The following is a 55,611-nucleotide window of genomic DNA, read 5'->3' on the forward strand; positions in this document are numbered from 1 at the left end:
GCCGAGAACAAAATTGGGTGGCCATTATTGCAAGTAATTCTTGTTAGCAGAAGTAATAAAGTTACTTTTTTTCCACTATAGCTAGCCGCCTATCGATTTATTTGGATAGGCTGGGCCTTTGATTTGCGGAGTTTCGGGATGTCTGCGCCCTCAGTTCTGATCGTCGGTTGTGGCGATGTCGGTGGCCGTCTGGCCAAGCAATTGCTGGCTTCTGGCTGGCCGGTGAGCGGCTTGCGCCGCAGTGTTGGCCAATTGCCAGTTGGGGTGACGGCTATCGCTGCCGACTTGAATGATCCGCGCTGTCCGCCCGAGTGGCCGGTTGACGCGCCGGATTACCTGGTCTACAGCGTCGCGGCGAGCCAGCATGACGAAGCCGGTTATCAGTCAGCTTATGTTGAGGGCTTGCGCCGCGTGCTGGGCTGGCTGGCCGAGCGCGGGCAGAAGCCGCGGCGGCTGTTGTTTGTATCGAGCAGCAGCGTGTATGCGCAGAAGGATGGTGAGTGGATTGACGAAACCGCTGCCGTGGAGCCCGAAGGCTATTCCGGCAGGGTAATGCTCGAAGCCGAGCAGCTGGCGCTGTCCAGTGGCATTCCAGGCACCATCGTGCGCCTCACGGGGATCTACGGCCCGGGCCGCGAATGGTTGCTGAGCCAGGTACGCCAGGGCTATCGGGTGACTGAAGAGCCGCCGCTGTACGGCAACCGTATCCACGCTGAAGACGCGGCCGGGTTGCTGGCCTTTTTGCTCAAGGCCGATCACCAGGGCAAGGTCCTGGAAGATTGTTACATCGGTGTCGATGACGCGCCGGCGCCGCTGTTCGATGTAGTCGCCTGGCTGCGCGAGTACATGGGCGTTACCCAGTGGTCGGAGCAGGAGCGGGTGCGGCGCACCGGCAGCAAGCGTTGCAGCAACGCCCGGGCCCGGGCACTGGGCTGGGCGCCACAGTACCCTAGCTACAAGGAAGGCTATGCGGCCATCCTTGCCGGTAGCAATTAACCCTTACTGACGCTCAAGCAGCCAGCGGCGAGTGCCAGGATGCAGATCCGGCATCTCGTCGGCCTGGGCCTGATTGACGGCCTGGAAGATTTCCAGCTGTTTGCCGTCACGCTTGAAGATCCACGGGTTGCCTTGCTGATTGCGCTCCAGCCACAGGCTGTCGTACTCGCCGCTCATGGCCGCGCAGTCGCCAGCCAGGCACAGGGCGTAGCGATCCAGGCCGGGCAGGCCGTCGAGGCTGCCATTGGCGCGAAAATGCGCAATCGTCCCCTGTCCGGGGCCTTCGATGATCTTCCAGTTGCCACCCAGGTAAGCCTTGTACAGCTCGGTTTCGAAGGTGGTGCCAGCTGGCGCATCAATCGGGGCCGGGGTTTCGGCGCGCTGGAAACTCTGCTGCGGATTGGCGTCACTGGCCGCTTGAACCAGTTCGTCGCCGTCCAGGCTCAGCGTTTCGACATAGTTGCCGTAGAAATCGACTTCCCACTGGTCGTCCTTGAGCGCCTTGAGCTTGCCGTCCCCGGCTTCGAAGCCGTTGCTGAAGGTGGCCTGGGCGGCGGCAATGTTGACCTTCCACTCAAGGTTCGGGCCATTGGCGAGCAGGGCCTGGCGCAGGTTGACGCCTTTGGCCGCAGCATCGATGGCGTTCTGATTGATCCAGGTACCGTTGAGGTCTTCCGGGCTGTGGCTGGCGCAGCCGCTCAACAGGGTGGCGAGCAGCGACAGGGCGAGCGCGTAGCGCATGGCGGGGGTCCTTGCAGGGGCGGGGGATGAAGGCGCACCGGGCGGTGCGCCTTCAGGGGGTATTACTCGATGACCAGGATGGCATCCATTTCAACCTGCGAACCCTTCGGCAGGGCAGCAACGCCAATGGCGGCGCGGGCCGGGTACGGCTGGTCGAAGTACTTGCCCATGATCTCGTTGACCTTGGCGAAGTGGCTCAGGTCGGTGAGGAAGATGTTCAGCTTGACGATGTCCTTGAACGAACCGCCGGCGGCTTCAGCAACGGCCTTGAGGTTTTCGAAGACCTGAACGGTCTGGGCTTCGAAGCCTTCGACCAGTTCCATGGTTTTCGGGTCCAGCGGGATCTGCCCGGACATGTACACCGTGTTGCCGGCCTTGATCGCCTGGGAATAGGTACCGATGGCGGCTGGGGCCTTGTCACTGGTGATGACGGTCTTGGTCATGATGACTCCTTGCTGTTATTGGGCTACGCACGCATGCGGGTGATTCGGATCACCCCGGTCAGGGCGCGCAGTTTCTTGATCACGCGTGCCAGGTGCACTCGGTCGTGCACGCTGACCACCAGTTGGACCACGCTGATGCGACCATCGCGTTCATCCATGCTGATTTTCTCGATATTGCCGTCGGCGGCATTGACGCTGCTGGCCAGCAGGGCGATCAGGCCGCGCTGGTGCTCCAGCTCGACGCGCAGTTCGACGTTGAATTCGCCGGTGACATCCTTGGCCCAGGACAGCTGGATGCACTTTTCCGGGTTGTGGCGGATTTCGCTGATGTTGCGGCAGTTTTCCAGGTGCACCACCATGCCTTTGCCCGCCGACAGGTGCCCGACAATCGGGTCGCCCGGGATCGGCGTGCAGCATTTGGCGTAGCTCAGTACCAGGCCTTCGGTGCCGCGGATCGCCAGCGGGCCCTCCGGGCTTGGCAGTTGCTCGCCTTCGGTGGACAGCAGGCGGCGGGCCACCACATAGGCCATGCGGTTGCCCAGGCCGATGTCTTCGAGCAGGTCCTCGATCAGCTCCAGGCGGTATTCGCCGAGCATGGCCTGGATGCGCTCCTGGGGAATCTTGTCCAGGGCACTGTCGAAACCGTTGAGGACCTTGTTCAGCAGGCGTTCGCCAAGGCTGATGGACTCCGAGCGGCGCTGCAGCTTGAGCGCATGGCGGATGTGCGTGCGGGCTTTGCCGGTCACCACGAAGTTGAGCCAGGCCGGGTTCGGCCGCGCGCCCGGGGCGCTGACGATCTCGACCGTCGAGCCGCTCTGCAGCGGTTCGGACAACGGTGCCAGGCGGCGGTTGATGCGGCAGGCAATGCAGCTGTTGCCGACGTCGGTGTGCACCGCGTAGGCAAAGTCGACCGCCGTGGAGCCTTTGGGCAGCTCCATGATCCGGCCTTTGGGCGTGAACACGTAGACCTCGTCCGGGAACAGGTCGATCTTCACGCTCTCGATGAATTCGAGGGAGTTGCCCGCACGTTGCTGCATTTCCAGCACGCCTTTGACCCACTGGCGCGCCCGGGCATGGGTGCCCTTGGGCTGCTCGTCGTCACTGGACTTGTACAGCCAGTGGGCGGCGATGCCGTTGTTGGCCATCTCTTCCATTTCGCGGGTGCGGATCTGGATCTCGATCGGTACCCCGTGCATGCCGAACAGCGTGGTATGCAGCGACTGGTAGCCGTTGGCCTTGGGGATCGCGATGTAATCCTTGAAGCGCCCCGGCAGCGGCTTGTACAGGTTATGCACGGCGCCGAGCACGCGGTAGCAGGTGTCGACCTTGTCGACGATGATACGGAACGCGTAGACGTCCATGATCTCGTTGAAGGCCCGGCGTTTGCCGCGCATCTTCTTGTAGATGCCATAGAGGTGCTTCTGCCGGCCGCTGACTTCGCCCTCGATACCGTCGACCGCCAGGCAGTGGGCCAGCGACTCTTCGATCTTGTTGACGATTTCCTTGCGGTTGCCGCGGGCACGCTTGACCGCCTGGTAGATGCGCGCCGAACGCATCGGGTGCATGGCCTTGAAACCGAGGTCTTCGAACTCTACGCGCACACTGTGCATGCCCAGGCGGTTGGCGATGGGCGCGTAGATTTCCAGGGTTTCTTTGGCGATGCGCCGGCGTTTTTCGCCGGACAGCACTTCGAGGGTGCGCATGTTGTGCAGGCGGTCGGCCAGCTTGACCAGGATCACGCGGATGTCCCGGGCCATGGCCATGGCCATTTTCTGGAAGTTTTCCGCCTGGGCTTCAGCCTTGGTCTCGAAGTTCATCTGGGTCAGCTTGCTGACGCCGTCGACCAGTTCGGCCACGGTTTCGCCAAATTGCGAGCTGAGCGCTTCCTTGGCGATGCCGGTGTCTTCGATCACGTCATGGAGCATGGCCGCCATCAGGCTCTGATGGTCCATGTGCATGTCGGCGAGGATGCTTGCCACCGCCAGCGGATGCGTGACGTAGGCTTCGCCGCTGCGACGGCGCTGGCCGTCGTGGGCTTGTTCGGCGTAGAAATACGCCCGGCGCACCAGGTTGACCTGGTCTGCGCCGAGGTAGGTCGACAAGCGATCGGCGAGGGCGTCTATGCTCGGCATGGGATTACCTCTTGCCAAGGGACGGGGACCGGCGCCGTACTACGTCGACCAGGCATGGGCTTAGACCGCCTCGTTGGCCTCGTCACCCTCGCCGAACGCGAAGATCGGATCTTCTTGCGTACGGATATCCTGTTCGGCCATGAACTCAGGGGTGCAGATGCCTTCAGCGATTTCGCGCAGGGCAACGACGGTAGGTTTGTCGTTTTCCCATGCCACTTTCGGCTCTTTGCCGCCGGTGGCCAGTTGACGGGCACGTTTGGTGGAGAGCATGACCAGCTCAAAACGGTTATCCACGTGTTCTAGGCAGTCTTCAACGGTTACGCGGGCCATGGTCTTCCTCAAGTAGCAAATGCGGTGTTCAGCCCGAATGGGCGAGCGGACTCGATAGTTTAAAAAATCACCAGCCTTTATGGAAGCGCTGATTTCATTTCGAGCCCTTGATACCCCGACGATAACCATTTCAAGGGCTCTAGCACAACTGTCTTGTATGCGTGCTCAATTCAATAGCATCGCGGGGCAAGCCCGCTCCTACAGTGGTTCTGTGGGAACGGGCTTGCCCCGCGAGGACGATTTCACTGGCGACCCAAGGCGTCACGCAGGCGCGGGGTCAATTCGTCGAACAGCGTCTGCACCGAACGCAAGGCCCGGCAATCCGGCCGGGTCAGCAGCCACAGTTCGGTATCGCAACCGGGCAGCGGATCGCTCAACTGCTCCACCCCCGGCAGGGTATGGGCCATGTAGTCGGGCAGGGCGGCAACGCCCAGGCCGGCACTGACCAGCTGGGCAATTGCCGAAATCCCGCTGCAGCGGTATTTGGGCATCACCCCGGGCATGTGCTCGCTGCGCCAGACCACGGTCGGGTGATCCTGCATGGCGTCGTCCGGGGCGATCCAGGCCACGCTGGCAGGGTTTTCAGTCAGGCGTTCGCGAAACTCCTCGCGCCCACAGATCACGTAGGACGCCGCCCCCAGGCAACGTCCGACCAGATGCTCCGGCGGCGTATTGGTCAGGCGCAGGGCCAGGTCGGCATCCCGCCGGCTGAGGTTGGCAAAGGTATTGGAGGTCGCCAGCTCCAGCGACAGTGCGGGATACGCTGGCATGAACTCGGCCAGCGCCGGCAGCAGCAGGCTGTGCAGCACGGCGTCGGTGCAGGTCAGGCGCACTGTGCCGCTGACCACCTGTTCACCATGCTCCAGTGCCACGCGCGCCGCATCCAGCGCCTGCTCGGCGCGCTCGGCCTGCTCGGCCAGGGCCTGGGCGGTGCCGGTGGGGATGTAACCCTTGCGGCTTTTGACGAACAACGCGGTACCCAGGGCGGCTTCCATGCGCCGGATCGAACGAAAAACAGTCGATACATCGACCTTCAGCAGCTCGGCGGCCTTGGCCAGGGAGCGGCCGCGGACCAGGGCGAGCACCAGTGAAAGGTCGGCGTGGCTGATCTGATATTGCATGGATGCACTCTTTGCTTGCCTAAATGCCAATGTCTGTTGCGTGGGGGCCATTCTATAGTGAGGCGGCAGTCGTGAATCAAGTCGCGACGTTGTCAGATAAATCTGGAACGTCCGTGCGAAGCCACGGCGTTCAGCTGTTCCCCACGATGGGACCACTTAAAAGAACAAATGAAACCATCGCCGCTCCCGATAGCGCAGTAGTACCTCCTCCATGTCGTTCGATAAAAAATCAAAGGATGCCTAGCCATGACGTCGGTCTCCCCGTGCGCCATCCCTCTCGATGAGATGGGCGAATTTCTCCAGGCCCACCCTGAGGTGCAATTTGTCGATCTGCTGATTGCAGACATGAACGGCGTGGTGCGCGGCAAGCGCATCGAGCGTGCAAGCCTGGTTAAAGTCTACGAAAAAGGTATCAACCTGCCGGCTTCGCTGTTTGCCCTGGACATCAACGGCTCGACCGTCGAAAGCACCGGCCTGGGCCTGGACATCGGCGATGCCGACCGCATCTGCTATCCGATCCCCGGCACCCTGGCCTACGAGCCCTGGCAGAAGCGCCCGACCGCGCAATTGCTGATGACCATGCACGAGCTGGACGGCACGCCGTTCTTCGCCGACCCGCGGGAAGTGCTGCGCAGTGTGGTGGAGAAGTTCGATGCGCTGGGCCTGGATATCTGCGCGGCGTTTGAGCTCGAGTTCTACCTGATCGACCAGGACAACCTCAACGGCCGTCCGCAACCGCCGCGTTCGCCGATCTCCGGCAAGCGCCCGCAGTCGACCCAGGTGTACCTGATCGACGATCTCGACGAATACGTCGATTGCCTGCAGGACATGCTCGAAGCGGCCAAAGAGCAGGGCATCCCGGCGGATGCGATCGTCAAGGAAAGCGCCCCGGCGCAGTTCGAGGTCAACCTGCACCACGTCGCCGACCCGATGAAGGCCTGCGACTACGCAGTGTTGCTCAAGCGCCTGATCAAGAACATCGCCTACGACCATGAAATGGATTCCACCTTCATGGCCAAGCCCTATCCGGGCCAGGCGGGCAACGGCCTGCACGTGCACATCTCGTTGCTGGACAAGAAAACCGGCAAGAACATCTTCACCAGCGAAGACCCCGAGCAAAGCGAGACCCTGCGCCACGCTATCGGCGGCGTGCTGGAGACCATGCCGGCATCGATGGCCTTCCTCTGCCCGAACATCAACTCCTACCGCCGTTTCGGTGCCCAGTTCTATGTGCCCAACGCACCCAGCTGGGGGCTGGACAACCGCACCGTTGCGGTCCGCGTGCCGACCGGCAGCAGCGATGCCGTGCGCATCGAGCACCGTGTCGCCGGTGCTGACGCCAACCCGTACCTGATGATGGCGGCGATTCTCGCCGGTATCCATCACGGCCTGACCAACCAGATCGAGCCGGGAGCGCCTATCGAAGGCAACTCTTACGAGCAACTGGAACAGAGCCTGCCGAACAACCTGCGCGATGCGCTGCGAGAGCTCGATGACAGTGAAGTGCTGAACAAGTACATCAGCCCTGACTACATCGATATTTTTGTCGCCTGCAAGGAAAGCGAGATGGCCGAGTTCGAGGTGTCGATTTCCGACCTCGAATACAACTGGTACCTGCACACGGTGTGACGCCGGAGAGAACAACAATGACAACAGCACCACGCCAACACTGGGAACAGCTTTTCCAGGGCCTGAACATCGAAGGCCGTGCCTTTATCGACGGCCAGTACTGCACCAGTGTGTCTGGCGAGACCTTCGAGTGCACAAGCCCGGTCGACGGCCGCCAACTGGCGCACATCGCCAGCTGTGACAGCGCCGACGCCGAACGTGCGGTGGCCGCTGCCCGGCGCAGTTTCGACAGTGGTGTCTGGGCCAACCAGGCCCCGGCCCAGCGCAAGCGGGTGCTGATCGCCTTTGCTGATTTGCTGCTGGCAAACGCCGAAGAACTGGCATTGCTGGAAACCCTGGACATGGGCAAGCCGATTGCCGATTCCCTGAGCATCGACATTCCGGCGGCGGCCAACGCCATTCGCTGGAACGCCGAAGCCATCGACAAGATTTACGACGAAGTTGCTGCGACCCCGTCCGACCAGCTGGGTTTGGTCACCCGCTCGCCGGTCGGCGTGGTCGCGGCCATTGTTCCGTGGAACTTTCCACTGATGATGGCCTGCTGGAAACTCGGCCCGGCCCTGGCCACCGGTAACTCGGTGATCCTCAAGCCGTCCGAAAAATCGCCGCTGACCGCCATTCGTATCGCCCAACTGGCGATCGAAGCGGGCCTGCCGGCCGGCGTCCTCAACGTGCTGCCAGGCTATGGCCACACCGTCGGCAAGGCCCTGGCCCTGCACATGGACGTCGACACCCTGGTGTTCACTGGCTCCACCCGTATCGCCAAGCAGCTGATGGTCTACGCCGGTGAGTCGAACATGAAGCGGGTCTGGCTCGAAGCCGGTGGCAAGAGCCCGAACATTGTCTTCGCCGACGCCCCGGACCTGCAGGCCGCCGCCGAAGCTGCGGCCAGCGCCATTGCCTTCAACCAGGGCGAGGTATGCATTGCCGGTTCGCGCCTGCTGGTCGAGCGCAGCATCAAGGCGCGCTTCCTGCCGATGGTGGTCGAAGCCCTCAAGGCCTGGAAACCCGGCCATGCGCTGGACCCGGACACCCGCGTCGGCGCCCTGGTGGACACCACCCAGCTGGATACCGTGCTGGGTTACATCGAAGCCGGCAAGGCTGACGGTGCCACCCTGGTCATTGGCGGCGAGCGTGTCCTGGAAGACACCTGCGGTGTTTACGTGCAGCCGGCGATCTTCGACGGCGTCACCAATGCCATGCGTATCGCCCGCGAAGAAATTTTCGGCCCGGTGCTGTCGGTGATCACTTTCGACAGCGCCGAAGAAGCCATCGCCATCGCCAACGACTCGCCTTTCGGCCTGGCCGCGGCGGTATGGACCAGCAACATTTCCCGCGCCCACAACACCGCTCGCGCCCTGCGTGCTGGCAGCGTCTGGGTCAACCAGTACGACGGCGGCGACATGACCGCGCCGTTCGGCGGCTTCAAGCAGTCGGGCAATGGCCGGGACAAATCGCTGCACGCTTTCGACAAATACACCGAACTCAAGGCGACCTGGATCAAGCTGTAAGGGAGGGTGAACCCATGCAAACTACCGCCGCAATGCCGCCTTTGATTGGCGTTTCCGCTTGCCGCCAGCAACTGGGCAAGAACTCGTCGCACACCGTTGGCGACAAATATGTCGAGGCCGCAGGTTTTGCCGGGATCCCGCTGATCCTCCCGGCACGGGCCGAGCCCAGCGACCCGCGCCGCGTATTAGAGCGGCTCGATGGCATTCTTTTTACCGGTTCGCCTTCAAATGTCGAGCCGCATCATTACAATGGCGCCCCCAGCGTGGAAGGGACCAGGCACGACGTGTTTCGCGATCGGCTGACCCTGCCGCTGCTGCAGGCCGCGATTGCCGACGGCGTGCCGGTGTTCTGCATCTGCCGCGGATTCCAGGAACTCAACGTGGCCCTCGGCGGCACCCTGCACCAGCGGGTGCAGGAGCTGCCTGGTTACCTGGATCATCGCGAGCCGCAGGATGCCCCGCTGGAAGAACAATACAGCCCCCGTCACCTGGTCACTGTCCAGCCCGGCGGGCTGTTCGAGCGCCTGGGGATGGAGCACAGCTTCATGGTCAATTCGCTGCACAGCCAGGGTATCGATCGCCTGGCTGACGGCTTGCGAGCCGAGGCATTGGCCCCCGATGGACTGATCGAGGCGGTGTCCATGGATGACGCCCCAGGCTTTGTGGTCGGTGTGCAATGGCACCCCGAGTACCGCTTTGCCGACAACCCGGTCTCGCTGCGCCTGTTCCAGGCGTTCCGTGAGGCATGCCTGGCCCATGCCATGGGCGAGCAGATCCGGGAGAAGACCCTATGAGGTCAACCGGTTGATCCGGGCTTGAAGTACCACGCAACAGGTTTCAGTGAGTGAAAGCGGACACCCTGCGGGGCGTCCTGAAAAACAATACCAATATTGGCGGCAACTACTCATGAGTGAACACAAAGCAGGCCTGTCCCCAGGTGAGGGCGGGCGATCCAAGGGGCTGGCCAAGGGCCGGCTCGGACTGCTGGCCAGCATCGTGCTGGGCATCTCCACCATCGCCCCGGTCTATACTTTGACCGGCGCGCTGGGACCGACCGTGCGTGAAGTCGGGGCTCACCTGCCGGCGGTATTCATCGTTGGCTTCCTGCCGATGCTGCTGGTGGCCCTGGGTTACCGCGAACTGAACGCGGCCGAGCCGGACAGCGGTACTTCCTTTACCTGGTCGGCGCGGGCCTTCGGCCCGATGATTGGCTGGATCGGCGGCTGGGGGCTGGTCACTGCGACCACCATCGTGCTGTCCAACCTGGCCGGGGTGGCCGTCGACTTCTTCTATCTATTCCTTGGGCAGATCACCGGCAGCCACGAGGTGGCTGCGCTCAGCGACAATCTGCTGATCAACGTCGTCACCTGTTGCGTGTTCATCGCCATGGCGGTGTGGATCTGTTGCCGCGGCATCGCCACGACCATGACCGTGCAGTACGGCCTGGTGGCATTGCAGTTGGTGGTGCTGGTGGGCTTTGCCATGGCTGCGTTTGGCGAGTCTTCGGCGACGCCGCCGCTGGCGTTCGACCTGGACTGGTTCAACCCCTTCGGCGTTGAATCGTTCTCGGCTTTTACCGCCGGCCTGTCGCTGTCGATCTTCATCTTCTGGGGCTGGGACGTGTGCCTGAGCATCAGTGAAGAATCGGTCGGCAGCGGTGACACCCCCGGCCGCGCGGCCACTCTGACGGTACTGTTGATTCTCGGCCTGTACCTGGTCACGGCGATTGCCACGCTGCAGTTTGCCGGTATCGGTGATATTGGCCTGGGCTTGAACAACCCGCGCATCCAGGAAAACGTCTTCGCTCACCTGGCCGGTCCGGTCATGGGCCCGTTGGCGATCCTGATGTCGATCGCTGTGTTGGCCAGCACTGCTGCCTCGCTGCAGTCCACCTTCGTGTCGCCAGCACGTACGCTGCTGGCCATGGGGTACTACGGGGCCGTGCCTGAGCGTTTCGCCAGTGTCTGTCCGCGTTCGAAAACCCCGCGTTATGCCACCATCTGCGCTGGCGTTGCAGCAGGCGTGTTCTACGTGACCATGCGCACCCTCAGCGAGAACGTCCTGGCTGACACCATCACCGCCCTGGGCATGATGATCTGCTTCTACTATTCGCTGACCGCCTACGCCTGTGTCTGGTACTTCCGCCACAGCCTGTTCGACAGCCTGCGTCACTTCCTGATGCGCGGCCTGTGCCCGCTGCTCGGCGGCGGCATCCTTTCGGTGATCTTCCTGCAGACGGCCATCGACAGCGCTTCGCCGTCGTTCGGCAGCGGTTCGCATGTGGGTGGGTTGGGCCTGGTGTTCGTGATCGCAATGATCATCACCGTGCTCGGACTGGTGCTGATGATGCTGTCCCGCCTGCGTGCGCCGGCGTTCTTCCTGGGCATGACCTTGCACCGTCACGCCACGGTCTCCAGCCGCCGTTAAGCGGCTGGAGGTGCCGGTTGCTCAGGCAAGCAATTGCTTGAGCAGCTGGCCATGACGCTGCTGCTGATTGGCCTGCAGCAAGCGATTGGCGCGGAACACCGCCTTGAGGTCTTCCAGTGCCGTGGCGAAGTCATCATTGATGATGACGAAGTCATACTCGTCGTAGTGACTCATCTCGCTCACCGCTTCACGCATCCGTCCTTCGATGATCTCGTCGCTGTCCTGGCCGCGGTTGGTCAGGCGCTGGCGCAGGGCCTCCTGGGTCGGCGGCAGGATGAAGATCGATCGCGCCTCGGGCATCAGCTTGCGCACCTGCTGGGCGCCTTGCCAGTCGATCTCGAGGATCAGGTCCCGGCCTTGGTCAAGGGCCTGCTGCAGCGCGCTGCGCGAAGTCCCGTAGAAGTTACCGAAGACCTCGGCCTGCTCGAGGAAGTCGCCTTGCTCGATCATCAGCTTGAACTCGGTATGCTCGACGAAGTGGTAGTTCACGCCGTGCACTTCGCCCGGGCGCATGGCCCGGGTGGTGTGCGAGACCGATACCTGGATGCTGTTGTCAGCGTCGATCAGGGCTTTGACCAGGCTGGTCTTGCCGGCGCCGGAGGGGGCCGAAACGATATAAAGGGTGCCGCTGCTGTGATTCATGGTCGGGGTGGCCTTACTCAATGTTCTGTACTTGTTCACGCATCTGCTCGATCAGTACCTTGAGGTTGACCGCGGACTGGGTGCTGCGTGGGTCGAAGGCTTTGGAGCCCAGGGTGTTGGCTTCGCGGTTGAGCTCCTGCATCAGGAAGTCCAGGCGCCGGCCGGCGGCGCCGCCGGACTTGAGCACCCGGCGCACTTCGGTGACGTGGGTGCTCAAGCGGTCGAGTTCTTCGGCAACGTCGCTCTTTTGCGCCAGCAGGACCATTTCCTGTTCCAGGCGCTGCGGGTCGAGCTCGGCCTGCATGTCACTGAAGCGGTCGAGGATCTTCTGCCGTTGGGCGGCGAGCATCTGCGGTACCAGGACGCGCAGGGTGGTGACCTCGCTGGCCATGTTGTCCAGGCGCTCGTTGATCAATCGGGCCAGCTCGGCGCCTTCGCGGTTACGGCCATTCTTCAGTTCGTTCAGGGCCTCTTCGAACAAGGCCATGGCTTCGCTGTTGAGCGCCTGCGGGTCGGCGGCATCAGCCACCAGCACGCCCGGCCAGGCCAGTACTTCGAGCGGATTGAGCGGTGCTGGCTGCTTGATCAGGCTGGCGACTGTCTCGGCGGCGGCAACCAATTGCGCGGCGCGCTCGCGATCAATCTGCAGGGCCTTGCCGTTATTCTCTTCGTTGAAGCGCAGGGTGCACTCGACCTTGCCGCGCGACAGGCCCTGGCGCAAGCTCTCGCGCACAGCGCCTTCGAGGTCGCGGAAGGCTTCTGGCAGGCGCAGGTGCGGCTCCAGGTAGCGATGATTGACCGAGCGCAGTTCCCAGATCAGGGTGCCCCGGCTACCGGCGCGCTCGACACGAGCAAAAGCGGTCATGCTGTGCACCATGGGAAGTACCTCGCGCAATAGATGAAGGAAAGCCAACGGCTGAAGGCGCAGGATTGTAGCGCAGTGCGGCGCTGGCTCCCAATCCACTGATGTTACAAACCCTCGGGCCGTTCCCGGAAAAACCCGACCTGCGGCCCTGGGCCGTCTGTTTCGGGGCCTGCGACAATAGGCATGTCCTCATCGCCCGGCGCGCTCTATAATGCTGGGCAGATTCAAGTCCAGTACAGGTATCCCAAATGAAACGTCCAAGTGGTCGCGCTGCCGATCAGCTTCGCTCGATCCGCATCACCCGCAACTACACCAAACACGCCGAGGGGTCAGTACTGGTCGAGTTCGGTGACACCAAAGTCATCTGTACCGTCAGTGTCGAGAACGGTGTCCCGCGCTTCCTCAAAGGTCAGGGCCAGGGCTGGCTGACTGCCGAATACGGCATGTTGCCGCGCTCCACCGGCGAGCGTAACCAGCGCGAAGCCAGCCGTGGCAAGCAAGGCGGGCGCACCCTCGAAATCCAGCGCCTGATCGGCCGTTCCCTGCGCGCCGCGCTGGACATGAGCAAGCTGGGCGACATCACCCTGTACGTCGACTGCGACGTGATCCAGGCCGACGGCGGCACCCGCACCGCATCGATCACCGGCGCCATGGTTGCCCTGGTCGACGCTCTGCGCGTGGTCAAGAAGCGTGGCGGCCTGAAGGGCGGCGACCCGCTCAAGCACATGATCGCTGCCGTTTCGGTGGGCATGTACCAGGGTGAGCCGGTGCTCGACCTGGATTACCTCGAAGACTCGGCCGCCGAGACCGATCTGAACGTGGTGATGACCAGCCAGGGCGGTTTCATTGAAGTCCAGGGCACTGCCGAAGGCGCGCCATTCCAGCCGGAAGAGCTCAATGCCATGTTGGCATTGGCGCAAAAAGGCATGGTCGACCTGTTCGAACTGCAGCAAGCCTCGCTGGCTGACTGAATTCAACCCGGGCAAGGAGCAGAATATGACCGAGCAGCCGTTGCAGTTGCCTACCCCCAATGCCGAAGTGCGGCAGTGGGCAATGTTCTGCCACCTGGCCGCGCTGTTGGGCCTGGTCTTTCCCTTCGGTAGCCTGTTGGGGCCGTTGGTGATGTGGATCTGGAAGAAGGACGTCGATCCGTTTGTCGATGCCCAGGGCAAGGAAGCGTTGAACTTTCAGATCACCGTGTTCATTGCCTCGATCATCTGCGCCGTGCTGATGTTCGTGCTGATCGGTGTGGTGTTGTTCGGCATGCTGATGATCGCCGTGCTGATCCTGACCATCATGGCCGGGGTCAAGGCCAATGACGGCCAGCCTTATCGCTACCCGTTGACCTGGCGGCCGATCAAATAATGATCAGCTGAATGTTGCAGTGACAAAAAAGCCGACGCGAAGTCGGCTTTTTTGTGGCTGAGCAAATCAGATGGTCAGCGTCCAGTCGTAGTCCACGATCAGCGGCGCGTGCTGAGAAAAGCGCGGCTGGCGTGGCAGGCGTGCGCTGCGCACGAAACGGCGCAGGCCCGGGGTCAGCAACTGGTAGTCGAAGCGCCAGCCCAGGTTGAGCATCTCGGCTTGCTCGTTGTCTGGCCACCAGCTGTACTGGTCGCCTTCACGGCTGACTTCGCGCAGGGCATCGACATAACCCATGTTGCCGACAATCTCGTCCATCCAGGCGCGTTCCGGCGCCAGGAAGCCTGGAGATTGCTGGCCATCTCGCCAGTTCTTGACGTCGAGTTTCTGCTGCGCCACGTACAACGAGCCGCAATAGATGTATTCACGACGCTTGCGCCGTTGCTTGTCCAGGTACTTGGCGAAGTCGTCCATCAACTTGAACTTCTGGTTCAAGTCTTCATCGCCGTTCATTCCCGAAGGTAGCAACAGGGTTGCGATACTTACCTTGTCGAAATCGGCCTGCAGGTAACGTCCGTAGCGGTCGGCTGTCTCGAAGCCCAGGCCGCTGATGACTGCCTTGGGCTGCAACCGCGAATAAAGTGCCACGCCGCCTTGGGCGGGAACTTCTGCGTCGCAGGCATAAAGGAAGTAGCCATCGAGCTGGAAAGCTGGGTCGTCGAGTTCAAAGGCCGAGGCGCGGGTATCCTGAAGGCAGATGACGTCAGCATTCTGGGCTTGTAGCCAGCTGAGCAAACCACGCTCAACGGCAGCCTGAATGCCATTAACGTTCACACTGATGATCCGCATAAATGGCCCCAAAAATCTCGTGCGTGTATGATACCCGAGCTGTACTCAATTAGCTAAATCCGTGGTATCCGGGACTCTTCATGCAGCCGTATCAGCGCGACTTCATTCGTTTTGCCATCGACCGCGGGGTTCTGCGCTTCGGTGAATTCACCCTCAAGTCCGGGCGCACCAGCCCGTACTTCTTCAATGCCGGCCTGTTCAACAGCGGCTCGGCCCTGGCTCAGCTCGGGCGTTTCTATGCTGCGGCGATCGTCGACAGCAAGATCCCCTTCGACGTGCTGTTCGGCCCGGCCTACAAGGGTATCCCCCTGGCGGCAGCCACTGCCGTGGCCCTTGCCGAGCACCATGACCTCGACCTGCCATGGTGCTTCAACCGCAAAGAGGCCAAAGCCCATGGTGAAGGCGGTAGCCTGGTCGGCGCGCCGCTGACCGGCGATGTACTGATCATCGACGACGTGATCACTGCCGGCACTGCCATCCGCGAAGTCATGCAGATCATCCAGGGTCAGCAAGCCAAGGCTGCTGGCGTGCTGATCGCACTGAACCGCCAGGAGCGCGGCAACGGTGAGCTGTCGGCGATCCAGGAAGTCGAGCGTGACTTCGGCATCCCGGTGGTGAGCATCGTCTCGCTGACCCAGGTGCTGGAGTTCCTCGCCGACGACCCGGCGCTCAAGCAGCACTTGCCGGCCGTCGAGGCCTACCGGGCGCAGTACGGTATCTGAAGCCAATAAAAAAAGGCGACCATAGGGTCGCCTTTTTTTGTGCCTCATCGCGGGTCAAGCCCACTCCCACAGGCTCTGTAGGAGCGGGCTTGACCCGCGAAAGGGTTTAACGCGGCTTGTGATTGGTAATCAGGGTACCCACGCCGCTGTCGGTGAAGATCTCCAGCAGCACCGCGTTCGGCACCCGGCCATCGATGATGTGCGAGCTGTTGACCCCGCCTTGCACCGCTTCCAGTGCGCAGCGGATCTTCGGCAGCATGCCACCGTAGATGGTGCCGTCGGCGATCAGTTCGTTGACCTGCTCGGTGGTCAGGCCGGTGAGCACGGTGCCTTGCTTGTCCATCAGGCCGGCGATGTTGGTCAGCAGCATCAGCTTTTCAGCCTTCAGCGCTTCGGCCACTTTACCTGCCACCAGGTCGGCGTTGATGTTGTACGACTCGCCATTGGCGCCCACGCCGATTGGCGCGATCACCGGGATGAAGTCGCCTTTGACCAGCATGTTGAGCAGGTCGGTGTTGACCCCGACCACTTCGCCCACATGACCGATGTCGATGATTTCCGGGGTGGTCATCTCTGGCGTCTGACGGGTGACGGTGAGCTTCTTCGCACGGATCAGCTCGGCATCCTTACCGGTCAAGCCGATGGCGCTGCCGCCATGACGGTTGATCAGGTTGACGATGTCCTTGTTGACCTGGCCGCCGAGGACCATCTCCACCACGTCCATGGTTTGCGCGTCGGTAACGCGCATGCCATCGATGAAGTGGCTTTCGATCGACAGGCGCTTGAGCAGGTCACCGATTTGCGGGCCGCCGCCGTGCACCACCACCGGGTTGATGCCGACGGCTTTCATCAGCACCACATCGCGGGCAAAACCGGTTTTGAGCTCTTCGCTCTCCATCGCGTTGCCGCCGTATTTGATCACCAGGGTCTTGCCGACAAAGCGGCGAATGTAAGGCAGCGCTTCGGACAAAACCTGGGCGACATGGGTGGCGGCATCGCGATCGAGGGTCATGCAGGGCTCCAGTTGGAACAGGGGGTCGGTCAGAACTTGGGTTGCAGGTCAGGGGCAACGCGCTTCAGTTGGGCGCGGAATACCTCTTTGATACGCTGCAGTTCGGCGTCGTTGTCGGCCTCGAAGCGCAATACCAACACCGGCGTGGTGTTGGAGGCGCGAACCAGGCCCCAGCCGTGGGGGTAGTCGACCCGCACACCATCGATGGTGGTCAGGTTGGCGTCGTTGCCCCAGTCGGCGTTGCGTTGCAGTGCATCAATGATGCTGAATTTACCCTCGTCGGTCACATCAATATTGATTTCCGGCGTGCAAATATCGTTCGGGAACGCAGCAAACAGCTGTTCGGCATCGGTTTTGGCCTTGCTGAGGATTTCCAGCAGGCGTGCGGCGCTGTAAATGCCGTCGTCAAAACCATACCAGCGCTCCTTGATGAAGATGTGACCGCTCATCTCGCCTGCGAGCAAAGCACCGGTCTGCTTCATCTTTTTCTTGATCAACGAGTGGCCGGTCTTCCACATTAGTGCGCGGCCACCGTATTGCTCGATCAACGGGGTCAGGCGACGGGTGCATTTGACGTCGAAGATGATCTCGGCGCCCGGATTTCTCTCAAGTACGTCCTGAGCGAACAGCATCAGCAGGCGGTCCGGGTAGACGATGCTGCCGGTGTTGGTGACCACGCCGACGCGGTCGCCATCGCCGTCGAAGGCCAGGCCCAGGTCGGCACCGGTTTCCTTGACCTTGGCAATCAGGTCGACCAGGTTCTCAGGTTTGCCTGGGTCCGGGTGGTGGTTGGGGAAGTTGCCATCAACCTCGCAGAACAGCGGGATCATCTCGCAGCCCAGGGCTTCGATGAGCTGGGGAGCGATCACGCCGGCCGCACCGTTGCCGCAGTCGACGACCACCTTGAGCTTTTTCCCCAGCTTGATATCACCGGTGATCTGCTTGAAGTAGCGATCGAGGATTTCGACTTTCTCGACGCTGCCTTCGCCACGGCTCAGGTCGTTGCTTTGCAGGCGGGTCAACAACGCCTGGATCTGTTCGTTGGCCAGGGTGTCGCCGGCTATGACGATCTTGAAGCCGTTGTAATTCGGCGGGTTGTGGCTGCCGGTGAGCATCACCCCGGACTTGCCGGCCAGCACGTTGGCGGCGTAGTACAGGGCAGGGGTCGGTACCAGGCCGACATCGCTGACCTTGCAGCCGGCTTCGACCAGGCCCTTGATCAGTTGCTCGACCAGCATCGGCCCGGACAGGCGGCCGTCACGGCCGACCGAGATGTTCGGTTCACCCTGGGCGAGGGTTTGTGCGCCGATGGCGCGACCGATCCAGTAGGCGGTTTCGGCGGTGAGGGTGTCACCGACCACGCCACGGATGTCATAAGCGCGGAAGATGCTGGCGGGAAGTACAGGTACCAGGTGTGCCATGTCGTTCATCTCTGGGGAGCTCCAATTTAGAGGGCGTGCAGGGCAGGCTCAAACTGAACGCTTTGACGGCCATTTCGCCAGAGAGTTCGCCATCCTTGGCTCGCGCTGGGCAACCGACGGATCAATGGCTACCGGAATGGCCGAAACCGCCAGCGCCGCGCTGGCTTTCGTCGAAGGCTTCGACGACATCGAAATGCGCCTGTACCACCGGTACCAGCACCAGCTGTGCGATGCGCTCGCCGATGGCGATGGTGAACGGGGTCTGGCCGCGGTTCCAGCAGGAAACCATCAGCTCGCCCTGGTAGTCGGAGTCGATCAGGCCGACCAGGTTGCCGAGGACGATGCCGTGTTTGTGGCCAAGGCCCGAGCGCGGCAGGATCAGTGCCGCCAGGCCCGGGTCACCGATGTAGACCGACAGGCCGGTAGGGATCAGCAGGGTCTGGCCAGGCTCGAGGACGGTGTCTTGCTTGAGCATGGCGCGCAGGTCGAGGCCGGCCGAACCCGGGGTGGCGTATTGTGGCAGCGGGAAGTCGCTGCCGATGCGTGGATCGAGAATCTTGGCTTGTAGAGCGTGCATGCGAAATTAAACCTGGTTGAGACGTTCGGCGATGAAAGCGACCAGCTGGCGGGCGATCTTGCCCTTGCTGGTCTGCGCGAAAATAGTTGCGTGAAGTTGACGGTCGATGACGCTGCAGGCGTTCTCCTCGCTGTTGAAGCCGATGCTGGGGTTGGCCACATCGTTGGCGACAATCAGGTCGAGGTTCTTGTCCTTGAGCTTGCGCGCGGCGTAATCGAGCAGGTGTTCGGTCTCGGCGGCAAAGCCGACGCTGAACGGGCGATCGGGGCGGGTGGAGATGCTGGCGAGAATGTCCGGATTACGGACCATCTGCAGCAGCAGGCCGTCACCTGTCGTAGGGTCTTTCTTGAGTTTTTGCGGGGCCACAACCTCTGGGCGGTAGTCTGCGACTGCTGCCGAGGCGATGAACACATCGCAGGGTATGGCCGCTTCGCAGGCGGCGAGCATGTCGCGGGCGCTGACCACGTCGATGCGGGTGACACGATCGGGCGTTGGCAAGTTCACCGGGCCGGTGACCAGGGTTACCTTGGCGCCGGCTTCGACAGCCGCTTCGGCCAGGGCGAAGCCCATTTTCCCCGAGCTGTGGTTGGTGATGTAGCGCACCGGGTCGATGTTTTCCTGGGTCGGGCCAGCAGTGATCAGCACGTGCTTGCCGGTCAGCGACTCGCGCTTGAATGTCTCGGCGGCGCACCAGGCCAGGTCAGTGGCTTCGAGCATGCGGCCCAGGCCCACGTCGCCACAGGCCTGGCTGCCGGAGGCCGGGCCGAACACCTGGATATCACGGCTTTGCAGCAGCTCCAGGTTGGCCTGGGTGGCCGGGTCGCGCCACATCGCCTGGTTCATCGCCGGGGCCACGGCCACAGTGGCGTCGGTAGCCAGTACCAGGGTGGTCAGCAGATCGTCGGCAACACCCTGTGCCAGGCGCGCGAGCAGGTCGGCGGTGGCTGGGGCAATCAGCACCAGGTCGGCCCACTTGGCCAGTTCGATATGGCCCATCGCCGCTTCGGCAGCAGGGTCCAATAGGTCCATGTGCACCGGATGCCCGGACAAGGCCTGCATGGTCAGTGGGGTGATGAATTCGGCGCCGCCACGGGTCATGACGACGCGTACTTGGGCGCCGTGTTCCAGGAGTCGGCGAACCAGCTCGGCACTCTTGTAGGCGGCAATGCCGCCGCCGACGCCGAGAACGATGCGCTTCCGATACAGCCGCTGCATAGGCTTGCCTTTTGCTCAGTGATTACACGCGGCGACGACGCCTCCCCAGGCCGGTTCGTCGCGTAAAAATGAGCGGCTAATGTAGCACAGGGCTCAAACCGGGAGCAGTAACCGAAAGACAGAGGGAATTGTCATGAGTATCAGGGACTGGCCTGCGGCGGAAAGACCGCGGGAAAAACTGTTGGAGTCGGGGGCGGGCAGCCTGTCGGATGCTGAGCTGCTGGCGATCTTTCTGCGCACGGGCGTGCGTGGGCGTAGCGCGGTCGACCTGGCCAGGCATTTGCTCGGGCGCTTCGGCAGCTTGCGCGGGCTGCTCGAGGCTGACAGCCGCAGCTTCAACGGCGAACTCGGGCTGGGGCCGGCGAAGTTCGCCCAGTTGCAAGCCGTGCTGGAAATGTCCCGGCGCCACCTGGCTGAGCGCCTGCGGCGCGATTCAGCCTTGCAGAGCCCGCAAGCGGTCAAGGATTACCTCAAGGCGTGTCTGCGCCACGAGCCGCACGAAGTGTTCGGTTGCCTGTTTCTCGACAGCAAGCACCGGGTGCTGGCCTTCGAGGCGCTGTTCCAGGGTTCGATCAACAGCGCCAGCGTCTATCCCCGGCAAGTGATCAAGCGGGCCCTGGCGCACAACGCTGCGGCGTTGATCCTCTGCCACAACCATCCCTCGGGTGTGAGCGAGCCCAGCGATGCCGACCTGGTGCTGACCCGGCGCCTGACCAAGGCCCTGGACATGATCGAAGTCCGCGTGCTCGACCATTTCGTCATCGGCGACGGCGAGCCGCTGTCGATGGCTGAGCACGGCTGGCTTTAACGCGAGGTACTGACCCCGGCAAAGTCCTGGCGGCCGAACGGGCTGACCTGATAACCCTGGACATCCTTGCGGGCCAGCACGGCGGCCGTCGGGTGGGCCAGGGGCAGCCACAAGGCCTGCTGCTGGATCAGCGTCTGGGCCTGCTGGTACAGGCGACTGCGCACGCTCTGGTCGTTGGTGGTCTTGCCGGCGCTGATCAGCTGGTCGAGGCGCTGATCGCAGTAGCGGGCGAAGTTGGTCCCGGACTTGACCGCCGCGCAGGAAAACTGTGGGCTGAGGAAGTTGTCCGGGTCGCCGTTGTCGCCGGCCCAGCCCATGAACAGCAGGTCGTGCTCGCCGGCCTTGGCCCGGCGGATCAGCTCGCCCCATTCGATCACGCGGATTTCGGCCTTGATGCCGATTTTACCCAGGTCTGCCTGCAATAACTGAGCGCCAAGGCTGGGGTTGGGGTTGAGCAGGCTGCCTTGCGGGCGGGTCCAGATGGTGGTGCTGAAGCCGTCCTTGAGGCCGGCCTTGGTGAGCAGCGCCCGGGCCTTGTCGAGGTTGGCCGGATAGCCGGGCAGGTCCTTGGCGTAGCTCCAGGTGTTGGGTGGGTACGGACCATTGGCGGCAACGGCGGTATCTTCGAACACAGCCTTGAGGTAGCTGGCCTTGTCGAAGGCGAGGTTGATGGCCTGGCGCACTTCCGGCTTGTCCAGTGGCGCGTGCTGGCTATTGATGGCGACGAACGCAGTCATGAAGGCTTCGGTCTTTTCTACCTTCAGGGTCGGATCCTCGCTGGCCGCGGCGATATCCAGCGGTTTTGGCGACAGGGCGATCTGGCACTCGTTGCGCTTGAGTTTTTGCAGGCGCACGTTGGCGTCGGGGGTGATGGCGAAGATCAGTGGATCAACCCCAGGCTTGCCGGCAAAGTAGTCCGGGTTGGCCCGGTAGCGGATTACCGCGTCCTTCTGGAAGCGATTGAACACGAAAGGCCCGGTGCCGATTGGCTGGCTGTTGAGCTTCTCCGGAGTACCGGCCTTGAGCAGTTGGTCGGCGTACTCGGCGGAGTAGATCGAGGCAAAGCCCATACTCAGGGTGGCCAGGAAAGTGGCGTCGGGGTGATCGAGGGTAAAGCGCACGGTCAGCGGGTCTACCGCCTCGATCTGCTTGATCAGGCTGGGCAACTGCAGTGACTGGGCGTGCGGGTAGCCGCTCTGGGCGATCTTGTGCCAGGAATGGGCGGGGTAGAGCATGCGCTGGAAGCTGAACAGCACGTCGTCGGCGTCCAGGGTGCGATTGGGCTTGAAGTAGCCGGTGCTGTGGAATTTCACCCCCGGGCGCAGCTTGAACTCGTAGATCAGGCCGTCCGGCGACACCGTCCAGCTTTGCGCCAGGCTCGGCACTACCTGGCCCTGGCGTGCGTCGAACTCGACCAGGCGGTTCATCAATACATCGGCCGAGGCATTGGTGGTGGTCAGCGAGTTGTACTGGACCACGTCGAAGCCTTCGGGGCTGGCTTCGGTGCATACGCTCAGCGCAGCCGCCTGGGCGAAAGCCGGGCCGAGCAGGGTGGCGAACAACAGGGGTAGAACGGCAGCGCGCATGGGGATTCCTTGGCTGATCGATGGCCCATCTGCCAATGCAGTCTGGAAAAGTCCTACCCTAGTGTGCCGTGAGGCAAATGACCATATCCTTTTTTGCCGATCGGGCGACGGGCGGTCGACAGCCGGCCGGGCCAGTGGTTATGCTGCTCCGGCGTGTCGAACAGCAAGTCAAAGCACATCTTCTGTTGTTGTGCTCTGGTCTTTCTGGTATAAAGCAGCGCTCTTTTCTAGGGGCTCGGCTTGTCGCATCTGCTGACCGAGTCGATAAGACCCTGAAGAAACACGGCGCCTGGCGCCAAAGACTGAGAGATTAAGCGGCCAACCCATGCCGGGTTGGGCATGTGGTTTTAGAGGGCTGAGGCATGTCGAGAGTCTGTCAAGTTACCGGTAAGGGTCCGGTAACCGGGAATAACATTTCCCACGCAAACAACAAAACCCGTCGTCGTTTCCTGCCGAACCTGCAGCATCATCGCTTCTGGGTCGAGTCCGAGAAGCGTTTCGTGCGTCTGCGCGTATCTGCCAAAGGCATGCGCATCATCGACAAGCGCGGCATCGATGCCGTTCTGGTCGACATTCGCCGTAACGGCGCTAAGGTCTAAGGGAGAGAATCATGCGTGAATTGATCCGTCTGGTGTCGACCGCTAATACCGGCCACTTCTACACCACCGACAAGAACAAGCGCACCACTCCGGACAAAATCGAAATCAAAAAATTCGATCCGGTTGTTCGCAAGCACGTGATCTACAAGGAAGCCAAGATCAAGTAATTGATCCGGCTGACGAAAAAAGGGCCCGTATCTCAGGATACGGGCCCTTTTTTTTATGCCGCTTTTTCGGTACCAGGGCCTAAGCCCGGCTGTCGATCAGTTGAAGGCGAACGATTTAATCTTGCCGTCCGCATCCCCCTCGATCTGAATCCGCTCCGGATCATACTCGCGAGTCGAGCGGTCATTGATGCCGACGACGCGGTCACGACCGGTCAACTCACTGACGTAGGCTTTGACGCTAGGTACATAGCGGGTGCCGACAAGGTGATCGATCTGTTGCAGGGCTTCTTCGTTGGTCATGACGTTGCTTCCTTCGATTGATTGAATGCCCGGTTGGGCAACGCCATGCTCTGTTGGACAAGTCCTGCTCGAGCGGTAGATATTTATTTCTGCTCGAACATCACATAGATCTTGCGGCACGGTTCCAGCACTTCCCAGGTGCCCTTGAAGCCCGCCGGGATCACGAAGCGGTCGCCAGCGCGCAGGGTTTTTGCCCCGCCGTCCTCATCACGAAGTACCGAGACGCCTTGAACGATCTCGCAATACTCATGTTCGGTGTAATTGACGGTCCATTGCCCGACCGCGCCTTCCCAGACGCCCGCATGAAACTGTGAGCACGGGCTGGAGTAGTGGTTGTAGACCGCCTGCTCGGGATCGCCCTTGAGCACCTTTTCTGCGGCGGGGCGGTAGCGCTCGGCCTCGGTCAGCACCTGGGCAAAGTCGATGATCTGGTTAATGCGCATGGTCGGGTCCCCTTTTTGTTGTTTAATAAAATGAACATCAGTAGGTGTTTGGTGTGATTATGTCAAATATATTGAAAATTAGGGCGCCGGTGGTTTAGGGTGGCAGGTGCCTGTGCGCGTGTGTCGCCCAGCCAGAATTTTCGACAGTGCCCCCAAGCCCTCGTGCGGCACTGCACCTTAACAAGAGGAGGAGTTTCGTATGACCACCCTGACTCGTGCGGACTGGGAACAACGTGCCCAGCAACTGAAGATCGAAGGCCGTGCTTTCATCAATGGTGAATACACCGCTGCCGTTTCCGGCGCCACGTTCGAGTGCCTCAGCCCGGTCGACGGACGCCTCCTGGCGCAGATCGCCAGCTGCGACGAGGCCGATGCCAACCGCGCCGTGGAAAATGCCCGTGCCACCTTCGCCTCCGGCGTCTGGTCGCGCCTGGCCCCGGCCAAGCGCAAGGCCACCATGATTCGTTTCGCCGGCCTGCTCAAGCAGAACGTCGAAGAGCTGGCCCTGCTGGAAACCCTGGACATGGGCAAGCCGATCAGCGACTCGCTGAACATCGACGTGCCAGGTGCCGCCCAGGCCCTGAGCTGGAACGGTGAAGCGATCGACAAGATCTACGACGAAGTCGCCGCCACCCCGCATGATCAGCTGGGTCTGGTGACCCGTGAGCCGGTGGGCGTGGTTGCTGCCATCGTGCCGTGGAACTTCCCGCTGCTGATGGCCTGCTGGAAGCTCGGCCCGGCGCTGGCCACCGGTAACTCGGTGGTGCTCAAGCCTTCGGAAAAGTCGCCACTGACCGCCATCCGCATCGCCCAACTGGCGATCGAGGCTGGTATCCCGGCCGGCGTGCTCAACGTGCTGCCAGGCTATGGTCACACCGTCGGCAAGGCCCTGGCCCTGCACATGGACGTCGATACCCTGGTGTTCACCGGTTCGACCAAGATCGCCAAGCAGTTGATGATCTACGCTGGCGAGTCGAACATGAAGCGCGTCTGGCTGGAAGCCGGCGGCAAGAGCCCGAACATCGTCTTCGCTGACGCCCCGGACCTCAACGCCGCTGCCGAATCCGCTGCCAGCGCCATCGCCTTCAACCAGGGCGAAGTCTGCACCGCAGGTTCGCGCCTGCTGGTCGAGCGCTCGATCAAGGACAAGTTCCTGCCGCTGGTGCTCGAAGCACTCAAGGCCTGGAAGCCGGGCAACCCGCTGGACCCAGCCACCACCGTCGGTGCCCTGGTCGATACCCAGCAGATGAACACCGTGCTGTCCTACATCGACGCTGGCCACAGCGATGGCGCCAAGCTGCTGGTGGGCGGCAAGCGCATTCTCGAGGAAACCGGCGGCACCTACGTCGAACCGACTATCTTCGACGGCGTGACCAATGCCATGAAGATCGCCCAGGAAGAGATCTTCGGCCCGGTGCTGTCGGTCATCACCTTCGACTCCACCGAAGAAGCGATCAACATCGCCAACGACACCCCGTACGGCCTGGCTGCCGGTGTGTGGACCGCCGACATCTCCAAGGCGCACCTGACCGCCAAGGCCCTGCGTGCCGGTAGCGTGTGGGTCAACCAGTACGATGGCGGCGACATGACCGCGCCTTTCGGCGGCTTCAAACAGTCGGGCAACGGCCGCGACAAGTCGCTGCATGCGCTGGACAAGTACACCGAACTGAAAGCGACCTGGATCAAACTGTAAGTCCTGGCGGACCTGTCGCGGGGCAAGCCCTCTTCCACAGTGTGGGAGCGGGCTTGCCCCGCGATTTTTTTGGAAGGAAGACGCCGATGCGTTGGGGAACCTATTTCGCCGTGCTGGCGGCCGTGCTCAGTGTCGGTCTGGCCTTGGGCGTCAGTATGCCGCTGGTGTCGTTACGCCTGGAGGGCTGGGGCTACGGCAGCTTTGCTATCGGCGTGATGGCGGCAATGCCGGCCATTGGCGTGCTGGTCGGTGCCAGCCTTTCCAGCCGTCTGGCTGCGCGCTTCGGCACGCCGGGGCTGATGCGCCTGTGCCTGTGGGCCGGGGCGTTTTCCATCGGCCTGCTGGCGCTGCTACCCAGTTATCCGTTGTGGCTGGCCCTGCGCTTGCTGATCGGGGTGATCCTGACCATCGTCTTCATTCTTGGCGAAAGCTGGATCAACCAGCTGGTGGTCGAACAGTGGCGCGGACGTCTGGTGGCACTGTATGGCAGCAGCTATGCCCTGAGCCAGTTGGCCGGGCCGCTGTTGCTCGGCGTCGTGGGCTCGGAAGATGACCTGGGCTTCTGGCTCGGTGCCGGCCTGCTGATTGCCGCGCCGCTGGTACTGCTCGGCCGCGATGGCGCGCCCAGTGCCGAATCCTGCAGTGTGACCTTCGCGGACCTGTTCGGCTTCTGTCGGCGCTTGCCAGTGATCGCCTGGGCCATTGCTTTGTTTGCTGCCTTCGAGGCCATGATTCTGACCTTGCTGCCGGTCTATTGCCTGCAGCAGGGTTTCACCACCGAAATCGCCCTGTTCATGGTCAGCACCGTAGTGGTCGGTGATGCGCTGCTGCAGTTGCCGATTGGCGCGTTGGCCGACCGCATGTCGCGGCGCACGCTGTTCAGTGGTTGCGCATTGACCCTGCTGGCTTCAAGCCTGGCGATTCCGCTGCTGCTGCAAACGCCGCTGATCTGGCCGCTGTGGGTGCTGTTCGGCGCCAGTGCTGGCGGCCTGTTCACCTTGTCGCTGGTGCTGATTGGCGAGCGTTATCGCGACGACGCGCTGGTTCGCGCCAATGCCCACGTTGCGCAGCTGTGGGGCATCGGTTGCCTGATCGGGCCGCTGGCGGCAGGGGCGGGCAGCCAGTGGGTCAGTGGGCATGCGCTGCCGCTGTTCATGGCTTTGGGCGCGTTTGGCCTGGTGCTGCTTGCACGGCGGCCCAATGCTTTCGAACCGGCCCCGGTCTAGAGCATCTTCTCCAGGCCCACGGCCTTGCTGATCCAGGCGTTGAAGCGCCGCCAGACGCCGCCGGGCTCGGTGGTCAGGGTGTGCAGGCGGTGGTTGTCTTCGGTCACCCAGACCAGTTGGCCATCGACCAGTTGCGGCTGGTAGCTGAGGGCCGGGGCCATGCCTTGGGCAGCCAGTTCGCGGGTGTATTCGGCCAGCTCCGGGCTGTCGACCAGCACGCCGACCTCGGTGTTCCACAGCACCGAGCGCGGGTCGAAGTTGAACGAACCGATGAAGGTCTTCTTGCGATCGAAGACGATCGCCTTGCTGTGCAGGCTGGAGTCGGAGCTGCCGCGCAAATTGATCCTGCGGCTTGCGCTCGGATCGCCCGGCTGGCGGCGCAGTTCATACAGATGCACGCCGTGCTCGAGCAGTGCCTTGCGATAGGGGGCGTAGCCGCCGTGCACCGCCGGTACATCGGTGGCTTCCAGCGAGTTGGTCAGCAACTTCACCGATACGCCTTTGTCGGCATGGCTGGTCAGGTAGAGCAAGCCGGACTCGCGGGGCACGAAGTAGGCCGAGATCAGGATCAGTTCGTGCTGGACATTGTTCAGGTCGGGCGCCAGTTGCTGAGTCATCAACAGCTGCGGGTCGGGCTCATCGCGGGCCAGGACCTTGCTCGGCGCGTCCCAGAGCGCCTGGTTATGGGCCCAGATCAGCTCGTTGCGCCACACATCCAGGCGCGGCCGGGTCTGGTAGGCCATCAGCCGGTCATAGAGTGCCTGGCGCTTGATCCGTGCTTCAGCCAGTGAGGCCTCCAGGCGCTGACGGCTTTCGCGCAAGTCGCGAGCGTCCGGTTGGGTGAGCAGGAAGTCGCCAATGGGCTTGCTCAAGGCGCTGTTCCAGTATTGATCGAAGCTGTGCCCCAATTGCTCGGCCACCGGGCCGACGCCGAGCAAGTCGATGTCGGTGAAGTTCAGGTTGGGTTCGGCATCGAAATACTCATCTCCCAGGTTGCGCCCGCCGACGATGGCCATGCTGTTGTCCACCAGCCACAGCTTGTTGTGCATGCGCCGATGCTGCAGCGACAGGTTGAACAGTCGGCCCATGGCCCGGGTCACGCCGGTGCTGCGGCCCAGGTGTAACGGGTTGAACACGCGGATGTGGATGTTCGGATGCGCGGCCAGGGTGCCCATCAGTTCGTCGAGGCCGTCACTGGTGGTGTCATCGAGCAGGATGCGCACCCGTACGCCGCGGTCGGCGGCTTGCAGCAGTTCATGCACCAGGGCGCGGGTGCTCAGGCCGTCGTGGACGATGTAATACTGCAGGTCGATGCTCGACCGGGCGTTGCGGATCAGTTCGGCGCGGGCGCGGAAGGCTTCATTGCTGTTGGGCAGCAGGCGAAACCCCGAGCGTCCGTCATAGGCCGAGGCCTGGCGCTGTACTGAGCGGCCGAACGACGACTCGCTGGCCGGCAGGACCTGGCTGATTTCCCGTGGCTGGCTGACGCTGGCACAGCCGCCCAGGCCGAGCAGCAGCGACAGCAGTAGGGGCAGCACCCGCTGGCTTTTCAAGAAAATTCGTCCTGTTACAACTGAGGCATATGGATATGGACCGCGAGCGGCGGCGGAAAGTTACCCGTTGCTGTGCTCTTGGGCCAGTAGACGAATGGCGGTCTCGCCGACCTTGCGCACCGCCGCTTCGATCTCGGCGCTGGGGCGTGCGGCGAAGTTCATCCGCAGGCAGTTACGGTACTTGCCCGAGGCCGAGAAAATACTGCCGACGGCAATCTGCACCCCTTGCCCAAGTAAAGCCCGGTTCAGGCGCAGTGTGTCGAAACTTTCCGGCAGCTCCACCCAGAGCATGAAGCCGCCCTGAGGCCGGCTGGCGCGGGTGCCCGGTGGAAAGTAGCGGGTAACCCAGTCGCTCATCTGGTCGCGCCCGCGCTGGTACTGGCTGCGCATGCGCCGCAGGTGCGGCTGGTAGTGTCCGCCTTCGATGAAGTCGGCGATGGCCAGTTGTGGCTGCGTGGCGGTGCATCCGGTGCTGATGTACTTCATGTGCAGCACCCGCTCCAGGTAACGCCCGGGGGCTACCCAGCCAATACGCAGGCCTGGCGCCAGGGTTTTGGAGAACGAGCTGCACAGCAGCACCCGACCGTCCTCGTCGAACGACTTGATGGTCCGTGGCCTGGGATAGGTGTAGGCCAGGTCGCCATACACATCGTCTTCGAGGATCGCCACGTCGAAGCGTTGCGCCAGGGTCAGCAAAGCCTTCTTGCGCGCCTCGGGCATGATGTAGCCGAGCGGGTTGTTGCAGTTCGGAGTGATCTGGATGAGCTTGATCGGCCATTGCTCCATGGCCAGCTCCAGGGCTTCGAGACTGATCCCGGTGAGCGGGTCGGTGGGGATTTCCAGGGCCTTCATGCCCAGGCCCTTGAGGGTCTGCATGGCGCCATGAAAGCTGGGCGAATCCACCGCGACGATATCACCGGGCTGGCACACCGCGCGGATGCTGCTCGACAGCGCTTCGTGGCAGCCGGTGGTGACCACCAGGTCCGCCGGGCTCACGGTACAGCCGGAATCGAGCATCAGCCGGGCGATCTGCTCGCGCAGGGCCTGGGTGCCGGAGATGGTGTCGTAGTACAGGCCGGGCATGTCCTGACGCCTGCTGAGCTGGGCCAGGCTGCGCAGCAGCGGCTTGAGGGTCGGGCTGTCGATGTCGGGCATGCCACGGCCCAACTGCACCACGTCCTTGCTCGGCACGCTGCGAATCAGCTCGATGACCTGCTCCCATTGGGAAATATCCACCGGGCGTTGTGCCGGCCGACTGACATCGGGGAGGGCAGGCAGGCTGCGATTGTTGGGCACGAAGTAACCGGATTTCGGCCGGGGCGCGGCCAGGCCGTTGTCTTCCAGCAGGCGATAGGCCTGCTGGACGGTGCTCAGGCTGACACCATGCTCGAGGCTCAGGGCGCGCACCGAAGGCAAGCGATCGCCGGGACGGTACAGGCCTTGTTCGATGCGGGCGCCGAGCAACTCGGCGAGGTTGATGTACAGCGTCATGGCATACTCCGGAGGGCGGCTACAGCAACTGACCAATACAGATGGGGAAAAAATACAGCATTCAGTAGGAAATCTGCCAATTCTGTATGGAAATAATAGTCAGGCTTTGGATCTGTAATGGTTTTGCACCGACGCGCATGCTTGCTCCACGGTTCACACACCCTGGAGGTAACAAGCAATGAGCGGCATGAGCGATGTGCGCCTGAAACTGTATGCCGAAGAACTGAGCCGCGAGCAGCGCACCCGGTTATCCAGTACGCCCGCCGGCCTCAACCGCTGGGGCCTGATGGTTCATCGCTGGCATACCCGCAGGGCGCTGCTGGAGCTGGACGCCGCACAGTTGCGCGATGTCGGTCTGACCCGTGAGCAGGCCCGCGAGGAAGGGTTGAAACCCTTCTGGCGCTCTTAGGTCAGCTCTTTCAGTCGGTGCCAGAGCATGCCCAGGGCCAGTAGCGGCGAGCGCAGGTGCTTGCCGCCCGGGAAGGTGATGTGCGGTACCCGGGCGAACAGGTCGAAGCGCCCGCTGTGCTGGCCGCTGATGGCTTCGCCGAGCAGCCTGCCGGCCAGGTGCGTGGCATTGAGGCCATGGCCGGAGTAGGCCTGGGCGAAGTACACGTTGGGCTGGTCGGGCAGGCGGCCGATCTGCGGCAGGCGATTGGCACCGATGCCGATCATCCCGCCCCATTGATAGTCGATACGTACATCGGCGAGCTGCGGGAACACCTTGAGCATCTTCGGTCGCATATAGGCGGCGATATCCTGCGGATCACGCCCGGAATAGTGGCAGGCGCCGCCGAACAGCAGCCGGCGATCGGCGGACAGACGGTAATAGTCCAGGGCCACGCGCTGGTCGCAGACGGCCATGTTTTGCGGCAGCAACTGGCTGGCCTGGGCCTCGCTCAGGGGTTCGGTGGCGATGATATAGCTGCCGGCGGGCAGCACCTTGCCGCCAAGCTCGGCATTCAGGTCGTTCAGGTAGGCGTTGCAACCCAGCACCAGGGTGCTGGCATGGACGGTCCCGTTGGCGGTGTGCACCCGCACTTGCGAGCCATAGTCGATCCGTGTCACCGCCGACTGCTCGAACAGACGCACGCCCAGCTTGCTGGCGACGACCGCTTCGCCCAGGGCCAGGTTAAGCGGATGCAGATGTCCCGAGCCCATGTCGATCAGGCCACCAACGTAGCGGTCCGAGCCGACTACGCTGTGCATCTGCTCCGGCTGCACCAGGCGTAGCTCATGGCGGTAACCCAAACTGCGCAGCTCTTCGGCGTCCTCGGCGAAACCCTGCAGGTCACGGGGTTTGTTGGCCAGGTCGCAGTAGCCCCAGGCCAGGTCGCAGTCGATGGCGTGGCGCTCGATTCGCTCGCGGACAATATCTACCGCTTCCAGGCCCATCAGCTTGAGCTCTCGCACGCCGTCGCTGCCAAGGATCGGGGTGAATTGCTCAAGGCCATGGCCGACTCCGCGAATCAGCTGGCCGCCATTGCGCCCGCTGGCGCCCCAACCGATCTTGCGCGCCTCCAGCAGGATCACATTGAGGCCGCGTTCGGCCAGTTCGATTGCCGTGTTCAGCCCGGAAAAACCGCCGCCGACCACGCAGACGTCACAACTCAGTTCGCCCTGCTGCTGTGGGTAATCCGCCTGTGGGACGCTGCTGGCAGCGTAGTAGGAAGCGGTGTGCGAGGCGGGCTGCTGAACGCCGGCGTTCATGGCATTGTCCTGGTTCTGAGTGTTTGGAAAATTTTACGCAGGATAAGCTGCGCTTTCAGGGGCGGGCAACCGTAGGGCAAAATAGTGCGCCACACTTCTTTGCCGCAGGCCGCCATGAGTTGCAACAGCCACAAGATCCGCTTCCTGCGTGAGCAGATCCCGTCATTCGAATGCGTGCCCGGATGCCACGACTGCTGTGGGCCGGTGACCACCTCCAGCGAAGAAATGGCCCGCCTGCCGCGCAAGAGCGCCGCCGAGCAGGAAGCCGCACTGGCGGAACTCAACTGCGTGCACCTGGGCCCCAACGGCTGCACCGTGTACGAAGAACGGCCGCTGATCTGCCGCTTGTTCGGCACTACCCCAAAGCTGCCATGCCCCAATGGCCGCGCCCCGGCCGAGATGATCGAGCCGCAGGCCGAGAAGCTGGTGCACCAGTACATCGCCAGCACCCGGCAGGTGCTGGTCTGAGCCTCAGTCCGGAATCGGCAGGTTGAGGCTTTCCTTCACCTCTTCCATGACGATATAGCTCTTCGACTCGCGCACATGCGGCAGCTTGAGCAGGATGTCGCCGAGCAGCTTGCGGTAGGAGGCCATCTCGGAAATCCGTGCCTTGACCAGGTAATCGAAATCGCCCGAGACCAGGTGGCACTCGAGCACATGTGGCAACTTCAGTACGGCACGTCGGAATTCCTCGAAGGTGTCGCCCGACTTGTAGTCGAGGCTGATTTCGACGAACACCAGCAGGCTGCCCTTCAAATGCTGCGGGTTGAGCCGGGCGTTGTAGCCCATGATGATCCCTTCGCGCTCCAGGCGCCGGACCCGCTCGGTGCAGGGGGTCGTCGACAGGCCGACCTTTTCGCCCAGTTCAGTAAACGAGATACGCCCATCTGCCTGCAGGATGCGCAGGATATTGCGGTCGATCTTGTCCAGTTCACGTTTGCTTTGGTGCTGGGTTCTCATAGTGGATGCCCCTCCGTAAAAGCCAACCTTGCCGAGAATTCTCGCCAAATATAGGCTTTTATATAGTGAAAAGCACTGGTCATACCTTCCTATACTGCGCCCATCTATGCCATTAACAACAAATGTCAGCGGTACGCTGCGTCGAGGGTAATAAACATGCGAGTTCTGGTGCTTGGTAGCGGTGTGATCGGAACCGCCAGTGCCTACTATCTGGCACGGCAAGGGTTCGAAGTCGTCGTGGTCGACCGTCAACCGGCAGTCGCCATGGAAACCAGTTTTGCCAACGCCGGCCAGGTCTCGCCTGGTTACGCTTCGCCCTGGGCTGCCCCGGGTGTGCCGCTCAAGGCCATCAAGTGGCTGCTTGAACGCCACGCGCCCCTGGCCATCAAGGCCACCGCCGACATTGACCAATACCTGTGGATGGCGCAAATGCTGCGCAACTGCACCGCCAGCCGTTATGCGGTGAACAAGGAGCGCATGGTGCGCCTGTCCGAGTACAGCCGTGACTGCCTCGACGAGCTGCGCGCTGAAACCGGGATTGCCTACGAAGGCCGTACCCTGGGTACCACGCAGCTGTTCCGCACCCAGGCACAGCTGGACAACGCCGCCAAGGACATCGCCGTCCTCGAGCAGTCCGGTGTGCCGTACGAAGTACTCGACCGCGCAGGCATCGCCCGCGTCGAACCGGCCCTGGCCAACGTTACTGACATCCTCGCCGGTGCCCTGCGCCTGCCCAACGACCAGACCGGCGACTGCCAGCTGTTTACCACCCGCCTGGCGGAAATGGCGATCAAGCTCGGCGTCGAGTTCCGCTTTGGCCAGGACATTCAGCGCCTGGACTACGCCGGTGACCGCATCAATGGTGTGTGGATCGACGGCAAGCTGGAAACCGCCGACCGCTACGTGCTGGCCCTGGGCAGCTATTCGCCGCAGTTGCTCAAGCCGCTGGGCATCAAGGCCCCGGTCTACCCGCTCAAGGGTTACTCGCTGACCGTGCCGATCACCGACCCGGCCATGGCCCCGACCTCGACTATTCTCGACGAAACCTACAAGGTCGCGATCACCCGTTTCGACAACCGCATCCGCGTTGGCGGCATGGCTGAAATCGCCGGTTTTGACCTGTCGCTGAACCCGCGTCGGCGCGAAACCCTGGAGATGATCGTCAACGACCTTTATCCTCGTGGCGGCGACCTGAGCCAGGCCAGTTTCTGGACCGGCCTGCGCCCGACCACTCCGGACGGTACGCCGATCGTTGGCGCCACGCCGTTCCGCAACCTGTTCCTCAACACGGGGCACGGTACGTTGGGCTGGACCATGGCTTGCGGTTCCGGTCGCCTGCTGGCCGACCTGATTGCGCGCAAGAAGCCGCAAATCAGCGCCGAAGGCCTCGATATCTCTCGCTACGGAAAACACCAGGAGCCTGCCAAACATGTCAGTCCAGCGCCAGCTCACCAATGAGCGCATGAGCCAGATCGTCACCCACAACGGCACCGTCTACCTGGCGGGCCAGGTGGGTGACGACATGAACGCCGGGATCGAGCAGCAAACCCGCGAGACCCTGGCCAACATCGAGCGCCTGCTGGACCTGGCCGGCACCGACAAGAGCCGCCTGCTCTCGGTGACCATCTACCTCAAGGACATCGACGCGCACTTTCAGGGCATGAACGCGGTGTGGGACAAGTGGCTGCCAAAAGGCGTCGCGCCGGCCCGTGCCACCGTTGAAGCCAAGCTGTGCGAACCGGAAATCCTCATCGAGCTGTCGGTGGTCGCCGCACTGCCGTAACACCCGATCCCTCACCCGGTGCCGCCGGCGGCCGACCAGCTGCCTTCGGGCACCGGGTTTTTTACTTCTAACCAGACTGCCCAGAAGGCTGCCGTCATGCGTCCTGCCCGTGCCCTGATCGATCTTCAAGCCCTGCGTCACAACTATCAACTTGCCCGCGAACTGACCGGAGCCAAAGCGCTGGCCGTGATCAAGGCCGATGCCTATGGTCACGGTGCCGTGCGTTGTGCCCTGGCCCTGGAGCAGCAAGCCGATGGTTTTGCCGTGGCCTGCATCGAAGAGGCGCTGGAGCTGCGCGCAGCCGGGATCAAGCCGCCGGTGCTGCTGCTTGAAGGCTTTTTCGAAGCCAGCGAACTGCAACTGATCGCCCAGCACGACCTGTGGTGCGTGGTGCATTCGCTGTGGCAGCTGGAGGCGATCGAACAGGCGCACCTGAGCAAGCCGATCACCGTCTGGCTCAAACTCGACTCGGGCATGCACCGGGTCGGCCTGCACGCCAAGGACTATCAGGCCGCGTACCAGCGCCTGCTGGCCAGCGGCAAGGTTGCGCGTATCGTGCTGATGAGCCACTTCGCCCGTGCCGATGAACTCGACAGCGACGCCAGCAACGAACAACTGGCGGTATTCCAGGCCGCGCGCCAGGGCCTGAGCGCCGAGGTCAGCCTGCGCAACTCGCCGGCCGTGCTCGGTTGGCCGAATATGCCCAGCGACTGGGTGCGCCCGGGCCTGATGCTGTACGGCGCCACGCCCTTCGAAGTGCCTCAGGCAGAAGCTGCGCGCCTGCAGCCGGTAATGACCGTGCAATCGCGGGTGATCAGTGTGCGTGAGCTGCCGGCTGGCGAGCCTGTCGGTTATGGCGCCAAGTTCATCAGCCCGCGGCCGACCCGGGTTGGCGTGGTGGCCATGGGTTACGCCGATGGCTACCCGCGCCAGGCGCCAAACGGTACACCGGTGCTGGTGGCCGGCAAACGCACCCAGCTGATCGGCCGGGTGTCGATGGACATGCTCTGCATTGACCTGACCGACGTGCCGGAAGCGGGCCTCGGCAGCCCGGTGGAGCTGTGGGGCAAAAACGTGCTGGCCAGCGAAGTGGCCATGCATGCTGGCAACATCCCTTACCAGATTTTCTGCAACCTCAAGCGCGTACCGCTGGACTACAGCGGCGATTAAGGCGCCAAAGCGGACAGGCTGCGGGTCGAAGTGTTGTAAATACTGAACGCTGTTGCGATGATAACGTTCAATTTCGACCCCACTCGTTCGTTTAGGAGGGCTCCAGCATTGGACGTCGGTGAACGACTGCAAGCCATTCGCAAGCTCAAGGGCCTGTCACAGCGTGAACTCGCCAAACGTGCGGGCGTCACCAACAGCACCATCTCGATGATCGAGAAGAACAGCGTCAGCCCTTCAATCAGCTCGCTGCGCAAGGTGCTGAGCGGTATTCCAATGTCCATGGTCGAGTTCTTTTCCGAAGAGCTGCAACCGGAAAACCCTACCCAGATCGTCTATAAAGCCCACGAACTGATCGACATTTCGGACGGTGCGGTGACCATGAAACTGGTCGGCAAGGCGCACCCGAGCCGGGCTATTGCCTTTCTCAACGAGGTCTATCCGCCGGGTGCCGATACTGGCGAAGAAATGCTCACCCATGATGGCGAAGAGACCGGCATCCTCCTCGAAGGCCGCCTTGAACTGGTGGTGGGCCTGGAAACTTTCATCCTCGAAGCGGGCGACAGCTACTATTTTGAAAGTACCAAGCCGCACCGTTTCCGCAATCCTTACGATGAGCCGGCCCGGCTGATCAGCGCGGCGACTCCGGCCAACTTCTAGTGGGCATTGCGCGGCGGATTGTCGCGGCTAAGACCCTTTGGACACTAGGGTTGTTTCGGTGAGGCAGGGTTCCCGTTATACTTGCGCCGCCTGCGAAACCGTGGCCGCGGGCGTGACTAGCCACCATGAGGGTGTACGCGTGAATCTAATCAAGAAAATGCTGGCCGTACCAGCTGCCGTATTGGCCCTTTGGGCAGTCAGCGCACAAGCTGCGACCAACGACGACATCGCCAAGCGACTGGAACCGGTTGGCCAGGTGTGTGTACAGGGTCAGGAATGCAAGGGTATGGAAGTCGCGGCAGCTGCTGCTGGCGGCGGTGCCAAGACCCCGGATGAAATCATCGCCAAGCATTGCAATGCTTGCCATGGCAGCGGCCTGCTCGGCGCACCGAAAATCGGCGATACCGCCGCCTGGAAAGAGCGCTCTGACCATCAGGGTGGTCTGGACGGCATCCTCGCCAAGGCCATCACCGGCATCAACGCCATGCCGCCAAAAGGCACCTGCGCCGACTGCTCGGATGACGACCTGATGGGCGCCATCAAGAAGATGTCCGGCCTGTAAGCCCAGCGCTTGCCCAGCAAAGCCCGCCACGTGCGGGCTTTGTGCGTTTTAGCGCTGGTCAGCGCAGCATTCTGGCGGCATGCTCGGTCCAAAGTGGTCAAGGAATGCCACAGGAGGCCGAGATGGCGTACAGCTGTTCGATCGACACTGCCGTGGACCAGGTGCTGGCACGCCTGCCCGCGCATATCCACATGGGCCTGCCGCTGGGGCTGGGCAAGCCCAACCGCTTCGTCAATGCCCTGTATGCGCGGATCCGCCAGTTGCCCGAGCGGCAACTGACGATCTACACCGCCTTGAGTCTCGGCCGCCCGGACCTTGGTGACGGCTTGCAACGGCGCTTTCTTGAGCCCTTCATCGAGCGTGTGTTCGCCGACTACCTCGAACTGGACTACCTGCACGACCTGCGCCGCGACCAGTTGCCGGCGAACATCCGTGTCGAGCAGTTCTTCATGCAGCCCGGCAGCCTGCTGCACAGCGCCATGGCCCAGCAGGACTACGTCAGCAGCAACTACAGCCACGCCGCCCGCGATATCAATGCCAAGGGCTTGAACCTGGTGGCGCAGCTGGTCGCCGAAGACCCGGCGCATCCCGGCCAGCTGAGCCTGAGTTGCAACCCGGACATCACCCTCGACCTGTTGCCAATGATCGCCCGCCGCCGGGCGGCCGGTGAAACCATCCTGGTGCTCGGCCAGGTGCATACCGAACTGCCGTACATGCCGGGCGCCTCGGAGCTGCCCCGGGATGACTTCGACCTGCTGATCGATAGCGCGGAAAGCACCCGGTTGTTCTCCACGCCGAACATGCCGGTCACCACCCAGGACCATTTCATCGGCCTGCATGCCAGTACCCTGGTGCGCGATGGCGGCACCCTGCAGATCGGCATTGGCGCCATGGGCGATGCGCTGACCGCCGGGCTGCTGGCGCGGCAGGCTGACAGCGAGGCCTACAGTGCGTTGCTGGCTGATATTGACCTCACGCCCTGGCAAACCCTGATCGCACGCGAAGGCGGCATCGAGCCCTTTACCCACGGCCTGTATGGCTGTAGCGAAATGTTCGTCAACGGCCTGCTGGCACTGGTCGAAGCGGGGATCATCCGCCGCCCGGTTTATCCTGAAGAGGCACGCCAGCAGGCGGCCAACAATGGCGAGCTGGATGACCAGGGCGTGTTGGTGCATGGCGGCTTCTTTCTTGGCCCTCAGGCCTTTTACCAGCGCTTGCGGGAAATGCCTTTAAGCCAGCGCAAACGCTTTGCCATGAGCGCCATCAGCTACATCAACGAGCTGTATGGCCAGGAGTCGCTCAAGCGCCTGCAGCGCCGGGATGCGCGCTTTATCAACACGGTGTTCACCATGACCTTGATGGGCGCCGGGGTGGCCGATCAGCTGGAAGACGGCCGGGTGCTCAGCGGGGTAGGTGGGCAGTACAACTTCGTTGCCCAGGGCCATGCACTTGAAGGCGCGCGCTCGATCCTGCTGCTGCGCAGCTGGCGTGAAGCGGGCGGGGAGGTCAGCTCCAACCTGGTCTGGGAATACGGTCACTGCACCATTCCCCGGCACCTGCGCGACATCGTCGTCACCGAGTACGGCATCGCCGACCTGCGTGGGCAGACTGACGCCGAGGTGATTGCACGGTTGCTGGCGATCAGCGACACGCGCTTTCAGCCCGAGCTGATCGAACGGGCGCAGAAGGCCGGCAAGTTGCCGAAGGATTTTTGCCTGGATCAGCGCTTCACCGAGAACACCCCGCAGCGTTTGCAGGCGCTGCGCGAAAGGCACGCACGGTTGTTCCCCGAGTATCCGCTGGGCAGTGACTTCACGGCTGAGGAGCGTGATTTGTTGCGGGCGCTGAACTGGCTCAAGAGCAAGTTCAAACTGAGCGAGGTGCTTGAGCTGGGCAAGGCGGCGCTGGATGCACCGGCACCCGAGGCGTTTCCCGGGCAGTTGACGCGGATGGGACTGGCGCAGCCGCAGGGGCTGAAGGAGGACTTGTATCAGCGCTTGTTGCTGGCGGGGTTGCAGGCAACAGCGTTCCGTTGAGGACGCTATCGCTGGCAAGCCAGCTCCCACAAGGTCCGCGGTATGCAGTATCTGTGGGAGCTGGCTTGCCAGCGATGAGGCCAGCGCAAATTACTCGATGAAAGTAACCACGCCACCTTCCAGCGACTTCACACGAGCCAGCGATTCAACGCGGTAGCCCTGGCTGTCCAGCTCGGCACGGCCGCCCTGGAACGACTTCTCGATGACGATACCCAAACCGGCAACGGTGGCACCGGCTTGCTTGATGATCGAGATCAGCGCCTGGGAGGCTTTGCCGTTGGCCAGGAAGTCGTCGATCACCAGCACGCGGTCGCTGCTGTTGAGGTGGCGCGGGGAGATCGCCACGGTGTTTTCAGTCTGCTTGGTGAAGGAATACACCGAAGCCACCAGCAGGTTTTCGGTCAGGGTCAGCGACTGGTGCTTGCGCGCGAAAATCACCGGAACGCCCAGTTTCAGGCCGGTCATCACCGCTGGGGCAATGCCCGAGGCTTCGATGGTGACGATCTTGGTGATGCCCGAGTCGGCGAACAGACGGGCGAACTCGTCGCCAATCAGTTGCATCAGCGCAGGGTCGATCTGATGGTTGAGAAACGCATCGACTTTGAGAACCTGATCGGAAAGCACGATGCCTTCTTCGCGAATCTTCTGGTGCAGTGCTTCCACTGTGGTATTTCCTCGATGTAGCAAGAGTGGCCACGGCAATACGCCGCAGCAAAGGTTGATTATCTAACGTTTGAGCATGGCACGGATATCGGCCAGTGCATTGTTGCCACGAGCGGCCTTCACTTCGGTTGGCGCGTCGTCCAGGCCCTCCCAGGCCAGGTCGTCGTCGGGCAGCTCGTCCAGGAAGCGGCTCGGCGAACAATCGATGATCTCGCCGTACTGCTTGCGCTTGGCGGCAAAGGTGAAGGCCAGGGTCTGACGTGCGCGGGTAATCCCGACGTAGGCCAGCCGCCGTTCTTCTTCGATGGTGTCGGCTTCGATGCTGGAACGGTGCGGTAGGATTTCCTCTTCCATGCCCATGATGAACACGTAGGGGAATTCCAGGCCCTTGGAAGCGTGCAGGGTCATCATCTGCACACCTTCGGCGCCGTCTTCCTCTTCCTGCTGGCGTTCGAGCATGTCGCGCAGCACCAGCTTGCCGATGGCTTCCTCGATGGTCATGCCACCGTCTTCGTCTTTCTCGAGGGTGTTTTTCAACGCCTCGATCAGGAACCAGACGTTGCCCATGCGAAAGTCCGCGGCCTTGTCGCTGGAGCTGTTGGTGCGAATCCAGTTCTCGTAGTCGATGTCCATGATCATGCTGCGCAGGGCAGCGATCGGATCTTCCAGGGCGACCTGCTCGCGGACCTTGTCCATCCAGCGTTTGAAGCGCTGCAGGCGGTCGGTGTAGCGGCTGTCCAGGTGTTCGCCGAGGCCCAGCTCCTCGCTGGCGGCGTACATCGAAACCTTGCGCTCGGTGGCGTAGTTGCCAAGTTTTTCCAGGGTGGTCGAGCCGATTTCCCGGCGCGGCACGTTGATCACCCGCAGGTAGGCGTTATCGTCGTCCGGGTTTACCAGCAGGCGGAAGTAGGCCATCAGGTCTTTGACTTCCTGGCGTCCGAAGAAGCTGTTGCCGCCCGACAGGCGATACGGCACCTGGTGGTGCTGCAGCTTCAGCTCGATCAGCTTGGCCTGGTAGTTGCCCCGGTAAAGAATGGCGAAGTCGCTGTAGGGCCGGTCGGTGCGCAGGTGCAGGCTGAGGATTTCCATGGCCACCCGTTCGGCCTCGGCTTCCTCGTTCTTGCAGCGGATCACGCGGATCTCGTCGCCGTGGCCCATCTCGCTCCACAGCTGCTTTTCGAAGGCATGCGGGTTGTTCGAGATGAGTACGTTGGCACAACGCAGGATGCGGCTGGTGGAGCGGTAGTTCTGCTCGAGCATCACCACTTTCAGCGACGGGTAGTCGTCCTTGAGCAGCATCAGGTTCTCGGGCCGCGCACCGCGCCAGGCGTAGATCGACTGGTCGTCGTCGCCGACCACGGTGAACTGGTTGCGCGTGCCGATCAGCATCTTCACCAGCAAGTACTGGCTGGCGTTGGTGTCCTGGTATTCGTCGACCAGCAGGTAACGTACCTTGTTCTGCCACTTCTCCAGGACATCGGGGTTGTCCTGGAACAGCTTGACCGGCAGCAGGATCAGGTCGTCGAAGTCCACCGCGTTGAATGCCCGCAGGGTGCGCTGGTAGTGCGCATAGACCACCGCGGCGGTCTGCTCCTTGGGGTTGCGGGCCTTTTCCAGGGCTTCGGGCGGCAGGATCAGGTCGTTCTTCCAGGCGCCGATCATGTTCTTGATCTCGTCGACGCCGTCGTCGCCCGAGTATTCCTTCTGCATGATGTCGGTCATCAGGGCTTTGACGTCGGTCTCGTCGAAAATCGAGAAGCCCGGTTTGAAGCCCAGCCGTTCATGCTCCTTGCGGATGATGTTCAGGCCCAGGTTGTGGAAGGTCGACACGGTCAGGCCGCGGCCTTCGCCCTTGCGCAGCAGGGTGCCGACCCGCTCCTTCATCTCCCGCGCGGCCTTGTTGGTGAAGGTCATGGCCACGATGTACTGGGCACGGATGCCGCAGTTCTGGATCAGGTGCGCGATCTTGCGGGTGATCACGCTGGTTTTGCCGGAGCCAGCACCGGCGAGCACCAAAAGAGGGCCGCCGACGTAGTTCACGGCTTCTTGTTGCCGGGGGTTGAGTCGGGACATGACGAAAACCGGGGACGCTAGAAAAATAGCCGGGCATTTTAGCAGGGGTAGAAAGTTTCTGCCGCGACCGTCTGACAGTGTGACGTACCACGCGATCTAAATTTGCCGCATTTGATACTTTCCCGCAGGATGCGTGGCGAAACCTGCGGGATGTCGGCAATGGAATGGCATGACTTTAAGTGAAAATCATTTTCATTAATGGTTTAGGATACGCATTCTCGCTGCCCATCGTCATTTGACTGCGCCTACGTCCTAAGGAGCCAGCTTGTCTACGCCCGTCGAACCCTTGCGTTTGCTCCTGCTGGCCGATGAGCCGGAATGGGCCACTGTCTTGCGCGAGTGTCTGCTGCCGATGGCGGGCCAGGCGGTATTGCTGACCGCTCCGAACTGGGAGGCAGTCGACACCCTGTTTGCCAACGACCGCAATGCGCTGGTGCTGGCGACCCCGCCACTGCAACCGGCGCCCGGGCGCTGCATATTGCCGATGGTTCTGCTGCTCGAGCACGAGCCGCAGGTGCCGCCGCCGGGGGTCAGCGACTGGCTGATCCGCGACCAACTGACCAGCAATATCCTGCGCCGCAGCCTGCGCCATGTCCGCGAGCGTGGCGTCCTCGAAGCGACCTTGCAGCGTTTGGCCGAGCAGGACCCGCTGACCGGCATCGCCAACCGCCAGGGCTTTCAGACCCTGTTGGCAGCGCGCCTGGCTGACAGCGAAGGGCGCGGTGTCGCCCTCGGTCATCTGGACCTCGACAACTTTCGCCATGCCAACGATGCCCTTGGTCATCAGGCCGGCGACCGGCTGATCCTGCAAGTGGTGGGCCGGCTGAAAAGCCAGCTCGAAGCCGGTGACCAGGTCGCGCGCCTGGGCAGCGACGAATTCGCCCTGTTGATCGATACTCGCCGCGAGCCGCAGCGCGCCGAATGGATGGCCGAACGCATCACCGAAGCCCTGGCCGAACCCTACTGGATCGACGGCGAAAGCCTGCTGCTAGGCTGCAGCCTGGGCGTCGCCCACGCCCGCGCCCAGGGTGGCGCCGACCCGCTGATGTGGCATGCGCACATCGCCATGCAGCAGGCCAAGAGCACCCAGGGCTGTACCTTCCACGTCTTCAACGAACGCATCAACCGCAACGCCCGCAGCCTTGCCGACCTGGAAAGCGAACTGCGCCGGGCGCTGCGTCGTGACGAGCTGGAACTGCACTACCAGCCGCGGCTGAACCTGGCCGACGGGCGCATCGTCGGCCTCGAAGCCCTGGTGCGCTGGCGCCATGCCGAACGCGGGCTGCTGCCGCCCAGCGAGTTCGTGCCCCTGGCCGAGCAGAGCGGGCTGATCGTGCCCCTGGGCTATTGGGTGATTTCCCGTGCCCTGCGCGACATGCAGGCCCTGCGCGAACAAGGGCTGGCGCCCTTGCACATGGCGGTGAACCTGTCGTTCCGCCAGTTCCAGGACAGCCAGCTGTTGGCGACCCTGAGCCGGCTGATCATCGAGCACGGCGTCGATGCCCGCTGGCTGGAGTTCGAGCTGACCGAAACCGCGGTGATGCGGCGCAACGACCTGGTCAAGCAGACCATGGATGCGCTCGGGCGCCTGGGTGTGCGCTTTTCCCTGGATGACTTCGGTACCGGCTTCTCGTCGTTCGTGCACCTGAACAGCTTGCCGATCACCTTGCTCAAGGTCGATCGCAGCTTTGTCGGCGGCATGGAGCAGCGCGAAGAAAACCGCAAGCTGGTGCACGCGATGATCAACCTGGCGCACAACCTCAACCTCGAGGTGGTGGCCGAGGGCGTGGAAACCCCGGAGCAGATGGACCTGTTGCGCAGTTTTGATTGTGACCAGGTGCAGGGGTTTCTGATCAGCCGGCCGTTGCCGATGGATGAGTTGATGGAGTATCTGCTGCGTGGTCCGGCGCAGCAGTCGGTGGCTTTGTAGATTCTGGGGCTGCTTTGCAGCCCATCGCTGGCAAGTCCAGCTCCCACAGGGCTTTCAAACCACCGAAGCAGTCACCTTGTTCACCCCACCGGCACTGCCCAGCAAGCGCTTCATTCGCCATTCAAATGCCCAAGTCAGGCTCACCGCCGCACACGCCAGGCCCAGCGCCAGCCCCCACCACACGCCCACCGCACCCAGGCCGAGGTTGAACGCCAGCAACCAGGCCGCCGGCGCACCGATCACCCAGTAACAGAACAGCCCGACCAGGAAGGTGGTCTTGGCATCCTTGAGCCCGCGGATCGAGCCCATGGCAATCGTCTGCACACCATCGAACAGCTCGAACCAGGCGGCGACCATCAGCAGGCTCACGGCCAGCTGGATGATGTCGGCAAAGGCCGGGTCACCGTGGTCGAGGAACAGCCCCACCAGCGGGTCTGGCAGCAGCCAGAAGAGGATGGCGAACATCAGCATCATCGCCGCGCCAAAACCGATCCCAACCCGGCCAGCGTGTCGGGCACCCAAGAGGTTATCGGCACCGTAATAGAGCCCTACACGCATGGTTACGGCATACGACAGGCCCGCCGGAATCATGAACGCGGTCGAGACGATCTGCAGGGCGATCTGGTGCGCGGCAAGTTCGGTGCTGCCGAGCACGCCCATGCACAGTGCGGCGAAGGCGAACAGGCCGACCTCGACGGTGTAGGTGCCGCCAATCGGCAAGCCCAGGCGCCACAGCTCGCGCAGGGCTGGCCACGACGGGCGGCTCAGGCCCTGGCGAATCGGGTAGGGCGCGTAGGCCGGGTGCCAGCGGATATACAACGCCATGGCCACGGCCATGCAGTTGGCAACGATCGCGGTCACCAGGCCGATGCCCACCAGGCCCAGTTTCGGCAGGCCGAACATGCCCTCGATCAAGGCGTAATTGAGCAGGAAGTTGGCCACTGTGCCGACCAGGCTGATAACCATCACCGGCGTCGAACGGCCGATGGCGCTGGTAAAGCCGCGCAGGGCCATGAAGTTCAGGTAGCCGGGCAGGGCGAAGGGCAGCAACAACAGGAACTGCGCGGCGGCCTCGACGTTGTTGGGGCTCTGGCCGAGCAGTAGCAGCACCGGCTCCAGGTTCCACAGCGCCAGTGCTGCCACCAGGGCCATGACCCAGGCCAGCCACAACCCGGCCTGGGTCAGGCGGGTGGCGCCGGCGATGTCACCGGCACCCTTGCGAATCGCCACCAGGGTGCCGACCGCGGCGATCACACCCAGGCAAAAGATCGACACGAACGAATAACTCGCCGCCCCCAGACCACCACCGGCCAGCGCTTGCGGGCTGATGCGGGCCATCATCAGGGTGTCGGTGAGTACCATCAGCATGTGCGCCAACTGCGAGGCAATCAGCGGCCCGGCCAGGCGCAGCAAAGCCTTGAGTTCATGGGTAGGCGCAGCCTGCATGGAGTCGTCCTTTTCTTACGCGATAGATTCAAAGCATGAAAGCTTGAGGCTTTGCACGGTTATCCACAAAAGGATAATAGCGATGCTTGGCATGATTAAAACTCATGGGAGTATGATCCTGACGATCGCCTGTGGATAACCCGGAGCCCGTCCCTCATGTCTCGTCGTTTACCGCCCTTGTACGCACTGCGGGCTTTCGAAGCGGCCGCCCGGCACAGTTCGTTCACCCGCGCCGCAGATGAGTTATCAATCACCCAGAGCGCGGTCAGCCGGCACATCCGCACCCTTGAGGAGCACTTCGCTTGCCGTTTGTTCGTGCGCAACGGCCGCAGCCTGCAACTCAGCGAAGCGGCGCGTTTGCTCCTGCCCGGAGTGCGCGAAGGCTTTGCGGCACTGGAGCGGGCTTGCAACACCCTGCGCAGCGAGGACGACATCCTGCGCATGAAAGCCCCTTCGACCCTGACCATGCGCTGGCTGCTGGCACGCCTGAGCCGCTTTCGCCACCTGCAGCCGGGCAACGAAGTACAGCTGACCAGCGCCTGGATGGACGTCGATCATGTCGATTTCAATCATGAGCCTTTCGACTGCGCGGTGTTGCTGAGTGACGGTCACTTCCCGTCGGATTGGGAGGTCAAGCGGCTGTTTTCCGAGCTGCTGATACCGGTCGGCGCGCCGGAACTGCTCAAGGAAGGGCCCTGGGATGAGCGGCGCCTGGCGGGTGTCGAGCTGCTTCATCCGACCCCCGACAAGCGCGACTGGCGCAGCTGGCTGGCGCGCATGGACCTCACCGACAAGGTCTCGCTCAAGGGTGGCCAGGTGTTCGATACCCTGGAACTGGGCATGATCGCCGCTGCCCGGGGTTATGGCGTGTCCATGGGGGACTTGTTGATGGTGGCCGAGGATGTCGCCCAGGCCCGGCTTAGCCTGCCATGGCCGACGGCGGTTGCCAGCGGGCTGGATTACTACCTGGTCTGGCCGAAAACCCGCCCCGGTGGCGAGCGCTTGCGACGCTTGAGTGACTTCCTGCAAGGCGAGGCAGACTCCATGGACTTGCCCAAGGTGGAAATACTGGGGCCATCAGCGTCTATCGGAAGCAGTTGAACGTTTGCGCGGGATAACCCTGTTGCACACTCAAGTATTGCCGCGCGCCGCCGAAGCAGAGGCATCAGAGCCACGTCTAGATGGCTCGCTTCCCGTATTGATGCGGACGGTCAGCGTGATCAGGACGATCCCGGCCCCTCTTGCCAGGAGCTTCCATGTCTCAACCCCGTGCCCGGATTGCCTCGCAACTCGGTATCGCCCTCGCCATCGTGCTGGCCGTGGTGATTACCGGTAGCACCCTGTTTGCCCTGCGTTCGCTGGACAACGCCAACCTGATTACCCGCCAGGAACACCTGGCCAGCGAAGCGCGACTGCTCGCCGATCAGCTCGATACCTTTCACAGCACTCTGCGCGAAAGCACTCAGCGCCTGAGCGGCTTGTTCGAGAAGCGCTTTGCCGCTGGTTTGCAGTTGCATTCCGGGGAGTCGGTGACGGTTGCGGGGGTTGCCACGCCCGCGCTGTACCTGGGTGATCAACTGCTCAACAACGACTTTCGCCAGGTGGATGATTTCCGCCAGATGACCGCGGGCGTCGCCACCTTGTTCGTGCGCAGCGGTGAAGACTTTGTCCGTATCAGCACCTCGCTGACCAAGCAGGACGGCAGCCGCGCCATCGGCACGCTGCTCGACCGCCAGCATCCGGCCTACGCCCGCTTGCTGGCCGGTCAGGCCTATGTTGGCCGGGCGAACCTGTTCGAGCGCGATTACATGACCCAGTACACCCCGGTGCGTGACAGCAGCGGGCGGGTGATTGCGGTGCTGTTCGTCGGCTTCGACTACACCGATGCGCAAAAGGCCCAGTTCGCCAACCTCGGGCGCTTTCGCATCGGCCAGACCGGCTCACTGGCCCTGCTCGACGACAAGCAGCACTGGCTGGTGCCGCCAGCAGGTGTGCGCCCGGATAGCCAGGCGGCACAGGCACTTGCCGGATTCACCGCGGGCGAAGGGCGTTTCTGGCATGACGGTGTCGAAGAGCTGTTCAGCGTTGCCGTGCCGTTTGCAGGTGGGCCCTGGACGGTGGTGGCGAGCATGCCGAAGGCGGAAATCCGCGCGGTAACCTGGAGCGTCGGTACCCGCCTGGCCATCGGCAGCCTGTTGGCGATGCTGCTGGCCGTTGCTGCGACCCTGTGGCTGTTACGCCGCCGTCTGCGCCCGCTGGGTGATCTGCTGCAGCAAGCGCAAGCCCTGGGTGGCGGTGACCTGCAGGCGCGTCTGCGGGTATCGAGCAACGATGAAATCGGCCAGCTGGCGCACAGTTTCAACCAGATGGGCGAAGCGCTGGCGAGCATGGTCGAGCACATTCGCGCAGCGGCAGAGCAGGTCAGTAGCCGTGCCCAGGCATTGTCGGGAATGTCCTCCGGTGCCTGTGAGGGGATGGAGCAGCAGTCCGGCGAAATCACCAGCATGGCCGGTGCCGTCGAGCAGTTCAGCGCCACTTCGATGAACATTGCCGACAACATGGGCAGCACCGAGCGCATGGCCCAGGACAACGTCCAGCAAACCCGCATTGGCCGCACCTCGATGGACCAGGCGTCGTCGTCCCTTGAGCAGATCGCCAGCGCACTGGCCGGCACCGCCGAAGTGATCGACACCCTCGGCCTGCGCTCCCAGGAAATTGGCGGCATCGTCGGGGTGATCACCTCGATTGCCGAGCAGACCAACCTGCTGGCCTTGAACGCTGCCATTGAAGCGGCGCGGGCCGGTGAACAGGGGCGGGGCTTTGCCGTGGTCGCGGACGAGGTGCGCAATCTGGCCTCGCGTACCCGTCAGGCTACCGATGAAATCTCGACCATGATCGGCAGCATCCAGCAGGAAACCGGTAACGCCATCAGCACCATGGAGCAGGGCAACCGCCTGATGCAGGAAGGGCTGGAGCGCAATGCCAAGGTTGCCGCGGCGCTGGCGCAGATTGATGAACGCAGCCGTTCGGCGGGGGAACAGTTTGCCGCCATTACCACGGCAACCCAGGAGCAGAGCAGCACGGCGAATGTGCTCAGCCGTAACCTGCAGAGCATTGCCCTGGCCAACAGTGAGCAGCGCGAGGTAGCGACCAACCTGGCGGCTACGGCGCGTGAGCTTGAGGGATTGGCGGGGCAGTTGCGGCAGGAAGTGGATCGCTTTCGGGTTGGGCGTTAGGTTCTAAATCGGGGCCGCTTTGCGGCCCATCGCCGGCAAGGCCGGCTCCCACAATGGAACTGCAAACACTGAAACTGTGGGAGCTGGCTTTGCCAGCGATGGGCTGCGTAGCAGCCCTGGGCTCCTACAGCTGCGACAGGCCCAGCGCCTGCGCACAGGCCATCAACGATCGCCGCTCACTTTCGGCGTACAACCCCAGCTCATCCTGCACCGGTTTGCCCAGCGCCTGTTCGAAGGCTTCGCGGTTGGCATTGCTGCCGTACTCGTTCTGCGCATCATCGCCCAGGTTCGACTGGAAAATCCCCGCCGCACTGACCGGCAGAAAATCCTCGTACACCAGCGCTTCAAAGTGAACATGCCCAGCGTCGATCAGCCCCTGCAATGAAGTCGGCCGCTGCGCTTCACCACGCGCCGCCAACCCGCGTTCGGTCGGGAAGTAGCGGAAGTACGCCAGCGCCTGCTCCCGCATCTGCGCCAGGTCATCCGGGAAGGCCTTGAAGCTGTCGCTGAGCAGACTCATGTAGCGCTCGGCATTGGCCTCGGCGGGAACGCCACCCAGCGCCGTGCGGGCGGCATCGAGCAATTGGTCATAAAGCTGGCGACCTTTTGGCGTCAGTGCTGCACCCCGTTGCTCGATCTCGCCAAAGCGCGCGGTATGGCTGCCACTGCCTTCACCCTGCTGATCAGTGAACGCGACCTTCTCCTGCAGCGCCTTGAAACTGGTCTGACGCAGCAGTATCGGGCAGCGACGCGGTGGCGGGCCTTCGATTACGGCCTTGGGCGGAATACCTTTGGCCGGCATGCCCAGCTGGATGGCATCGATGTCCAGGGTGCGCGGGGTCAGGTGGTTGATGTGCGGGCCCTTGAAGGCCACCACATCGGCAATCAGGCGGTGCTGGTCGTGCAGTTGCTGGTACTGCTCGGCGGTCACCGTGGCGTCCCGGTGCCAGCGGAAGGTGTGCAGGGCTTCGTCGACAAACGCCAGGGCATCGTCGGCATTCAGGCCACCATCGCGCTCGAATTGCTCGATCAACTGCAACGCACGCGGGGTGAAGATTTGCCGGCGGGCGAGAATCTCGCGCGACAGCTCACGCAGCGCCGGGTTGTCGATCAGCTCCAGGCGCAGCAGCGAGGTGAAGACCCGGAACGGGCTGATGTGCAGCGATTGCTCGTGCACGGCGCGAAAGGCGGTGGAATGCACCGGTACACCGGCGCAGCTGAGGTCGTAGTACCCGACTGGTTGCATGCCCATCACCGCGAACAGGCGGCCGATGGTTGCCAGCTCTTCGGCGGTGCCGACGCGAATGGCGCCGTGGCGTTCCTGGTCGAGGCGCTCGATTTCACCGGTCCAGCGCAGGGCCTGGGCAACCTCGGGTTGCTGGGTCATGACCTGCTGATTGATTTCGCTCACCAGTGACAGCAGCGTGCCGTACAGCGGCACCTCTTGCTTGTACATGAGCGACATGGCGGCCGAGAACTGCGCGCGAATGCTGTCCGGGCTGACGAAATCTTGAGCGGGCATCGAAAGCTTCCTGGTAAGTGGGCACCCTTACATGAAAGCGAGGAATGCAGTGCTCGCACAAGCGAAAAAAAGTCGATCTGTCATTCCAAAAATTATCAACCTTGCAGGTCCAGCTCCGCCCGAATCCAATCGACCAGCGCGCGTACCTTCGGCACCTCCGCCGCATGCTCGGAAAACGCCAGGAAATGCGCACCATTGCTGCGCATGCTGTGCTGCCAGGGCACGATCAATTTACCTTCGGCCAGTTCCTGGGCCACCAGATAGCGCGGCACCAGGGCCACGCCGCAGCCGGACTGGGCAGCGCTGAGGCTCATATAGAAGGTATCGAAGCGCGGCCCGTGATAACTGTTGGCCGAATGCAGGCCTTGCTCGAGAAACCACTCGTGCCAGGCCTCCGGACGCGAAGTGCTTTGCAGCAGCACCAGCTCGGCCAGTTCGCTGGCGTCCTTGAGCGTGCGCCCCTGCAACAGTTCCGGTGCGCACACCGGCAGCACTTCCTCGCCGAACAGCTCGATGCAGGTGGCCCCCGGCCAAGTGCCCTGACCAAAGAAGAACACCACGTCGGCAGTGGCCTGCAGCAGGGCAAAGGGCTCCATCTCGTTGCGGATGTCGAGGTGGATGTTCGGGTGCTGCTTGCCGAAGCCTTTGAGGTGCGGGATCAGCCAACGCACGCCAAAGCTCGGTTGAGTGGCTACCTTGAGGACTTCGGTCTGTTCGCCGTAGGACATGATGTAACGGCTGGACATATCGACCTGGGTGAGAATCTTGTTGACCTCGGCCAGGTACAGCGCGCCTGCTGGAGTCAGTTGCAGGCGCCGGCGGATCCGCAGGAACAGGTGATGGCGGAGCATCTCTTCAAGCTGGGCCACCTGCTTGCTCACCGCGCTCTGGGTCAGGTGCAGCTCTTCGGCGGCGCGGGTGAAGCTCAGGTGCCGGGCGGCAGCCTCGAAACACTGCAGGGCGGCCATCGATGGCACCAGACGTTTGGACATAGCGGTCTCTAAGCCAGTAGATCATTACCTGGCGGAATGATATGCAGAATAAAGGTCGTTTGTTGCGCCAGAGTGATCGGATTAATACTGATCCCTATCACTATTTCAACCACTCATCGCATGCAGGAGAAGAAAATGGTTGATGGACTGCTTGACCGCCTCGGTGTTCCCACTACTGCCTACACCCATGGCAACCATCCCGTTCACACCCCTATCGATGGCAGCGCGATTGCCTCGGTGCACCTGGAAAGCAAAGCCCAGGTGACCGCCAAGATCGATCAGGCTGAACAAGCCTTCCAGGCTTGGCGCAACGTTCCGGCCCCGCGTCGCGGTGAGTTGATCCGCCTGTTTGGCGAAGTGCTGCGCAAGCACAAGGCCGAACTCGGTGAACTGGTGTCGATCGAAGCCGGCAAGATCACCCAGGAAGGCCTGGGCGAAGTGCAGGAAATGATCGATATCTGCGACTTCGCCGTCGGTCTGTCGCGTCAGCTGTACGGCCTGACCATCGCCTCCGAGCGCCCGGGCCACCACATGCGTGAAAGCTGGCATCCGCTGGGGGTGGTCGGGGTGATCAGCGCCTTCAACTTCCCGGTCGCGGTCTGGGCCTGGAACACCACCCTGGCGCTGGTGTGCGGCAACGCCGTGGTGTGGAAGCCGTCGGAGAAAACCCCGCTGACCGCGCTGGCCTGCCAGGCGCTGTTCGAAAAAGCCCTGAAAGCCTTTGGCGAAGCGCCAGAAGGCCTGAGCCAGCTGATCATCGGTGATCGCGATGCCGGCGAAGCCCTGGTCGACGACCCGCGCGTGCCGCTGGTCAGCGCCACCGGCAGCACCCGCATGGGCCGTGAAGTCGGCCCGCGTGTGGCCGCGCGTTTCGGTCGCAGCATCCTCGAGCTGGGTGGCAACAACGCGATGATCCTCGCGCCCAGCGCCGACCTCGACCTGGCCGTGCGCGGCATCTTGTTCAGCGCCGTTGGCACTGCGGGCCAGCGTTGCACCACCCTGCGCCGGCTGATCGTTCATCGTTCGATCAAGGACGAAGTGGTGGCCCGGGTCAAAGCCGCGTACGCCAAGGTACGTATCGGTGATCCACGTAAAGACAACCTGGTCGGCCCGCTGATCGACAAGGCTTCGTTCGCAGGCATGCAGGATGCGTTGGCCCGTGCCCGCGATGAAGGCGGCCAGGTGTTTGGTGGTGAGCGGCAGCTTGAGGACCAGTACCCGAATGCCTACTACGTTTCTCCAGCTATTGCCGAGATGCCCGCGCAGAGCGCCGTGGTTCGTCATGAAACTTTCGCACCGATCCTCTACGTGCTGACCTACGACGAATTCGACGAAGCCCTGCGCCTGAACAACGAAGTGCCGCAAGGTCTGTCGTCGTGCATCTTCACCACCGACCTGCGTGAAGCCGAGCGCTTCCAGAGTGCGGCAGGCAGTGACTGCGGGATTGCCAACGTCAACATCGGCACCAGCGGTGCGGAGATTGGCGGGGCGTTTGGCGGTGAGAAGGAAACCGGCGGTGGCCGTGAGTCAGGCTCGGATTCGTGGAAGGCCTACATGCGTCGGCAGACCAATACCGTGAACTATTCCCGCGAGCTGCCGTTGGCGCAGGGGATTGTGTTCGACTGAATACCGAGTCGGCCCCATCGCTGGCAAGCCAGCTCCCACAAGGACCGCTGCTCCCTGTGGGAGCTGGCTTGCCAGCGATAGGGGCACCACCGCACAAGAATAAAAGAGGAAGCCGGCCATGCCAGAACTGCGTCAACAATGCCTCTGGGAACACGTCACCCAGCCCGCTGCGCCATCCCGGGTGCTGAACGCCGAGCTCAAGGCCGATGTGTGCATCATCGGCGGCGGTATCACTGGCCTGTCGGCAGCCATTCACCTGCTCGAACAGGGCAAGACGGTGATCCTGCTCGAAGCCTGGAAAATCGGCCACGGTGGTTCCGGGCGCAACGTCGGCCTGGTCAACGCCGGCACCTGGATTCGTCCGGATGACGTTGAAGCGACCCTTGGCCAGAAGCAAGGCAGCCGCCTGAACAAGATACTGGGTGAGGCGCCGGGCGAAGTGTTCGCCACCATCGAACGCCTGGGTATCGACTGCCAGGCCCACAACACCGGCACCCTGCACATGGCCCACAACGCCACCGGCGTTGCCGACCTCGAAGCCCGTCACCAGCAATGGAGCCGGCGTGGCGCCGATGTCGAGCTGCTGACCGGGGCCAAGTGCGAAGAATATTGCGGTACCGACAAGATTTCCGCCGCGCTGCTCGATCGCCGCGCCGGCACCATCAACCCCATGGGTTATACACAGGGCCTGGCCGCTGCGGTCGAGCGTCTGGGTGGGCAGATCTTCCAGCAGTCCGCCGTGCAAGGCCTGGAGCGTGAAGGCGGCAGCTGGCGGGTGAAGACCGCCAAAGGTTCGGTCAGCGCCGACAAGGTGGTGATCTCTACCGGCGCCTACACCGAAGGCGACTGGACCAACCTGCAACGCCAGTTCTTCCGCGGCTACTACTACCAGGTCGCTTCGGTGCCGCTGCAAGGCGCCGCTGCCGACAACGTGCTCAAGCACGGCCAGGGTTCGTGGGATACGCGCACGGTGCTCAGCAGCATCCGTCGTGATGACCAAGGGCGCCTGTTGCTCGGCAGCCTCGGGCGGGTCGACAACAAGCCGGCCTGGTTCATCCGCAGTTGGGCCGACCGCATCCAGAACCACTACTTCCCGCAACTGGGCAAGGTCGAGTGGGAAATGCACTGGACCGGCTGCATCGACTTCACCCCGGACCACCTGATGCGCCTGTTCGAGCCGGCGCCGGGCATCGTCGCCGTCACTGGCTACAACGGCCGCGGCAACACCACCGGCACGGTGATCGGCAAAGCCTTTGCCCAGTACCTGCTCTGCGACAACCCGGATGCCTTGCCGATTCCGTTCTCGGCAATGAAACCGGTGTCGGCGCCGGCGCTGCGTACCGGCTTCTACGAAACCGGCTTCTCGCTGTATCACGCCGGGCAATGCTTGCGCGTGGTGCTCTGACGGCTACTTGTGCAGCCAGCTGAGAAAACCGCCTTTCTTGATGGCTGCAGGCTTTTGCTCCAGCAGTGACTGGCGGGTTTGCTGGCGGATGCGTTGCAGCTTGAGCAGCGCAGTCTTGACCTCGGTGCGTTGCTCCAGGCAACTGCGCACTTCGTCCTTGTCGATGCGATAGAGAATGCAGCTGGTCAGGGTGCGGAACTCGGCAGTGGAATCATCCGCTTCCAGCAAGCCCTCCACTCCCAATACCTCACCCGGGCCCATGCGCCCGGCTTCGAGCTGCTTGTCGCCATCACGAATGCCGACAGACACCACCCCGGTGCCAATCACCAGCAGGTAATCCGAGCTGTCGCCGACGCCGAGGATCACCTGGTCGGCCAGGTATTCCACGGCGGTCATGCGCTGGCTGAGGTTGTCTTTCTCCTCGTTGCTGAGCGAACGGAAGATCCGCACATCCTCGAGCAGGGCGCGCTGACGGTTCCACATCTGGCCTGGCTGGGTATCGCTGTTCCACACCACGCCGGCCGCTTCCAGGTGGCGGTGGGCGAGGTCGAACATATGGTTGCGCACCTCGGTCTTCTGGCTCATGGAGCTGACAAAGCCGCTGGCCTCGTACTCCACCGACTCCAGGCTCGAACTCTTGATCGTCGCTTTCGGGGCAGGGGTGATCAGTAACGTGCGCGTGCCTTGCAGGGTTTTCTCCAGCGCATCGAGCACCCGTCGCGGGCGCACCTTGGCCGGCACCACGACGGTGATGGAGACGCCGTGCACATCGCTGGGCTGGCTGAAGTTGAGCAGCTTGGCCTTGGCCGCCACCGAGTTGGGAATCACCGCCATGCTGCCGTTGCCGGTAAGCAGGCGGGTGGCGCGCCAGTCGATCTCGATGACCTTGCCTTCGGTGCCGTCGATGCTGATCGAATCGCCGATCTGATAGGGGCGGGTGGTATTCAGCACAATGCCGGAGAACACATCGCTCAGCGTGCTCTGCAGCGCCAGGCCGATCACGATTGCCATGACCCCGGAGGTTGCCAGCAGGCCTTTGACCGGCAGCTGCAGCACATATGCCGCTGCGGCAACAATGGCGACCAGGAAGATCACCGCCCCCAGCACATCCTGCAGCAACCGCCCGGTGTGACCGCTACGGGCCACCAGCACCAGGCCGATCACTACCGTGGCGGTACGCGCCGCAAACAGCCACCAGGCAATCCCCAGCACCGTAGCGAGCAGATTGCGCGGCACATCCTCGACCCAGGGCGCAGGTTGCAGCGGGCTGACCCCGGCGCTGATCAGCACCCAGGTAAACAGCGAAAACGCCAGCAAGCGCGCACCGATGCGCCAAGGGCGGCGATTGGCGGGTATCAGTTGCCAGAGCGTGAGGTCGAGCACGATCAGGGTAATGCCGAGCAACAGCGGGTAACTCTGGACGAATGCGAACATACCGGTCTCGGTGCGGTGGGCTGTTGCCAAGTTAAGAGCAGAATGCGGGCAATTACTACTGGTTGCTGGGGCGATAGTGCAGTGCTTCGGCCAGGTGGTCGCGGCCGATGTTTTCAGCCTGTTCCAGGTCAGCCAGGGTGCGCGCCACCTTGAGCAGGCGGTGGGCGGCTCGTAGCGACAGGGTCAGGCGTTCGCAGGCGCTTTCCAGCCAGGTCTGGTCGGCTGTGGATAACCCGCAATACTGGCGCAGGCCGGGCAGGTCGAGGAAGGCGTTGGCACAGCCCTGGCGCTGTTGCTGGATGTCGCGGGCGGCGGCGACTTGCGCGGCAATGGTGGCGCTGCTTTCGCCGTGGCTGCTGCTGGTGGACAGTGCCGTGGCTTCGCGGGCGACAGTCAGGTGCAGGTCGATGCGGTCGAGCAAGGGGCCGGAGAGTTTGTTGCGGTAGCGCTGGATCTGTTCGCTGCTGCAGCGACAGCGCCCGGTGGGGTCGCCAAGATATCCACAGGGACAGGGGTTCATGGCGGCGACCAGCTGGAAGCGCGCC

General features: G+C 62.7%; 51 protein-coding genes and 2 pseudogenes (1 of these 53 cut by a window edge). 27 read left to right on the forward strand and 26 right to left on the reverse strand.

What is annotated here, in order from left to right; all coding sequences use genetic code 11:
* Window positions 1-138: 138 nt before the first annotated feature.
* Complete coding sequence (locus CCOS864_RS01110) at window positions 139-996, forward strand: SDR family oxidoreductase (protein ID WP_115084662.1); 858 nt, start codon at window positions 139-141, stop codon at window positions 994-996.
* Window positions 997-999: 3 nt separating this feature from the next.
* Here CCOS864_RS01110 and CCOS864_RS01115 read toward each other — a convergent pair whose 3' ends face one another.
* The 5 genes from CCOS864_RS01115 to CCOS864_RS01135 form a co-directional block, all read right to left on the reverse strand.
* A complete protein-coding gene (locus CCOS864_RS01115) occupies window positions 1,000-1,737 on the reverse strand; it encodes a hypothetical protein (protein ID WP_115084663.1) in 738 nt (245 codons plus the stop codon).
* A gap of 62 nt (window positions 1,738-1,799) precedes the next feature.
* Window positions 1,800-2,180 (reverse strand): RidA family protein, encoded by a 381-nt coding sequence (locus tag CCOS864_RS01120; protein WP_003229509.1) that lies wholly within the window; start codon window positions 2,178-2,180, stop codon window positions 1,800-1,802.
* 23 nt (window positions 2,181-2,203) lie between these two features.
* A complete protein-coding gene (gene spoT / locus CCOS864_RS01125; protein ID WP_045199568.1) occupies window positions 2,204-4,312 on the reverse strand; it encodes a bifunctional GTP diphosphokinase/guanosine-3',5'-bis pyrophosphate 3'-pyrophosphohydrolase in 2,109 nt (702 codons plus the stop codon).
* A 60-nt stretch (window positions 4,313-4,372) separates the two neighbouring features.
* Window positions 4,373-4,642 carry a DNA-directed RNA polymerase subunit omega gene (rpoZ, locus tag CCOS864_RS01130; protein WP_115084664.1) on the reverse strand — a complete coding sequence of 90 codons (270 nt, stop codon included), beginning with the start codon at window positions 4,640-4,642 and terminating at the stop codon, window positions 4,373-4,375.
* A 242-nt stretch (window positions 4,643-4,884) separates the two neighbouring features.
* Window positions 4,885-5,763, reverse strand: coding sequence for a LysR family transcriptional regulator (locus CCOS864_RS01135; RefSeq protein WP_115084665.1), 879 nt, complete (start codon window positions 5,761-5,763; stop codon window positions 4,885-4,887).
* A 246-nt stretch (window positions 5,764-6,009) separates the two neighbouring features.
* On the opposite strand from CCOS864_RS01135, the gene CCOS864_RS01140 reads away from it, so the two are divergent.
* The 4 genes from CCOS864_RS01140 to CCOS864_RS01155 all read left to right on the forward strand — a co-directional run bounded on the left by CCOS864_RS01140 (window position 6,010) and on the right by CCOS864_RS01155 (window position 11,330).
* A complete protein-coding gene (locus CCOS864_RS01140; RefSeq protein ID WP_010225896.1) occupies window positions 6,010-7,392 on the forward strand; it encodes a glutamine synthetase family protein in 1,383 nt (460 codons plus the stop codon).
* Between the two features lie 17 nt (window positions 7,393-7,409).
* Entirely contained in the window at window positions 7,410-8,903 is a 1,494-nt protein-coding gene (locus CCOS864_RS01145) for an aldehyde dehydrogenase (RefSeq protein ID WP_115084666.1), read from the forward strand.
* A gap of 14 nt (window positions 8,904-8,917) precedes the next feature.
* Window positions 8,918-9,697, forward strand: a complete 780-nt coding sequence (locus CCOS864_RS01150; protein WP_115084667.1) for a gamma-glutamyl-gamma-aminobutyrate hydrolase family protein — start codon at window positions 8,918-8,920, stop codon at window positions 9,695-9,697.
* Window positions 9,698-9,809: 112 nt separating this feature from the next.
* The gene (locus CCOS864_RS01155) at window positions 9,810-11,330 is read left to right on the forward strand and encodes an APC family permease (protein ID WP_115084668.1); all 1,521 of its coding nucleotides are present in this window, start codon (window positions 9,810-9,812) and stop codon (window positions 11,328-11,330) included.
* Window positions 11,331-11,351: 21 nt separating this feature from the next.
* Here CCOS864_RS01155 and gmk read toward each other — a convergent pair whose 3' ends face one another.
* Together gmk and CCOS864_RS01165 are read right to left on the reverse strand one after the other, a co-directional pair.
* Window positions 11,352-11,972 (reverse strand): guanylate kinase, encoded by a 621-nt coding sequence (gene gmk, locus CCOS864_RS01160; protein WP_115084669.1) that lies wholly within the window; start codon window positions 11,970-11,972, stop codon window positions 11,352-11,354.
* Window positions 11,973-11,985: 13 nt separating this feature from the next.
* A complete protein-coding gene (locus CCOS864_RS01165) occupies window positions 11,986-12,849 on the reverse strand; it encodes a YicC/YloC family endoribonuclease (protein ID WP_115084670.1) in 864 nt (287 codons plus the stop codon).
* A 236-nt stretch (window positions 12,850-13,085) separates the two neighbouring features.
* On the opposite strand from CCOS864_RS01165, the gene rph reads away from it, so the two are divergent.
* On the forward strand, window positions 13,086-13,808 hold the full coding sequence (gene rph / locus CCOS864_RS01170; protein ID WP_115084671.1) for a ribonuclease PH: 723 nt from the start codon (window positions 13,086-13,088) through the stop codon (window positions 13,806-13,808).
* A gap of 25 nt (window positions 13,809-13,833) precedes the next feature.
* The gene (locus CCOS864_RS01175) at window positions 13,834-14,202 is read left to right on the forward strand and encodes a DUF4870 domain-containing protein (RefSeq protein ID WP_115084672.1); all 369 of its coding nucleotides are present in this window, start codon (window positions 13,834-13,836) and stop codon (window positions 14,200-14,202) included.
* 66 nt (window positions 14,203-14,268) lie between these two features.
* On the opposite strand, the gene CCOS864_RS01180 is transcribed toward CCOS864_RS01175, so the two are convergent.
* Window positions 14,269-15,048 (reverse strand): exodeoxyribonuclease III, encoded by a 780-nt coding sequence (locus tag CCOS864_RS01180; RefSeq protein WP_010225880.1) that lies wholly within the window; start codon window positions 15,046-15,048, stop codon window positions 14,269-14,271.
* 80 nt (window positions 15,049-15,128) lie between these two features.
* On the opposite strand from CCOS864_RS01180, the gene pyrE reads away from it, so the two are divergent.
* A complete protein-coding gene (gene pyrE / locus CCOS864_RS01185) occupies window positions 15,129-15,770 on the forward strand; it encodes an orotate phosphoribosyltransferase (RefSeq protein ID WP_010225878.1) in 642 nt (213 codons plus the stop codon).
* 106 nt (window positions 15,771-15,876) lie between these two features.
* Here pyrE and argB read toward each other — a convergent pair whose 3' ends face one another.
* The 4 genes and pseudogenes from argB to coaBC all read right to left on the reverse strand — a co-directional run bounded on the left by argB (window position 15,877) and on the right by coaBC (window position 19,995).
* Window positions 15,877-16,782 (reverse strand): acetylglutamate kinase, encoded by a 906-nt coding sequence (argB, locus tag CCOS864_RS01190; protein ID WP_115084673.1) that lies wholly within the window; start codon window positions 16,780-16,782, stop codon window positions 15,877-15,879.
* 29 nt (window positions 16,783-16,811) lie between these two features.
* Window positions 16,812-18,188: pseudogene (locus CCOS864_RS01195) on the reverse strand (phosphomannomutase/phosphoglucomutase); the annotation flags it as partial.
* A gap of 136 nt (window positions 18,189-18,324) precedes the next feature.
* The gene (gene dut, locus CCOS864_RS01200; RefSeq protein ID WP_115084675.1) at window positions 18,325-18,780 is read right to left on the reverse strand and encodes a dUTP diphosphatase; all 456 of its coding nucleotides are present in this window, start codon (window positions 18,778-18,780) and stop codon (window positions 18,325-18,327) included.
* 6 nt (window positions 18,781-18,786) lie between these two features.
* Entirely contained in the window at window positions 18,787-19,995 is a 1,209-nt protein-coding gene (coaBC, locus tag CCOS864_RS01205; protein ID WP_115084676.1) for a bifunctional phosphopantothenoylcysteine decarboxylase/phosphopantothenate--cysteine ligase CoaBC, read from the reverse strand.
* 133 nt (window positions 19,996-20,128) lie between these two features.
* Between coaBC and radC the strand changes: the two genes are divergently transcribed.
* Entirely contained in the window at window positions 20,129-20,803 is a 675-nt protein-coding gene (gene radC / locus CCOS864_RS01210; protein WP_115084677.1) for a RadC family protein, read from the forward strand.
* On the opposite strand, the gene CCOS864_RS01215 is transcribed toward radC, so the two are convergent.
* On the reverse strand, window positions 20,800-22,389 hold the full coding sequence (locus CCOS864_RS01215; protein WP_115084678.1) for an ABC transporter substrate-binding protein: 1,590 nt from the start codon (window positions 22,387-22,389) through the stop codon (window positions 20,800-20,802). The genes radC and CCOS864_RS01215 overlap by 4 nt on opposite strands.
* 362 nt (window positions 22,390-22,751) lie before the next feature.
* Here CCOS864_RS01215 and rpmB point away from each other — a divergent pair, with 362 nt between their 5' ends.
* Both rpmB and rpmG read left to right on the forward strand, forming a co-directional pair.
* Window positions 22,752-22,988 carry a 50S ribosomal protein L28 gene (rpmB, locus tag CCOS864_RS01220; RefSeq protein ID WP_010225868.1) on the forward strand — a complete coding sequence of 79 codons (237 nt, stop codon included), beginning with the start codon at window positions 22,752-22,754 and terminating at the stop codon, window positions 22,986-22,988.
* An 11-nt stretch (window positions 22,989-22,999) separates the two neighbouring features.
* Window positions 23,000-23,155 carry a 50S ribosomal protein L33 gene (gene rpmG, locus CCOS864_RS01225; protein ID WP_010225867.1) on the forward strand — a complete coding sequence of 52 codons (156 nt, stop codon included), beginning with the start codon at window positions 23,000-23,002 and terminating at the stop codon, window positions 23,153-23,155.
* Window positions 23,156-23,251: 96 nt separating this feature from the next.
* Here the strand turns inward: rpmG and CCOS864_RS01230 are convergent, their stop codons facing one another.
* Window positions 23,252-23,455, reverse strand: a complete 204-nt coding sequence (locus CCOS864_RS01230; protein WP_115084679.1) for a hypothetical protein — start codon at window positions 23,453-23,455, stop codon at window positions 23,252-23,254.
* An 83-nt stretch (window positions 23,456-23,538) separates the two neighbouring features.
* Window positions 23,539-23,898 carry a cupin domain-containing protein gene (locus tag CCOS864_RS01235; protein ID WP_115084680.1) on the reverse strand — a complete coding sequence of 120 codons (360 nt, stop codon included), beginning with the start codon at window positions 23,896-23,898 and terminating at the stop codon, window positions 23,539-23,541.
* A gap of 199 nt (window positions 23,899-24,097) precedes the next feature.
* Here CCOS864_RS01235 and CCOS864_RS01240 point away from each other — a divergent pair, with 199 nt between their 5' ends.
* The gene (locus CCOS864_RS01240; RefSeq protein ID WP_115084681.1) at window positions 24,098-25,591 is read left to right on the forward strand and encodes an aldehyde dehydrogenase; all 1,494 of its coding nucleotides are present in this window, start codon (window positions 24,098-24,100) and stop codon (window positions 25,589-25,591) included.
* A gap of 86 nt (window positions 25,592-25,677) precedes the next feature.
* Window positions 25,678-26,817: an MFS transporter gene (locus CCOS864_RS01245; protein ID WP_115084682.1), complete on the forward strand. Its 1,140-nt coding sequence runs from the start codon at window positions 25,678-25,680 to the stop codon at window positions 26,815-26,817.
* Here CCOS864_RS01245 and CCOS864_RS01250 read toward each other — a convergent pair.
* Window positions 26,814-28,370, reverse strand: coding sequence for a phospholipase D family protein (locus CCOS864_RS01250; protein WP_115084683.1), 1,557 nt, complete (start codon window positions 28,368-28,370; stop codon window positions 26,814-26,816). The two genes, CCOS864_RS01245 and CCOS864_RS01250, sit on opposite strands and share 4 nt — an antisense overlap.
* 60 nt (window positions 28,371-28,430) lie before the next feature.
* A complete protein-coding gene (locus CCOS864_RS01255) occupies window positions 28,431-29,861 on the reverse strand; it encodes an aminotransferase-like domain-containing protein (RefSeq protein WP_115084684.1) in 1,431 nt (476 codons plus the stop codon).
* Between the two features lie 178 nt (window positions 29,862-30,039).
* Between CCOS864_RS01255 and CCOS864_RS01260 the strand changes: the two genes are divergently transcribed.
* Window positions 30,040-30,270 carry a DUF1127 domain-containing protein gene (locus tag CCOS864_RS01260; protein ID WP_115084686.1) on the forward strand — a complete coding sequence of 77 codons (231 nt, stop codon included), beginning with the start codon at window positions 30,040-30,042 and terminating at the stop codon, window positions 30,268-30,270.
* Here CCOS864_RS01260 and CCOS864_RS01265 read toward each other — a convergent pair.
* Window positions 30,267-31,571 (reverse strand): NAD(P)/FAD-dependent oxidoreductase, encoded by a 1,305-nt coding sequence (locus CCOS864_RS01265; RefSeq protein ID WP_115084688.1) that lies wholly within the window; start codon window positions 31,569-31,571, stop codon window positions 30,267-30,269. The two genes, CCOS864_RS01260 and CCOS864_RS01265, sit on opposite strands and share 4 nt — an antisense overlap.
* Before the next feature lie 114 nt (window positions 31,572-31,685).
* On the opposite strand from CCOS864_RS01265, the gene CCOS864_RS01270 reads away from it, so the two are divergent.
* On the forward strand, window positions 31,686-32,039 hold the full coding sequence (locus tag CCOS864_RS01270) for a YkgJ family cysteine cluster protein (RefSeq protein WP_115084689.1): 354 nt from the start codon (window positions 31,686-31,688) through the stop codon (window positions 32,037-32,039).
* A gap of 3 nt (window positions 32,040-32,042) precedes the next feature.
* Here the strand turns inward: CCOS864_RS01270 and dadR are convergent, their stop codons facing one another.
* The gene (dadR, locus tag CCOS864_RS01275; protein ID WP_008366790.1) at window positions 32,043-32,531 is read right to left on the reverse strand and encodes a transcriptional regulator DadR; all 489 of its coding nucleotides are present in this window, start codon (window positions 32,529-32,531) and stop codon (window positions 32,043-32,045) included.
* Window positions 32,532-32,687: 156 nt separating this feature from the next.
* Between dadR and dadA the strand changes: the two genes are divergently transcribed.
* The 6 genes from dadA (at window position 32,688) to CCOS864_RS01305 (ending at window position 38,739) form a co-directional block, all read left to right on the forward strand.
* Window positions 32,688-33,989, forward strand: a complete 1,302-nt coding sequence (gene dadA, locus CCOS864_RS01280; protein WP_115084690.1) for a D-amino acid dehydrogenase — start codon at window positions 32,688-32,690, stop codon at window positions 33,987-33,989.
* Window positions 33,961-34,314, forward strand: a complete 354-nt coding sequence (locus CCOS864_RS01285) for a RidA family protein (protein WP_010225843.1) — start codon at window positions 33,961-33,963, stop codon at window positions 34,312-34,314. The genes dadA and CCOS864_RS01285 overlap by 29 nt, the downstream gene beginning before the upstream one ends.
* A gap of 96 nt (window positions 34,315-34,410) precedes the next feature.
* Window positions 34,411-35,484, forward strand: coding sequence for an alanine racemase (gene alr, locus CCOS864_RS01290; protein ID WP_115084692.1), 1,074 nt, complete (start codon window positions 34,411-34,413; stop codon window positions 35,482-35,484).
* A gap of 108 nt (window positions 35,485-35,592) precedes the next feature.
* Window positions 35,593-36,141, forward strand: coding sequence for a cupin domain-containing protein (locus tag CCOS864_RS01295; protein ID WP_010225839.1), 549 nt, complete (start codon window positions 35,593-35,595; stop codon window positions 36,139-36,141).
* A gap of 139 nt (window positions 36,142-36,280) precedes the next feature.
* A complete protein-coding gene (locus CCOS864_RS01300; protein ID WP_177414928.1) occupies window positions 36,281-36,703 on the forward strand; it encodes a c-type cytochrome in 423 nt (140 codons plus the stop codon).
* Between the two features lie 122 nt (window positions 36,704-36,825).
* Complete coding sequence (locus tag CCOS864_RS01305) at window positions 36,826-38,739, forward strand: acetyl-CoA hydrolase/transferase C-terminal domain-containing protein (RefSeq protein WP_115084696.1); 1,914 nt, start codon at window positions 36,826-36,828, stop codon at window positions 38,737-38,739.
* A 90-nt stretch (window positions 38,740-38,829) separates the two neighbouring features.
* Here the strand turns inward: CCOS864_RS01305 and CCOS864_RS01310 are convergent, their stop codons facing one another.
* Complete coding sequence (locus CCOS864_RS01310; protein WP_010225834.1) at window positions 38,830-39,402, reverse strand: xanthine phosphoribosyltransferase; 573 nt, start codon at window positions 39,400-39,402, stop codon at window positions 38,830-38,832.
* A 63-nt stretch (window positions 39,403-39,465) separates the two neighbouring features.
* Window positions 39,466-41,475, reverse strand: a complete 2,010-nt coding sequence (gene rep, locus CCOS864_RS01315) for a DNA helicase Rep (protein ID WP_115084697.1) — start codon at window positions 41,473-41,475, stop codon at window positions 39,466-39,468.
* Between the two features lie 265 nt (window positions 41,476-41,740).
* Here rep and CCOS864_RS01320 point away from each other — a divergent pair, with 265 nt between their 5' ends.
* The gene (locus tag CCOS864_RS01320; RefSeq protein WP_115084699.1) at window positions 41,741-43,405 is read left to right on the forward strand and encodes a putative bifunctional diguanylate cyclase/phosphodiesterase; all 1,665 of its coding nucleotides are present in this window, start codon (window positions 41,741-41,743) and stop codon (window positions 43,403-43,405) included.
* A gap of 54 nt (window positions 43,406-43,459) precedes the next feature.
* Here CCOS864_RS01320 and CCOS864_RS01325 read toward each other — a convergent pair whose 3' ends face one another.
* Window positions 43,460-44,851 carry a NorM family multidrug efflux MATE transporter gene (locus tag CCOS864_RS01325; protein WP_115084701.1) on the reverse strand — a complete coding sequence of 464 codons (1,392 nt, stop codon included), beginning with the start codon at window positions 44,849-44,851 and terminating at the stop codon, window positions 43,460-43,462.
* A 156-nt stretch (window positions 44,852-45,007) separates the two neighbouring features.
* Here CCOS864_RS01325 and CCOS864_RS01330 point away from each other — a divergent pair, with 156 nt between their 5' ends.
* The 3 genes and pseudogenes from CCOS864_RS01330 to CCOS864_RS28905 all read left to right on the forward strand — a co-directional run bounded on the left by CCOS864_RS01330 (window position 45,008) and on the right by CCOS864_RS28905 (window position 48,087).
* A complete protein-coding gene (locus CCOS864_RS01330) occupies window positions 45,008-45,952 on the forward strand; it encodes a LysR substrate-binding domain-containing protein (protein WP_115084702.1) in 945 nt (314 codons plus the stop codon).
* 155 nt (window positions 45,953-46,107) lie between these two features.
* Window positions 46,108-47,220 (forward strand): annotated as a pseudogene (locus CCOS864_RS28900) (Cache 3/Cache 2 fusion domain-containing protein); the annotation flags it as partial.
* Between the two features lie 135 nt (window positions 47,221-47,355).
* Window positions 47,356-48,087 carry a methyl-accepting chemotaxis protein gene (locus CCOS864_RS28905; protein WP_462938196.1) on the forward strand — a complete coding sequence of 244 codons (732 nt, stop codon included), beginning with the start codon at window positions 47,356-47,358 and terminating at the stop codon, window positions 48,085-48,087.
* Window positions 48,088-48,211: 124 nt separating this feature from the next.
* Here the strand turns inward: CCOS864_RS28905 and hglS are convergent, their stop codons facing one another.
* Both hglS and CCOS864_RS01345 read right to left on the reverse strand, forming a co-directional pair.
* Window positions 48,212-49,609: a 2-oxoadipate dioxygenase/decarboxylase HglS gene (hglS, locus tag CCOS864_RS01340; protein ID WP_115084705.1), complete on the reverse strand. Its 1,398-nt coding sequence runs from the start codon at window positions 49,607-49,609 to the stop codon at window positions 48,212-48,214.
* A gap of 95 nt (window positions 49,610-49,704) precedes the next feature.
* On the reverse strand, window positions 49,705-50,601 hold the full coding sequence (locus CCOS864_RS01345; protein ID WP_115084707.1) for a LysR family transcriptional regulator: 897 nt from the start codon (window positions 50,599-50,601) through the stop codon (window positions 49,705-49,707).
* Window positions 50,602-50,736: 135 nt separating this feature from the next.
* Between CCOS864_RS01345 and amaB the strand changes: the two genes are divergently transcribed.
* Together amaB and amaA are read left to right on the forward strand one after the other, a co-directional pair.
* Entirely contained in the window at window positions 50,737-52,227 is a 1,491-nt protein-coding gene (gene amaB, locus CCOS864_RS01350; RefSeq protein ID WP_115084709.1) for an L-piperidine-6-carboxylate dehydrogenase, read from the forward strand.
* Window positions 52,228-52,345: 118 nt separating this feature from the next.
* Complete coding sequence (amaA, locus tag CCOS864_RS01355) at window positions 52,346-53,632, forward strand: L-pipecolate oxidase (RefSeq protein ID WP_115084710.1); 1,287 nt, start codon at window positions 52,346-52,348, stop codon at window positions 53,630-53,632.
* Window positions 53,633-53,635: 3 nt separating this feature from the next.
* Here the strand turns inward: amaA and CCOS864_RS01360 are convergent, their stop codons facing one another.
* Both CCOS864_RS01360 and CCOS864_RS01365 read right to left on the reverse strand, forming a co-directional pair.
* The gene (locus tag CCOS864_RS01360) at window positions 53,636-55,066 is read right to left on the reverse strand and encodes a mechanosensitive ion channel family protein (protein WP_115084712.1); all 1,431 of its coding nucleotides are present in this window, start codon (window positions 55,064-55,066) and stop codon (window positions 53,636-53,638) included.
* A 55-nt stretch (window positions 55,067-55,121) separates the two neighbouring features.
* Window positions 55,122-55,611: the final stretch of a YifB family Mg chelatase-like AAA ATPase gene (locus CCOS864_RS01365; RefSeq protein WP_115084714.1), read on the reverse strand. The gene runs 1,004 nt beyond the window's last position; only the last 490 of its 1,494 coding nucleotides appear in the window; its start codon lies off the right edge, out of view — the gene reads right to left on this strand; its stop codon occupies window positions 55,122-55,124.

The sequence above is a fragment of the Pseudomonas wadenswilerensis genome, assembly GCF_900497695.1.
In the GTDB taxonomy this organism is placed as follows: domain Bacteria; phylum Pseudomonadota; class Gammaproteobacteria; order Pseudomonadales; family Pseudomonadaceae; genus Aquipseudomonas; species Aquipseudomonas wadenswilerensis.

Bases quoted from the DNA above. Each gene is read 5' to 3' on its own strand.
- rpmG (WP_010225867.1), top strand. From the start codon at position 23,000: ATGCGTGAATTGATCCGTCTGGTGTCGACCGCTAATACCGGCCACTTC.
- CCOS864_RS01360 (WP_115084712.1), bottom strand. From the start codon at position 55,066: ATGTTCGCATTCGTCCAGAGTTACCCGCTGTTGCTCGGCATTACCCTG.
- rep (WP_115084697.1), bottom strand. From the start codon at position 41,475: ATGTCCCGACTCAACCCCCGGCAACAAGAAGCCGTGAACTACGTCGGC.
- spoT (WP_045199568.1), bottom strand. From the start codon at position 4,312: ATGCCGAGCATAGACGCCCTCGCCGATCGCTTGTCGACCTACCTCGGC.
- CCOS864_RS01255 (WP_115084684.1), bottom strand. From the start codon at position 29,861: ATGACGCTGTACATCAACCTCGCCGAGTTGCTCGGCGCCCGCATCGAA.
- gmk (WP_115084669.1), bottom strand. From the start codon at position 11,972: ATGAATCACAGCAGCGGCACCCTTTATATCGTTTCGGCCCCCTCCGGC.
- coaBC (WP_115084676.1), bottom strand. From the start codon at position 19,995: ATGCAGCGGCTGTATCGGAAGCGCATCGTTCTCGGCGTCGGCGGCGGC.
- CCOS864_RS01265 (WP_115084688.1), bottom strand. From the start codon at position 31,571: ATGAACGCCGGCGTTCAGCAGCCCGCCTCGCACACCGCTTCCTACTAC.
- rpmB (WP_010225868.1), top strand. From the start codon at position 22,752: ATGTCGAGAGTCTGTCAAGTTACCGGTAAGGGTCCGGTAACCGGGAAT.
- CCOS864_RS01165 (WP_115084670.1), bottom strand. From the start codon at position 12,849: ATGGTGCACAGCATGACCGCTTTTGCTCGTGTCGAGCGCGCCGGTAGC.
- CCOS864_RS01285 (WP_010225843.1), top strand. From the start codon at position 33,961: ATGTCAGTCCAGCGCCAGCTCACCAATGAGCGCATGAGCCAGATCGTC.
- dadA (WP_115084690.1), top strand. From the start codon at position 32,688: ATGCGAGTTCTGGTGCTTGGTAGCGGTGTGATCGGAACCGCCAGTGCC.
- hglS (WP_115084705.1), bottom strand. From the start codon at position 49,609: ATGCCCGCTCAAGATTTCGTCAGCCCGGACAGCATTCGCGCGCAGTTC.
- CCOS864_RS01145 (WP_115084666.1), top strand. From the start codon at position 7,410: ATGACAACAGCACCACGCCAACACTGGGAACAGCTTTTCCAGGGCCTG.
- CCOS864_RS01240 (WP_115084681.1), top strand. From the start codon at position 24,098: ATGACCACCCTGACTCGTGCGGACTGGGAACAACGTGCCCAGCAACTG.
- CCOS864_RS01235 (WP_115084680.1), bottom strand. From the start codon at position 23,898: ATGCGCATTAACCAGATCATCGACTTTGCCCAGGTGCTGACCGAGGCC.
- CCOS864_RS01245 (WP_115084682.1), top strand. From the start codon at position 25,678: ATGCGTTGGGGAACCTATTTCGCCGTGCTGGCGGCCGTGCTCAGTGTC.
- CCOS864_RS01180 (WP_010225880.1), bottom strand. From the start codon at position 15,048: ATGCGGATCATCAGTGTGAACGTTAATGGCATTCAGGCTGCCGTTGAG.
- rpoZ (WP_115084664.1), bottom strand. From the start codon at position 4,642: ATGGCCCGCGTAACCGTTGAAGACTGCCTAGAACACGTGGATAACCGT.
- CCOS864_RS01230 (WP_115084679.1), bottom strand. From the start codon at position 23,455: ATGACCAACGAAGAAGCCCTGCAACAGATCGATCACCTTGTCGGCACC.
- CCOS864_RS01305 (WP_115084696.1), top strand. From the start codon at position 36,826: ATGGCGTACAGCTGTTCGATCGACACTGCCGTGGACCAGGTGCTGGCA.
- dadR (WP_008366790.1), bottom strand. From the start codon at position 32,531: ATGAGAACCCAGCACCAAAGCAAACGTGAACTGGACAAGATCGACCGC.
- radC (WP_115084677.1), top strand. From the start codon at position 20,129: ATGAGTATCAGGGACTGGCCTGCGGCGGAAAGACCGCGGGAAAAACTG.
- alr (WP_115084692.1), top strand. From the start codon at position 34,411: ATGCGTCCTGCCCGTGCCCTGATCGATCTTCAAGCCCTGCGTCACAAC.
- CCOS864_RS01325 (WP_115084701.1), bottom strand. From the start codon at position 44,851: ATGCAGGCTGCGCCTACCCATGAACTCAAGGCTTTGCTGCGCCTGGCC.
- CCOS864_RS01270 (WP_115084689.1), top strand. From the start codon at position 31,686: ATGAGTTGCAACAGCCACAAGATCCGCTTCCTGCGTGAGCAGATCCCG.
- CCOS864_RS01260 (WP_115084686.1), top strand. From the start codon at position 30,040: ATGAGCGGCATGAGCGATGTGCGCCTGAAACTGTATGCCGAAGAACTG.
- dut (WP_115084675.1), bottom strand. From the start codon at position 18,780: ATGCACGCTCTACAAGCCAAGATTCTCGATCCACGCATCGGCAGCGAC.
- CCOS864_RS01140 (WP_010225896.1), top strand. From the start codon at position 6,010: ATGACGTCGGTCTCCCCGTGCGCCATCCCTCTCGATGAGATGGGCGAA.
- CCOS864_RS01150 (WP_115084667.1), top strand. From the start codon at position 8,918: ATGCAAACTACCGCCGCAATGCCGCCTTTGATTGGCGTTTCCGCTTGC.
- CCOS864_RS01135 (WP_115084665.1), bottom strand. From the start codon at position 5,763: ATGCAATATCAGATCAGCCACGCCGACCTTTCACTGGTGCTCGCCCTG.
- CCOS864_RS01115 (WP_115084663.1), bottom strand. From the start codon at position 1,737: ATGCGCTACGCGCTCGCCCTGTCGCTGCTCGCCACCCTGTTGAGCGGC.
- rph (WP_115084671.1), top strand. From the start codon at position 13,086: ATGAAACGTCCAAGTGGTCGCGCTGCCGATCAGCTTCGCTCGATCCGC.
- amaB (WP_115084709.1), top strand. From the start codon at position 50,737: ATGGTTGATGGACTGCTTGACCGCCTCGGTGTTCCCACTACTGCCTAC.
- CCOS864_RS01120 (WP_003229509.1), bottom strand. From the start codon at position 2,180: ATGACCAAGACCGTCATCACCAGTGACAAGGCCCCAGCCGCCATCGGT.
- CCOS864_RS28905 (WP_462938196.1), top strand. From the start codon at position 47,356: ATGGCCGGTGCCGTCGAGCAGTTCAGCGCCACTTCGATGAACATTGCC.
- CCOS864_RS01155 (WP_115084668.1), top strand. From the start codon at position 9,810: ATGAGTGAACACAAAGCAGGCCTGTCCCCAGGTGAGGGCGGGCGATCC.
- pyrE (WP_010225878.1), top strand. From the start codon at position 15,129: ATGCAGCCGTATCAGCGCGACTTCATTCGTTTTGCCATCGACCGCGGG.
- CCOS864_RS01215 (WP_115084678.1), bottom strand. From the start codon at position 22,389: ATGCGCGCTGCCGTTCTACCCCTGTTGTTCGCCACCCTGCTCGGCCCG.
- amaA (WP_115084710.1), top strand. From the start codon at position 52,346: ATGCCAGAACTGCGTCAACAATGCCTCTGGGAACACGTCACCCAGCCC.
- CCOS864_RS01330 (WP_115084702.1), top strand. From the start codon at position 45,008: ATGTCTCGTCGTTTACCGCCCTTGTACGCACTGCGGGCTTTCGAAGCG.
- CCOS864_RS01175 (WP_115084672.1), top strand. From the start codon at position 13,834: ATGACCGAGCAGCCGTTGCAGTTGCCTACCCCCAATGCCGAAGTGCGG.
- argB (WP_115084673.1), bottom strand. From the start codon at position 16,782: ATGACCCTCGATCGCGATGCCGCCACCCATGTCGCCCAGGTTTTGTCC.
- CCOS864_RS01110 (WP_115084662.1), top strand. From the start codon at position 139: ATGTCTGCGCCCTCAGTTCTGATCGTCGGTTGTGGCGATGTCGGTGGC.
- CCOS864_RS01345 (WP_115084707.1), bottom strand. From the start codon at position 50,601: ATGTCCAAACGTCTGGTGCCATCGATGGCCGCCCTGCAGTGTTTCGAG.